The sequence below is a fragment of the Cellulomonas sp. Root137 genome, from assembly GCF_001426725.1.
GTDB lineage: Bacteria > Actinomycetota > Actinomycetes > Actinomycetales > Cellulomonadaceae > Cellulomonas.
In genome coordinates this window covers 2,203,190-2,259,210 of record NZ_LMFG01000001.1, presented here as the reverse complement: position 1 = coordinate 2,259,210, position 56,021 = coordinate 2,203,190, and the positions used below count along the sequence as shown (strand labels likewise).

Here is a 56,021-nt window from a genome sequence, read left to right as displayed (position 1 = left end):
GCCCGTCCACGCCCCCACCGACTGAAGGTTCGCCATGCTCTCCCTCACCTCCGGCACCGAGCTGCAGCGCTTCCGCCGCGGACGCCTCCCCCGGCTCGCCGTCGCGGCCATGCTGCTGGTCCCGCTGCTCTACGGCGCGCTGTACCTCTGGGCGTTCTGGAACCCGACCGCGCACCTCGACGCGATGCCGGTCGCCCTGGTGAACGCAGACGCAGGCGCCGACCGGGACGGCACCCGCCTCACCGCCGGCCAGGACCTGACCGACACCCTGACCGACGGCGCCGCCCTCGACTGGGTGGTCACGGACGCCGCATCTGCCGCCGCCGGCGTGCGCGACGGCGACTTCTACTTCGCGGTCACCATCCCCACCGACTTCTCGGCTGACCTGGCCTCCGCCGGCGGGGACGACCCGACGGCGGCGCAGATCGACGTCACCTACAACGACGCCAACTCGTTCATCGGGACGACCCTCGGGCGCACCGCGATGGACCACGTCCGCGACGCGGTCGCCGCCACCGCGGGCGAGGAGGCGGCGGACCAGGTGCTGGTCGGCCTCGGCTCCGCGCGCGACGGGATGCTGCGGGCGGCGGACGGCGCGGTCTCGCTGCGCGACGCGTCGGAACAGCTCGGTGCCGGCGCCCAGCAGGTGGCCCACGGGGCGACCGACGCCCACGACGGCGCAGTGCAGCTCGCGTCCGGTGCGGCCGCGCTCGACGCCGGCGTGACGCAGGTGTCCGTCGGGGCCTCGCAGCTCGCCTCGGGCACCTCGCGGCTCGCCGACGGCGCCGGCTCGGCCGCCGCCTCGAGCGCGTCGCTCGCGGCGGGCACGCGGCAGGTCGCCGACGGCGTCCACGCCGCCGTGCAGCAGGTGGACGCCCTCGCCGGGCAGCTGCCCGCCCTGACCGGCGGCCTCACGCAGGTCACCGCCTACCTCTCGGCCCGGGCGTCCGCCGGGGACGCCGACGCGGCCGCCCTGCTGGCCGGGCTGGCCGGGACCGACCTCCCCTCCGCGGGCGCCGTCGCGACGATGACGGACCAGCTCGACGCGCTCGACGACGGAGCTGAGCGCGCTGCCGGCGGAGCGCAGTCGCTCAGCACCGGTCTGGGCACGCTCGCGGACTCCTCCAGCGATCTGGCCGGGGGCGCCTCCACGCTCGCGACCGGCGCACAGCAGGCGGCCGACGGAGCGGACTCCCTCGTCGCGGGCACCGACAGCCTCGCCACCGGGACCGCCACGCTCGCCGACGGAGCCGCCCGGGTGGCCGACGGCACCGGGCAGCTGGGCGGGGGCGCCCAGCAGCTGGCGGACGGGCTGACCGACGGCGCGACGCAGATCCCCGACGACAGCGACGCGCAGCGCACCGCCCGCGCGGACGCTCTGGCCACCCCGGTCGCGATCGAGGACGAGGACGTGGCGCCCGCCGCCAGCCTCGGTGAGGGCTTCGCTCCCCTGTTCATCCCGCTCGCCCTCTTCGTCGGCGGCCTGATCACCTGGCTGCTCCTGCGGCCGCTGCCCACGCGCGCGCTCGCGACGCCGGCGTCCGGGTGGCGCGTCGCGCTCGCCGGCTACCTGCCCTCGCTCGTCATCGGCGCCGGCCAGGTGCTCCTGCTGCTGGGCGTCGTCGGGTTCGGGCTCGGGCTCAGCGTCGGGCACCCCGCGGGCACCATCGCGTTCCTCCTGCTGGTCGCCGCGACGTTCCTGGCCGTCCAGCAGATGCTCCTGGCCGTGCTCGGCTCGGCCGCCGGCAAGGTGGCGACGATCGCGCTGCTCATGCTGCAGATCACGTCGGCGAGCGGCACCTACCCCGTGGAGACCACCCCCGCGTTCTTCCAGGCGATCCACCCGGTCCTGCCCATGACGTACGCGGTCGAGGGCCTCCGGGACCTGATCACCGGCACGCCCGACGCGCGTCTGTGGCAGGCCGTGGCCTACCTGGTGGGCCTGGCGGTCGCGTCCCTGGCGGTGACGGCGTGGAAGGCCGGACGCCTGCGGACCTGGACCGTCGCGCGCCTCCACCCCGCCCTGAGCATCTGAGAGGCTGACGCCCATGCGCACGACGACCACCCGCGAGCACATCGTCGAGGCCGCTCTCGCTCTCGTCGCCGACCGCGGGTTCACCGCCACCTCGGTCGAGGACATCGCGTCAGCTGCCGGCGTCGCCAAGGGCAGCGTGTTCTACAACTTCGGCTCCAAGTCGGCGCTGTTCGAGGCGATCATCACGGAGGGCGTGGGCCGGCTGACCGTCGCCCTGCGGGGCGCGACCGTCGGCCTGCACGGACGGGACGCGCTCGACGCCCTGGTCACCGAGCTGCTCGACCAGGTCCGCAGCCACCCGGACTTCGCCAAGCTCATGGTCGCGGAGACGTTCCGCACCGGACGCAGCTGGCAGGACTCGATCCGGCTGGTCCGCGAGGAGGCGATGGGAGCGTTCGCCGCCGTCGTCGCCGAGACCTGGCCCTCCCGGGACGCCTCCCTGACCGCGGCGGCCCTGTTCGGCGCGACGCTGCTCGCGGGGCTCGAGTGGCTCGTCTTCCAGCCGGAGCGCACGCTGGAGCACGTCCGGGCGGCGGTCCTCGCTACGGTGCACTGAGCGTTCCCCGCCCGACACACGACGTGGAGGCCCTGCGATGCCGACCGAGGCAGCACCGAACGGCGTCCACTCCGAGGTCGGGCGCCTCCGCAAGGTCCTGGTCTGCGAACCGGGCCTCGCCCACCGGCGCCTGACTCCCACCAACGCGGCCGACCTGCTCTTCGACGACGTGCTCTGGGTGGAGAACGCGATCGCCGACCACCGCGCGTTCGTCGCGCAGCTGCGGGCGCGGGACGTCGAGGTGCTGGAGCTCCACCAGGTCCTCGCCGAGACGATGGCCGTCCCCGGCGCCCGGGACTGGCTGCTCGACCGCAAGATCGTGCCGGACGACGTCGGGCTGGAGCTCGTGGACGACGCCCGCGAGTTCCTGGAGCGCCTCGAGCCCGCGCGACTCGCCGAGTTCCTCATCGGCGGGCTCGCCACCGTCGACATCACCGGCGGGTTCGACGACGACCACTTCGCGCTCGCCGAGTCCTCCCCGGACGCGCGGGAGTACGTCATGCCGCCGCTCCCCAACACCCTCTACACCCGCGACACCACGTGCTGGCTGTACGGGGGCGTCACGCTCAACCCGCTCTACTTCCCGGCGCGGCACGACGAGACGCTGCTGATGAAGGCGGTCTACCAGTTCTACCCGGACTTCGCGGGGTCGACCGTGTGGTGGGGCGACCCCGAGCGCCACTGGGGACGCTCCACGATCGAGGGCGGCGACGTCATGCCGGTCGGAAACGGCACCGTGCTTGTCGGCATGAGCGAGCGGACGTCGCGCCAGGGCATCACGCAGCTGGCCGCCGCGCTGTTCGCCCAGGGTGCGGCCGAGCGCGTCGTCGTCGCCGGGATGCCCAAGCTGCGCTCGGCGATGCACCTGGACACGGTCTTCACGTTCGCCGACCGGGACGTCGTGACGCTCTACCCGAGGATCGTGGACGCGATCCACCCCTTCACGCTGCGTCCGGGCGACGGCGGTGGCGTGCACATCACCGACGAGGGCAGTGCGCGGTTCGTCGACGTCGTCGCCGGTGCGCTGGACCTGCCCGGCCTGCGCGTGATCGAGACCGGCGGCGACGCCTACGCGTCCGAGCGCCAGCAGTGGGACAGCGGCAACAACGCGGTCGCCGTGGAGCCAGGAGTCGTGTTCACCTACGACCGCAACACGACGACCAACGCCCTGCTGCGGGCTGCGGGCGTCGAGGTGATCGAGATCCGCGGCGCCGAGCTCGGTCGCGGACGCGGCGGCGGGCACTGCATGACCTGCCCGATCGTCCGGGACCCGCTCCCCGAGACATGAGAAGAGCCCCTCCCGACGTCGGGAGGGGCTCTTCTTCTCTAGCTGAAGGTCGGGATCACTCCGCCGCGCGCTGCGTGGGGACGCCCGTGAGGAGCGAACGCACCTCGGACTCGTGGAAGCGGCGGTGCCCGCCGAGGGTACGGACGGCCGAGAGCTTGCCGGCCTGGGCCCAGCGCGTGACCGTCTTCGGGTCGACGCGGAAGAGCACGGCGACCTCGCCCGGCGTGAGCAGAGCGCCCTGCGAGAGGGGGGCGTCGGTGGTGACAGCCATGATGGTTCTCCTGTCGTTCGGTAGCTCGGCTGGCCCAGTGGGCCCCGTGGCTTTGCGTCCCCGCCTTGCAGCGGGTTTGCCGTTGTCGCTGACAAAGGGAACTATGCCCGAAACTGGACGCCTGTGCAACAACCTCGACCGCACGTTTCGCGCGCAAACGGGTGATTTATATGCGGCCATACCGGGCGCGCACGAACGAGTACGCGCCGAATGCGATGAACCCGAGCGCGACGATGACCAGCATGACCACGCCCGCGGGCTGGTCACGCAGGGTGTGGAGCGCCCCGTCGAGCCCCGTGGCCTTGGACGGGTCGGCCTGGGCAGCTGCCGTGATGAACAGCACACCGACGATCGCCAGCGCGACACCCTTCGCCACGTAGCCGATCACGCCGAGGCGACGGACGACCGGGCCGGCGGACCCGGAGGGCAGTCGGTGCAGGTCCTCGAGGAACTTCTTCTTCCACCCCTTGTAGACGTGGTAGACGCCCACGGCGAGGATCGCGATCCCGAGCGCAGCCACCAGCAGTCGGCCCCCGGGCGCCCCCATGAGCTTCGCGGTCATGTCCGCCGTCTGCGCGGAGCTCGAGGATCCGCCACCGCGGGCGAAGCTGAGCGCGGTGAGCGCGAGTCCCGCGTACACGATCGCGCGACCGGCTGCCTTGGCGCGCTCCCCCGCACCGCCACCGGAACCGGCACCGCTCGGTGAGACGCCGGCGATCGCCTTGGCCGCCTGCCACGTGCCGAGTGCGACGAAGGCGAGCACCGAGAACCACAGGACCGTGGCACCGAACGGGGTGGCGGCGATCGTGCCGAGCGCCCCGGACTGGTCCGCCTGCTGGGCGGGGCTGCCGAACGCGACCCGCAACGCCAGCACCCCGATCAGGATGTGCAGGACCCCGCTGACCGCGTAGCCCGCTCGCGCCGCGAGCTCCCATCCTCGCTGCGCGTTCGCCGTGCTGCTCGTCGCCACCACTGCATCTCCTTCGGCCGGGCCCCCGTCGGGCCGATCGTGGCAGGAGGGGGGCCGTCCGGCGACCGGAGAGCTCGGGCGAAAGGGTGGGGCAGGTGGGGCTTGAACCCACGACCCACGGATTATGAGTCCGCTGCTCTGACCGGCTGAGCTACTGCCCCGAGGCACCGCACACCCTATCGAGGCTTCACTCCGGGGCGTTGTCCGCGTCCCCGCCCAGCAGGTACGGCGTGTCGACGCCCTCGTAGGCCAGGTGCGCGACGAGGCCCTGCTGGGCGTGCGGCAGGTTGTGGCAGTGGTCCATCCAGATGCCGGGGTTGTCGGCGACGAACGCCACCTCGTAGGACTCCCCCGCGGCCAGCTCGAGCGAGTCCGTCCACCACGGGCTGCCCGTCGAGGGTTCTCCGTCGCGTGACAGGACGAGGAGATGGTGGCCGTGCAGGTGCATCGGGTGCCCCTGACCGCTGGAGTTGCGCAGCGTCATCTGCACCACGTCGCCCTCGCTGACGACGTACATCGGCACGTCCGGGTAGGTGTGCCCGTTGATCGTCCACTGCAGCCCCGGCCGACCGGCGACGAACCCGGGCCGGCGACCGATCGCGTAGTCGAACCGGCGGTCGGCGGCGCGCGGGTCGAAGCCGACGTCGGTGGGCGTGCCGTAGGTCAGCAGGTCGAGCGTGGTGCGCGGGTCGTCGCCGTCGGGCGCGTCGTCGCCGGGTCCGACGAGCACCGACTGCGAGCCCAGCCGGACCCGGACGGAGCCGCCGTCGTCCGGGACGGTCACCTCGAGGTCGGCGCGCCCTCCTCCGCCGATCGCCACGGCCTCGTCGGTGACCGTCCCAGGGCCGTGCAGGTCGCGCCCGTCGAGCGCGAGCAGCCGGTACTGCGCCCCCGGCACCCAGGCGCGCAGCACCCCCGACCCGGTGTTCACGACGCGGACCCGCACCTGGTCGCCGGGTTCGGCGGGAACGCGCAAGGACTCCGCCGAGCCGTTGATCGTCGGCACCGCACCATAGGTGTGGACGGCCGCGACGGCCTGAGCACCCTCGTCCGAGCCCGGCGGGTGGACGACGAGCGCGCCGAACAGACCGCCGCGCACCTGCGCGTGGGAGACCTGGTGGGAGTGGTACCAGTACGTGCCGGCGTCCTCGACGACGAACCGGTAGACGTGCGAGCCGCCCGGGGGCACGGCGTCCTGCGTGACCCCAGCGACGCCGTCCTCGGCATTGGGCACGTCCACCCCGTGCCAGTGCAGCGTGGTGCCGTCGGGCACCGAGCGGTTGACGAGGGTCACCTCGACGAGGTCGCCCACCTCGGCCTCGATGGTGGGCCCGGGGGACGTCCCGTTGAGCGTGTAGCCGTCGAGCGTGCGGCCGCCGACCTCGATCGGGCCCGTGTCGGCGGTGAGGGTGAGCGCGACGTCGGGGTCGCCGCCGGACGGACCGGCGAGCGTCGCGAGGCTGACGCCGGGGCCGTCCGTCGGCGTGTGGCCGTGCCCAGGGGTGGCCCCAGGAGCACCGCCCGTGTCCGGGTAGCCCATGTCCATCACCGACGCGTTCGCCGGCACCAGGCTGGTCCACCAGAACCACGCGAGCGGCCCGAGGACGAGCAGCGAGGCGACGACGGCGGCGACGACTCGCCGCCGTCGGCCCAGGGCCTCGCGCTCGGTCACCGGTTCAGGCGACGGCGGTGGCCGGCGCCGACGAGCCTGTCGTCGTCGTGGCCCGCGGCACTCGCTGGGCGGCCGTGATGCTCACGCCGAGCAGCGCGAGCGCGTTCGCCCCGTGCAGGGCACCGACGAGGGGCGCACCGAAGGCCACGAACGCGAGCACGATCTGCAGCAGGAGCAGGCCCAGGATGATCAGGGCGTAGCGCACCGCGCCGGGGAACTTGGCGAAGAACGACACGATGAGCAGCGCGATCACGAGCAGCGGGATCACCATCGTCCCCACGATCCCGTGCATCGCGTGCCCGAGGTTGCCCTCCCACTCCGAGTCGATGACGGCTCCACCGTCGAGCTCGTTGATCGCACTGAACCAGGCATAGGCGATGGCGCCTGCCTGCACGAACACCCCGGTGGCCACCAGGTAGGCGAGCACCCGATACGCAGTCTTCATGTCATCCCTCGATCCCGTCGCGCTCCCAGGACGCGGTCGGGAACGGCCGCGCCACCTTCCAAGATCCTCGTGGGCGCAATCAGATACTTCGTCCTGATTTCTGATCATTCTCGGGGGCACGGTCAGAGGCAAGCACGCGGGTACCGTGAGGTCGTGGCCCTGTTCTCCCGACGCCGGATCCCCGCTGCCGACCGCAGTCGCCTCGACCTGCACCCGGGTGACACCGTCCTGGTGAGCACCGAGCTGGCCGACGGCCGGTGGGCCGTCGCCACCCGCCGCGCGCTGCACCTCCTGGGACCGGACGGCCCGGTCGCCCGGCGGCCCTGGTCGGACGTCGACCACGGCTCCCTGGACGCCGGGACCCGCACCATGACCCTGCGCTGGGTGACGGGCGAGTCCGAGCAGCTGACCTTCGCCGAGGTGCCGGGCTCGTACGCGTTCTCCCAGACGTTCCGCGAGAGGGTGCAGCAGTCCGTCGTGCACGCGACGTCCGTCACACTGCCCGGCGACCACCGCGTCCGTGTCGTCCTGCGCCGCGACGAGGACGGCGGACTGTTCACGCAGGTCCTCGGCGATGCAGCCGTCGACGTGTCCGATCCCGCCGTGGCGGCGATCCTGGACGCGGCGGAGAACGAGGTCCGCGACGCCGTCGGGCTGCCCCGCTGACGCGTCCGGGGCACCCCGCAGCGGCTGCTAGAGTTTCTTCCCGCACGATCCCTCGTAGCTCAATTGGCAGAGCATCCGACTGTTAATCGGACGGTTACTGGTTCGAGTCCAGTCGAGGGAGCCAGCAGGTCCGCAGGTGAGGCCCCCTTTCCAGGGGGCCTTCGTGCTGTCGGGCCGACGACGTCCCCGAGCACGACACCATCGCTCCCCGCCACGCCTCCGAGGTCGCGGTCCGGGTCGGAGGACCCAGGGGGGCACGACACCGAGGGGCGAGGATGCCCCTATGGCCCAGTCGACGGTGTCAGTGCCGAGTCGCACGTCCGTGCTGCACGTCTCCGGCGCGGCACGCGAGGTGCACCTGCCCCCCGAACGGGTCGAGCGGACGCTGACGCTCCTGCGGGAGGGCACCAACGTCAACCTCGTGGGCATGCGCTCGTCGGGCCGGTCTGCCCTGGTCCGCGAGGTCGCCGAGCGGTTGACTCTCGAAGGCACGACGGTCACCGAGGTGCGCGGGCTGCGGTCGCTGCGGGATCGTCCGCTCAGTGCCCTCGCCGCGGCGGGGATCCACATCTCCCCGGTCGCGGGACAGCTGCCTGCCCTGACGTCGGCCATCGCGTCGATGGAGGACCTGCTCGACGCGCCCCGGTCCGTCCTGGTCATCGACGACGCCGACGACCTCGACCCCGCGAGCGCCGGGGCGATCGTGGCCCTGCTGTCGCACCGTCCCACCCCCGTGCTGATGACGAGCCGACCCGGCGGTCGCCGGCAGACCGACACCAGCGCGCTGACGGCGGGGCTGCGTCCGGGGGTGCGCGTCACGCTCGACCCGCTCACCTTCGAGCAGGTGCACACGCTCGTGCACCAGCTGCTGCCCGGCGGAGTCGAGCCGACGACGGTCGCGCGGATCGCCGCGGTGTCGGGCGGGCTGCCCGGTCTGGTGGAGGCGGTCGTCGAGAACGGCCGCCGGGACAACCGCCTGGTGTTCCGCGACGGGCTCTGGATCGCCCGCGGCGACCTGTGGACGACCCCGCTGTCGCAAGCGGTCGAACCGCTGCTGACCGACGTGGACGACGCGTGCGTCGACGCGCTCACGTTGCTCGCGTTCGCCGGCACCGTGCCGCTGCGGGCCGCGCGCCAGCTGGTCGAACCCGAGACGATCGCCGCGCTCGACGACCGGGGACTGCTCCAGGTGCTGCCCAACCGCGGTGCGCCGATCGTGGGAGTCTTTCCGCCCCTCCTCGGGGACTACCTCACGCACGAGGGCTCGACCCTGCGCAACGTCGTGACGCGGGAGCGGCTGGCCGAGGCGGACCTCGAGGCGACGACGTCGATCGGCGAGCACACCGGGGACGGCGGTGCTGCGGTCCTGGTGCAGATGCTCGCGCAGCACTCGTCGGCGGAGGTCGCCGCCCGGCGCCAGGAGTGGCGCTCGGACCCCGACGCCACCAACGGCGCGGCGCTGGTCGCTGCGATGCTCGTGGCCGGTGCCCGCACGCACGAGGTGGCCGCCGTGCTGCGTGACACGCGGGTCGACGGAGCGGATCACCGAGGGCGTGCCGAGCTGGCCGCCTGGGCCGCGTTCTACTGCGCGTCGACCGGCGGCTCGCGCGACGCGGCTCTCGGTGAGCTCGAGGCGGCCCGCTCCGCCGGGTGCACGGCGGATGGCATCCTGCGTGCGGCTGCGTCCCGCGTGGAGCTCCTGGTCGGGGACGTGCCGTCCGCGCGCGCGGCCCTGCTGCCGCTCGTCGACGACGACGTGGACATCCGCGGACGGCTGCTCCTCGCCGCCGCCGAGGTCGAGATCGCGGCCGGTCGGCCGGCGGCGGCGCTCGCGCTGCTCGACGGGATCGAGCAGGCGGATGGCCGCCGGGCGGAGAGTGCCACGGTCATCGCCGGGATGGTCCGGCTCCTGTCCTGCGACGTCGACGCTGCCGTGCGCGATGCGCTCGCCGGGGTGGAACGCGGCCGAGCCGACCTGGCACCGACCGTCGTGCTCCCGCACGCCTACGTCGCCGCGTACGGGCTGGCGCTCCAGGGTCGCGCGGTGGAGCTCAGCGCGCTCGTATCGTCGGTGCTCGCGCTCGGCTCGGTCCCGGCGCACCTGACGCACATCCAGGCCGCCCTCCTCACGTTCGCGGCGTCCGGAGCCCACTGGCAGAGCCGGGGGGCCTACGCCCGCTCGATCGTCACGCAGGCTTCCGCCTTGCGGGGGGTGCGAGGGCCGCACCCGTGGATGGTCTCGGACGTCGTCGGCGCGGTGGTCGCGGAGGGACCCGATGCCGACGCCGCGGACGTGCTCTGGGACCTGGCGCAGGAGCGGCTGCTCCACGGGTTCATCCCCGCCGGTGTGGCAGCCGGGGTCGCGGCGCTCGAGCACGACCCGTGTCCCGAGCGTGCGGCGGTGCTCGTCCGGGCGGCCGCCTCGACCGACTCCTCGCTCCTGTCCCGCCTCGCGCAGTACGGTGCCGCGCTGGCGACCCGGGACATCGACGAGCTGGGCCGCCAGCAGGTCGTCCTCCACGACGCGGGGTTGCGTCAGCCCGCGGTCCGTACCGCCGTCGCCCGGTCGATCGAGCTCATCGCCCGCGGCGACACCGCGCTCGCGATCGTGCACGCCGACGCCGCGTGGAGCCAGGCGGGCTTGCGCGGACGCGATCTGTGCGGTCTGTTCGCCCCACTGGACCAGGCCGTCAACCTCACCACGCGCGAGCGGGAGGTCGCGGTGGCGGTCGCCCGCGGCTACACCACCCCGGAGATCGCGGCCCGGATGGTGCTGAGTGTGCGGACGGTCGAGAACCACATCTTCTCCGCCTGCCACAAGGTCCACGTCGACAACCGGGAGGACCTGGCCCGCGCCGCTCGCACGTGGCTCACCTGCGTGCGGCGCTGATCGGCCGAGCCCTACCGGCCGGTCAGCCCTCGCGGAACTGCACGCCCATCCCGCCGCGGGGGTAGTGCCACGTGAGCGCGCCGGGGGGCGCCACCGCCGCGCACGCCCCGCACTCGCAGCACGCCGCGTACTCGACCGACACGGTGCCGTCGGCCTCCCGCGCGTAGACCCGCGCAGGGCAGACGGCGACGAGCCGGTCGGCGCACCCGGTGCGGCGCACCTGCTCCTGGTCCACCTGGATGTGGCTCTCCTGCTCGTCGGTCTCGAACCGGTTCCCGGCCAGCCGGTCGGACACGTTGCCCACGTTCACAGTGCTCGTACCCCCGCAAGTGCGTCGGAGACCAGATCCCGCACGCGCAGCGGTGAGCGCCGAAGCGCTCGCCACGCGACGTCACGCAGGTGGCGTCGCGGGGTCAGGTCGTGGTGGAAGGCGCCGTACATCACGTCCGCGAGCAGCGCCCCGTACTGCTCGTACATGCGCTCGCGCTCGAGGAAGGCGGGCGCCTTGGCGTACGTGCGCATGTCCTGCCCCGCGAACGAGTCGAACAGCGCCGTGCGGTAGGCCGCGAGGCCCGCCTTGCTCGTGTCATCGGCGGTGATCGCGGCGTCGATCGCTCCGGCCGCGGCGATCCCCGACGCGGCGGCGAGATCCATCCCCCGCACGGTCAGGCCCGTGTTGAGAGTCAGGCCGGCGGCGTCGCCGACCACCACCATCCCGTCGGTGTGGATCTCGCCGACCATCTCCAGGCCACCCTCGGCCACCAGGTGGCTGCCGTACTCGGCGACCTGCCCGCCCCGCAGCAGCGGCTCGACGAAGGGGTGCTGCAGGAAGTGCTCGAAGACGTCCGCCGACGAGAGGCCCTTGGCGACCAGGTCGTCGAGCCGGAGCACGACGCCGACCGACACGGACTCCCGGTTGGTGTAGAGGAACCCGCCGCCCCCGATGCCCTGGGTGCAGTCGCCGACGACCGCGTACGCCGCACCCTCGTCGCCGCTCAGGTGGAACCGCTCCTCGATGGTCGCGGCGGGCAGGGACACCACGGCCTTGACGCCGAGCGCGAGGTGGTTCGTCGGCGGCTTGCTGCGCAGGCCGGCTCCCCGGGCGAGGAACGAGTTGACCCCGTCCGCGGCGATCACCACGTGGGCGCGCAGCTCGTCCTCGCCCGCCCGGATCCCGACGACGCGACCGGCCTCGAGCAGGACCTCGTCGACGCGGACGCCGGGCATGAGGAACACCCCGGCCTCCTCGCACTGCTCGGCGAGCCAGGCGTCGAGCTTCGCGCGCAGCACGGTCACGGCGTTGGTCGGCTCGGCGAGCCGCGCATCCTGGTAGTCGATGCCGACGGACGACGAGCCGTTGAGGAACTGCACGTAGTTGCGGGTGACCCGGCGCTCGACCGGCGCCCGGTCCAGGAAGTCCGGGAACACCTCCTCGAGGATGCGGGAGTACAGCACCCCTCCGGACATGTTCTTGGAGCCGGGGACCTCGCCGCGCTCGACCAGCACCACGGACCGTCCGGCCTTCGCCAGCCGGTAGGCGGCGACGCAGCCCGCGATGCCTGCTCCGACGACGATGACGTCGAAGTCCAGCTCGGTCGCCGTCATGACAGCGCCTCCGTCAGTGCCGGCAGGACGCCGTACAGGTCACCGACGACGCAGTAGTCGGCCTCCGCGAAGTACGGGCAGTCCTTGTCCGAGTTGATGACGACGACCGTGCCCGCGCCGCGGGCACCGACGGCGTGCTGCAGCTGGCCGGAGACGCCCACGGCCACATAGAGGTCCGGAGCGACGTGCTGGCCGGTGACGCCGACGTACCGGTCGTGCGCGTACCAGCCCAGGCCCTCCGCCAGCGGTCGCGAGCAGGCCGACTCGGCGTCCAGCGCGCCGGCGAGCGCGTCGACGAGCCCGAGGTCGTCCTGGGCCCGGACTCCACGGCCCGCCGTGACGATCCGGGCGGCACGCGAGAGGTCCACGCCGGCCCGGTCGCCAGCTCGGCTCTCGACCACGGTGACCGTCGTGGTCGGCTCCGCCGCGACCTCGGTCACGGGAGCGGACCCACCGACCACCGCGGGCCCGCCGTCGACGACGACGACCGCAGGACCGGTCACCCGCTCGGTGCGCTGGGCGATCCCGCCGAACACGGCGCGGGTCAGCTCGACCGCCCCCTCGGCCACCGTCACCGCGGTGACCAGGGTGAACGCCGGTGCCCCGAGCGCGGCCGCGGCGGTGCCGGCCAGCACCCGGTCACCCGGCCGGGTCGAGGCGAGGACCAGGTCAGGGCGCGCCTGCGCGACGAGTGCCGCGACGGCCGGGGCATAGGCCTCGGCAGGCAGGCCGGGGGTGGGCTCGCCGAGCCAGACCACGGCGTCGACACCGCTGGCCGCGACGTCGTCCGCCACCGCCCGCGGGCCCACGACGACCGCCGTGCTGGTGGTGCCCTCCGCCAGCGACACAAGGTCACCGATCCGCTGGTCACCGGAGACGAGGATGTACGTGCTGCTCATCGTGATCTTCCTTGTTCGTGTCTGCTCGGTCTGCGGGCTCACAGGACGTTGTCGGCCCGCAGCGCGGCCACGAGCACCGCCGCGGCGGCGGCAGGGTCGGCGCCGTCGATGACCTGGCGCTTGCGTGCCTTGAGCACGGGCGGCCCCGACGAGACCACGGTGATCGGCTCGGGGGCGGGCGCCGGGACGTCGACGACGTCGGTCGGGCGCTTGCCCGCGGCGAGGATGTCCTTCATGCCCGGCACGCGGGGCACGGCCGCGTCGCCCGAGACCGCGAGCACCACGGGTCCCGTGACGTGCAGCGTCTGCGTGCCGCCCTCCTGAACCCGCTCCACCGTGAGGTCGCCGGCCGTCCCGACGACCGAGGTGACGTTGGTGAGGACGGGCCAGCCGAGCGTGGCGGCCAGGACGGCCGGCACGAGCTGGGCGCCGAGGTCCTGCGACGAGTCTCCGGTCAGCACCACGTCCACGTCGCCGACCAGGTCGACCACCTGCGCGAGCACCGTGGCCGTGCGGGTGGCACCGGCACCGGCGAGCTGGTCGTCGCCCACCAGGACCAGTCGGTCCAGACCGCGCGACAGCGCCGCCTTGCGCGCCATCGTGCTGCCGACGTCGGCCGCACCGATGGTGACGCCGACCAGCTCGGCACCCGTCGCGTCCGCGAGCCGGCGTCCGACCTCGACCGCCACCTGGTCGTACTCGGAGACGGAGGCCTTGGCCCTGCTCCAGTCGACGGTGCCGTCGCCGGCGACCGTCGCGTCCTGCGGGTTGGGTGCCCATTTGTAGGCGACTGCGATCTTCATCGTCCTGCTTCCTGCGAGGCCCCGCGCGGCACACCGGCAGCGAGGAGGGGGTCGGGGGCCGGCGGCGCGGGGCGACCCCACGAGGCGAGGCCGAGCGTGCTGGTCTGGTTGAGCGTCAGCCCGCGGGTCTCGGGCGCCACGAGGATCGAGACGAGCAGCCCGATGCCCGAGATGGCCGCGCCGGCGAGCATCGTGGCCCGGGTGCCGTGGGCGATCAGGAACGAGGGCAGGACGTACGTCGACACCACGGTCCCGATCCGGCTGAACGCCATGGCGGCACCCACCGCGGACGCGCGGTTGTCGGTGGGGAAGAGCTCGTTGGGGTAGAGCCACTGCAGGTTCCCCGGACCTCCGGAGAAGAACGCGTACGCGGCGAGGCAGACGATCACGACGACCACCCCGCTGTTCGGCAGGATGCCGAGCACGGCCAGCGCCGCCGTCATGATCGCGAAGCTGCCGATCAGCAGCTTGCGGCGGCCCAGCGAGTTCGCCCAGAACATGGCCGGGATGCACCCGACCAGGAAGAACGTGCCGATCACCATCTCCCCGAGCGTCGCCGTCTGGCCCTCACCCAGCCCGAGCTCGCCCATGATCTGCGGGCCGAAGGTGTAGATCGCGAACATCGGGACCGCCTGGCACATCCAGATCGTCCCGACGAACACCACCTTGCCGAGCTGCCCGCGGCGGAACAGCGTGCGGTAGCCCGCCCTCGCCGTCGCCTCGGGCTCGAGCTCGACGTCGGCGCCGAAGATGCGCCGGACGATCGCCTCCGCCTCGTCGACCCGGCCGTGACGGGCCAGCCACCGCGGAGACTCGGGGATGTCCCAGCGCCCGACGAGGATGACCAGGCACGGCACGACGGCGCTGGCGAGCATCCACCGCCAGCCGCCGTCGACCCGGAGCAGGAAGTAGCCGACTAGGTACGCCGCGTTGGCGCCCAGGTACCAGGCGGCCGCCACGAAGCCCATCGAGATCGCCCGGTACCGCCGCGGGGTGAACTCGGCGATGAGCGAGGTCGCGATCGGGTAGTCGGCGCCGACGACGACCCCGATGAGGAACCGCATGAGGACGAGCACCGCCACGGACGGGACGAACGCGGTCGCCAGCGAGATCAGCCCGATCCCGACGATGTCGAGGACGAACATCCGCTTGCGCCCGATCCGGTCGGTCAGGTAGCCCCCGACCGTCGTGCCCAGGAACAGCCCGACCAGCGCAGCGACCCCGATCGCCCCGACGGCGCCGGCGCTCAGGTCCAGCTCGGGCCCGAGCTGGATGAGCGCGACCCCGATGATCGAGAGCACGTAGCCGTCCAGGAACGGGCCGCCGCTGGAGAACAGGGTGACCCTCTTGAGGAACGGGGTCATGGCGACGTCGTCGAGGGCGACCCGGCCGCCGCCGGGAGATGTCACCGCCACTCGATGACCCCGAAGTTCAGGAACGGCTTGGCGTCCGGGTCGTCGGCGTTCACGAGGCGGAAGTGCACGCGGTTCTCGTCCATCCGCCACATCTGGGTGGCCACGGTGGTGCCCGGCAGCAGCGACGCGGTGATCCGGGTCTTGAACCGGGTGAGCCGCTCGGGCTCGCCCGGGACGAACGCGCGGACGAAGTGCCGGCAGGCGATCCCGGCGAAGCTCACGGCGTGCAGGATCGGTCGCGGCTGGCCGTTCTCGGCGGCGTACTCCCAGTCGACGTGCTGCGGGTGGTAGTCGCCGGAGAGGCGGTAGAGCAGCGCCTGGTTCTCCGGGACCACCTCGCGCAGCTCGACGTCCGGCTCGCGGTCCGGGATCTCGACGATGTCCTTCGGTGCCGGCTCGCCGCCCCAGCCACCGTCGAAGATCAGGCAGTCCCAGCTCTCGTTGGTGAACAGCAGCGTGCCGTCCTCGTCGTAGGTGTCCCCGACGTGCTGCGCGAGCAACCCCTTGCCGGGCCCCCGGTCGAAGAGGCCCTTGAGCACCACGGTCGTGCTGAGCTTGCCCGCGAGCTTGGTGATCGGCTGGTGGAACCGCAGGTCGAAGCTCCAGTGCAGCGACCCGGCGTAGTTGTAGCCGTAGTCGATGGTGCGGGTGACCTCGGAGTCGACGATCGGCATCGCGCCGAAGGTCGGCAGCACCTTCATGTCCTTCTCGTACACGTACTCCAGGTCGGTGCGGCCGTCGATCGCGCAACCCGACCCGAGCGCGAAGAGGCTCAGGTCCCGGAACGTGTAGTCGCGCACGAACGGACCGAACTCCTGGCCGACCATGTCGGTGTTGATGGGCATCTCGTCTCCTGCTCTCCGCCCCGGTTCTCCGGAGCGCTCGGACGTCACGACAGGGCGCTCTTGGCGACCTTGAACGTGCTGGTGTGCGGCAGACCCGGGACGATCTCGACCTGGGTGGGGACCTTGAACCTCGCGAGGTGGCGGGCGCAGTGCCGACGGACCTCCTGGGCGGTCAGGTGCGCGCCGGCCACGGGGACGACGAACGCCTTGACGGCCTCGTCGTGGACCTCGTCCGGCACGCCGATCACGGCGGCCTCGGCGACGAGCGGGTGCCCGGCCAGGACCGCCTCGACCTCGCTCGGTGAGACGTTCTCCCCACCGCGCTTGATGAACTGGGTGCGCCGGTCGACGAAGAAGAACCAACCGTCCTCGTCCACCCAGCCGACGTCACCGGTCCGGAACCAGCCGTCCGCCGTGTAGGCCGCCGCGGTCAGGTCCGGTGCCTCGAAGTAGCCGAGCATCAGCGAGAGCCCGGGCACGCCGCGCACCTGGATCTCGCCGTGCACGCCCGCGCCGACCGCGTGGCCGTCCGGTCCGGCGATGCGCGCCTCGTACCCGGGGCCGACCTGTCCGACGGACGGCCAGTGGCGCTCGCCCACGGGCGGGTCGGTGAGCACCCCGACGAGCGTCTCGCTCGCTCCGTAGGAGTTGAGGAACCGGGTGGCGAACCGCCGCTCGAAGCGCTCCTTCTCCTCGTCGCTGACGGGCAGGTAGTAGAGGATCTCGCGGACGCGGTGGTCGCGTTCCTGCGGGTCGACGGGCTGCAGGAGCATCGTGCGCACGATCGTCGAGACGCTCTGCACCACGGTCGCGTCGTGGCGTCGGACCTGCTGCCAGAACCGGTGGGCGCTGTACCGCTCGACGGCGACCAGCGTCGCGCCCGCCGTGAGCACCGGCATCAGCGCGTTGAGCTGGAAGTTCACGTGGCACGCGGGCATCGTCGTCAGGAGCCGGTCCTCGGACGTCAGCGACGCCTGCCACTCGACGAACATCCCCGAGAACAGCAGGTTCGCGTGGGTGAGGACCACGCCCTTGGGCTGCGCCGTGGAGCCGGACGTGAACACGATCCCGACCGGGTCGTCGCAGGACAGCGGCACCCGCTCGACCAGCTCGTCGGGCTGCCGGTCGCGCGCCGTCTCGTAGGAGTCGTGGTGCGACGCCGCGCGGGCCACCAGCTCGCGGATGCCGAAGGGGTAGCCCGCGTCCGGACGCACACCCGGCTCGGTCACCACGAACCGGGCCCCGACCCGGCTGAGGATGTCCGCGCACTCGGTGGCGGTGTTGCGGGGATGCAGCGGCACGGTGACCGCGCCCACGAGCGCCAGGCCGAACAGGCACTCGAGCTGCTGCGGACAGTTGTTCAGGTGCACCCCGACGCGCTCGCCGCGCTGCACGCCGAGGGCGTGCGCGAGGTTCGCGGCGCGCACCACGCGCGCCGCGAACTTCCCGTAGGTGAAGGACTCGACGCGACCGTCCGGGTCCTCGTGCACGAGGAACACGTGGTCGTGCCGTGTGCGTGCGAGCTCCTCCCACAGGTCCCGCAGAGTCTGGTCGGGCTGCATCATCCGCGCCGGATCGTCCCGTTGTCGGCCAGGGCCGCGATGGCCTCGGGCGTCCAGCCGGCCTCGGCGAGCACCGCGTCGGTGTCCATGCCGAGCGACGGCATCGGCCGCCAGATCCGGCCCGGGTGCTGCGTGAACTTGGGGAAGATCCCCACGCCCGTGACGGGGGTGCCGTCCAGCCGCTCCCACTGCACGATGGCCTCACGCTGGGCGAGGTGCTCCTCGGCCAGCAGCTGGTCGAACTCGAGCACCGCGTTGGCGGCGATCCCGACGTCGGAGAACTCGTTCTCCAGCTCGAGCGACTTCTGGGTCAGGCAGAACTCGTCCAGCTTCTCCTCGATCAGCGCGGCCTTCGGCCCGTCCGCCCACAGTGCGCTGGTGTCCGCGGGGTACTCGTCGGTGCCCCACAGCTCGCCCAGCCCGATGCGCTCGAGCAGGTACTTGTTCTGCTTGACCCCGTAGACGCACAGCCCGATGAAGCCGTCCGCGGTCCGGTACTCGCCGATCGCACACAGGTTCGGGTGCCGGGCACCGGGCCGCGGGTACGTCGTGCCGTCGTTCAGGTAGTCCATGAGGTAGTACGAGCCGATGCGCAGCAGCACCTCGTACATCGCGACGTCGATGCTCTCCCCCTCGCCCGTCGCACGTGCCTTGTGCAGGGCCGCGAGCGCGGAGGACGTCACCATGAGCGACGTGAAGTAGTCGCCGACGTACGGCGACGCGGCCATCGGCTGGTCGGGGGTGCCGTTCTGCGCGAGGTAGCCGCTGTACGCCTGGACCGTCAGGTCGTAGGCCGCCCGGTTGATCCGCTCGGGCACGCCGTACTGGCCGAAGCCGGAGACGTGCACGATGACGAGGTCCGGGTTGCGCTCCCAGAGCAGCTCGTCGGTGATCCCTCGGCGGGCGTACGTCGGCCCCTTCGAGGACTCGACGAAGATGTCCGCGTCGGCGATCAGCGAGAGCAGCACCTCGCGGCCCTCGTCGGTGAACGGGTTGAGCGCGACGGAGCGCTGGTTGCGGCGCTCCAGCTCCTTGACGTTCACCGTGTCGCGCATCGAGTCGCCGGTGCGGGTGTTCTCGAGCCAGACGACGTCGGCGCCCCACTCGGCCATCATGGCCGCCGCCGAGGGGGCGGCGATCTCGACCGCCGAGTAGACGACCTTGACGCCCTCGAGGACGCCGAACGCGGGGACGTGGGCGCTGGCCATCAGCGGAAGTCCTTCAGTGCGGCACGGCCGGTCGCGAGAACCATCATCTCGTCGGTGCCGCCGGAGATCCGCTCCACCCGCAGGTCGCGGTAGAAGCGAGCCACGCGGTGGTTGCCGGTGACGCCGATGCCGCCGAGCACCTGGATCGCGTCGTCGACGACCTCGGCCGCCGCCCGCGTGCAGTAGAGCTTGGCCATCGACGCGTCGCCCTTGCCGAGCGACTTGGTGTCCGCCTTCCAGGCGACCTCGTAAACCATGTTGCGCATGTTCGTGAGGCTGATCTTCATGTTCGCGAACTTCTCCTGGATGAGCTGGTAGCGACCGATCGCCTCCCCGCCCTGCACCCGCTGGTTCGCGTACCGCGCGGCGTCCTCGTAGGCGCACAGCGCCCAGCCGTAGTCGCACGCGGCCACGAGGAACCTCTCGAGGTCGAAGTCGGCGACCGTGCGGGCGAAGCCGTCCCCCTCGCCGCCGAACATGTCCTCCTCGCGCAGCTCGACGTCGTCGAAGTAGATCTCGCAGCACGAGTCCATCCGGAGCCCGAGCTTCTCGAGCGGCTCGATGGTGATCCCGGGCAGGCTCATGTCGACGAAGAACTCGGTGTAGAGGTCCATCTGGTCGGCGTTGCGCGCCATCACCACCAGGTACGGCACGTGCTTGCTCGACGTGATGAACGTCTTGTGGCCGCTGAGGTAGACCTTGCCGTCCCGACGCGTGTAGGTCGTGGACATCGCCGCGAAGCTCGACCCGGCGCCGGGCTCGGTCATCGCGAAGTTCCAGATCTGCTTGCCGGTCCCGAGGAACGACAGGATCTTCTCGCTCTGCTCCGGTGTCCCGACCCGCACGACCGTCTCGAGCGTGGGCAGCTGGTAGAGCACGTACGTCGGCACACCGAGGCGGCCGAGCTCCTCCCAGACGGCCGCGACGGTCGTCCAGCCGGCCGCGAGGCCCCCGTTCTCCTCGGGCAGCAGGATCGTGTCGATGCCCAGCTGCGCGAGCTCGGCCACGAACCGCTCGGGGTACTCGTGCCGCTCGTCGCAGTCGGCGAAGTACACCTCCCAGTTCTCGCGTGCCATCAGCTCGCGGACGGCCGCGACCATCAGCTGCTGGTCGTCGGTGAGGGAGAAGTCCATGGGAGGTGCCCTTCGCGTGTCTGTGCGGGTGTCAGTGGTCGACGAGCCGTGCGGCGTCGACGATGGATCGATGGAACGCGGCCCCCTCGGCGAGGGCGTCACGCGCCTCGGGAAGCAGACGTGAGTAGTGCAGGAAGCCGTGGAGGACACCGTCGACCTGTCGCACCCGGTGCGGGACGCCGTGCTCGGTGAGCGCGTCGGCCAGGGCGAGCGTGTCGTCGAGCAAGGGGTCGAGGGTCGCGCCCAGCAGGTAGGTCGGCGGCAGCCCCGTCGACAGGTCCGCGCCCAGGCAGTCCAGGTACGGGTCGGTGAGGTCCGCGGGCGCGGACGTGTACGCGTCCAGGTACGACTCCAGGTCTGCCGGCGTCAGGCCGTCCCACTCGTTCCCGTACCGACGCCGGGACCGCGAGTCCCGCAGCCCGAACAGGCCGTAGTACAGGACGAGCGACTCGACCACCGGCCCGCCGTGGTCCCGCAGCCACAGCGTCGTCGCGAGGGCGAGGTTGGCGCCCCCGGAGTCGCCGGCGAACGAGACCCGTCCGCCGGCGACCCCGTGCTGCTCGGCACGATCAGCGATGTGGCGCGCCGCCGCGGCGCACTCGTGCACCGCTCGAGGGAACTTCGCCTCAGGCGACAACGAGTAGTCCACACCGACCACCACGGATCCGGCGGCCGCCGCGAGCGTCCGCATGATCCGGTCGTGCGTGTCGAGCCCCCCGACGACGAACCCACCCCCGTGCAGGTAGGCCACACAGGAGCGGGCGTCGCCGCCGGGGTGGTACCACCGGACCCTGAGCCGTCCGTAGGGTCCGTCGACCATCTCCTCCGACGTCGCGACCATCGCGGGGCCGCCCTCGTTCCAGTACGCCCGCTCGGTGGCGTACCGGATGCGCTGCTCCGCGGGGTCCGCGGCGCCGGACGGCTCCGCCCCCGAACGGACGGACTGCAGCCGCAGGACCTCGCGCATGCGCTCGGTCAGCAAGGGGGTGACGTCGGTGGTGCTCATCGCGCGGCGACGGCCTCGTGCTCGTCCCGCGCCGCAGCCGCGGCCGCCGCAAGCTCCTCGGCCTTCGTGTACGCCTCGTCGAGGCGAACCTTGTTCCGCTTCACGTACATCGCCAGTCCGGCGGCGCACAGGGCCGCGATGACGGCACTGGCCGCGAGGATCCAGAAGATCTTCGGGTAGGCCGACCCCTCGTCTCCGGCCGCCGCAGCGTCGTCGATGATCGAGCCGAACCAGGTGCTCGAGAACGTGTCGGGCAGGAAGCCGACGAGCGACACGACTCCCGTCGCGGCGCCGAACACCGCCAGGGAGACCTTGCCCTCGGTCAGCTGGCTCGACACGATGCCGAACACGCCGTTGGCGATGAAGCCGAGCGCCACGCCGATCGACGCGACGCCGACGATCATCCCGGTGCCGGCCGGCAGGGAGGCCGGCACCGGGACGATCGCCAGGAAGGCGATCCCGAAGGCCGCGATCAGCGAGCCGATCCAGATCACCCGCGACGGTCGCTTGGCCTTGTGCGCCAGCGCTCCGAAGATCGGCCCGGCGAGGAGGGTCACCCCGTACTGCCGCAGCACGCTCGTGATGTTGTTGAACGTGCCGTCCGCGCCGAGGTACCCCAGGTACGTGGTCGCGTAGTTGACGCCCGTGTAGAAGAAGTAGACGAAGAAGACCGTGATCGCGGTGATGAGGACGACCGGGTTGGACAGCGCCCCGAGGGCGTCGACGACGACCTCCTTCACGCTGCGGAACTCACCGACCTCGCCGACGAACTTCGGGATGAACACGATCGAGAGCACGCCGAGCGCCAGCAGCAGGGCGGCGTAGAACAGCAGGAACGCGCGGAACGCCTCGGGAGACGTCGACCCCATCTGGGCCAGGATCAGCGTGCCGACCAGCCCCACCAGGAAGCCCGCGGCTCCGTAGATGCCGTAGCTGACGCCGATGTTGCGCGAGTACTCGCTCTCCTCGGAGATGAGCCGCACCAGCTTGTAGCGGACCCCCCACCACAGCAGGATCGTGCTCAGGCCCATGCCGACGAAGATCAGCAGCAGCGTGCTGAACGACGGCAGCGTCGCGTACCAGAAGGTGAGGGCGGCGGTGAGCAGGAACCCGGTCGCCGAGAGCGTCCGCATCCGCAGCCGGTCGGCGACCAGGCCCGAGGGCAGGTAGCAGATGGTCGCGGTGATCGCGTAGGCCGACAGCAACGCACCGATCTGGGTGTTCGTCAGGCCGAGCGCGACCTGCTGGGCGTCGTAGAACGCGTTCTTGAGGTACGCCGGCCCGTAGATCGTCGAGCTGCCTGCGCTCACCAGGATGAGGACCAACCATCGCCGGGTCGTCGTCAGGTTCGACGCCCTCATCTCTCCTGCGGCGTTGACCGCCATGTGCCCTCCTCGGCTGGTGCGCCTCTTGCCGGCGCGAACCGGACCAGGCTCGCCGCGGGTAGCGCACGGAAGGCAGGACCTTCGGCACCTTGTGAACGGCGTGCGTAGCCGAAAGGACCAAAGTGAGTACGCGCCGCTCCCGTTCAGGGGCCCGGGGCAGCCAGTCGACGCAGATGTGCGACACGCCGGGTGACCGCGTGGCATGCGGCGTGGCGGGCGGAGGACACGACCGGGCCGCATACTGACGCGGTCGCGGAAGCGGGGTCGGGTCCGCTGGCGGACTCGTCTCGACCGCCTCCCCCACCACGTCCGGAGCCTCCATGCCTCGACGGCCGGCCCTTCCCGACGCTGCGACCGGTACCACCGCGTCCATCTCGGGACTCCTCCGGCACGTCGTGCGGGTCGGGGAGCACGAGCTGGCGGTGCTGTCCTCGGACGGCGACACCGACGCACCCGCCTTCGTCCTGGTGCACGGCCTGGGCATGTCCCACCGCTACCTCGAGCGCCTCGGGCGCGAGCTGCGACGCACCGGGACGACCCACTGCGTCGACCTGCCCGGCTTCGGCGGCAGGCCGAAGCCGGACGGCCCGCTGACCATCGAGGAGGGGGCCGCGCTGATCGGCGGAGCGCTGGACGCGATGGGACTGGACCGCGTGACTCTCGTCGGTCACTCGATGGGCGCTCAGTTCGCCACGGAGCTCGCGGCGCAGCGCCCCGATCTCGTCACGCACCTGGTGCTCATCGGGCCCGTCACCGATCCGGCACGTGCGCGCCCGCTCTCGCAGGCTCGGGACCTCGTGCGCGACGCGGTCAAGGAGCCACCCTCGGGCAATGCCATGGCACTCCTGGACTACCTGCGGTGCGGCCCTCGCTGGTACCTGACCGAGCTGGCTCCGATGCTGGCGTACCGGACGGACCAGGCGCTGCGCAGGGTCATCGCCCCCACCCTGGTGATCCGCGGCGAAGACGACCCTGTCGCCCGCCGTCCGTGGTGTGCGCAGCTGGCATCGGCGGCGGTCGCGGGCACGCTCGTCGAGATCCCCCGCCATCGGCACCTCGTGCAGCACACCGCGGCGGGGATGACCGCGGCCGCCATCGCCGGACTCGCCCGATGACCATCCAGTCCCGCGCCTCCCGGCCTGGAGACCTACGTGCGCACCGCGTCTGTCGTCAGCCCACCCGGCGCGCGCGGAAGTCGTCGGCGATCTGCTGAGCCTGACCGACCACGAGCTGCCGGTAGGTCGCATACCGGCTGGCGATCTCGTCGTTGTCGGTGCCGCGCTCGCTGGCGTCCTGCCAGGCCCGCTTCGCCGCGCGGATGTCGCCGTCGGTGACGTCGATGCGCCAGGTCGCCTCGTCGTTTCCCATGGCCCCAGCATCGCCTCTGACTGGCAGTCATGGGACGAACGTCCCACGCCTTCACCCCTCCATTCACACCCCCGAGGGACGCCACCCACCGTGTCTGCGGCGTGTCGTGACCCGAGTCGCCGCCTCCTGCGACTCGGTCGACGCCTCCGCCGTCGCGCGCGAGGGACCTTGGGCCCTGCCGTGCGCGGCAGTCCGGCGACACGCTGGTCGGACGGCACAGGCGACGTCGCCAGGACGAAGGGATGAGGACCGTGGAGCGCGAGGACGGGCCGGCGCACCGGCCGACGAGCGAGGACGTGTGGCGCGCGATCGAGAGGGCGTCGTTCGCGGTGCTCAGCCATCTGACGCCGACGGGCGAGCCGCGGTCCAGCGGCGTCGTCTACGTCGCGACAGGGGGCCGGATGTACGTCGCGGTGGCGCCCGACAGCTGGAAGGCGCGACACCTCGCGGACGACGGACGGCTCGCCGTGACCGTGCCGGTGCGGCGCGGAGGGCTGCTGTCCCTCGTCCTCCCGATCCCGCCCGCGACGGTGAGCTTCCACGCGACGGCGGTCGTGCACCCGGCCGGAGCAATGCCGGAGGCACCGGAGCGGCTGGCGTCCCTGGTCCCGCCCGAGCGCCGCGCCGAGTGCCGGATCATCGAGATCCAGCCGGTGGGGCAGTTCCTCACCTACGGCATCGGCGTGTCCCTGAGCGATCTGCGCAGCCCCGCGGCCGCGCGCGCCCGGGTGCCCGTCCCACCGCTGCACGAGGTCTCGTAGATCGTCCTGCTGGACGAACTTTGCCACGGGACGCGACGTGTCCGTGCCAGTCGTCCTAGCCTGGGCAGTGAGGTGAGGACGATGCACGCAGAGGTCGGTGACAAGGTCGTCATCCATGGCCGGACCGTGGGGACGGCGGACCGCGGCGGGACGGTGATCGAGGCGCGTGGCGCGGACGGCCCGTACGTCGTGCGGTTCGACGACGGGCACGAGACGCTCGTGTTCCCCGGGCCGGACCTGACGGTGGTGCGGACGAGAGCCTGAGACTGACGCTCAGCCGGCGAGCGCCGCCCGCAGGAACGCGATGTCCTCGGCCTGGGTCTCGGCCGGGGTCTCCACGAGGGCGTCGCACGCGGCCTCACGCACCACGTGGGCGATGAGCTCGGGCGGGATCGTGCCCGAGGCGAAGCCCGCGTGCCGGTCCCGCGCGGACGCCGCCGGGTCCCGTGAGCTGTTCGCGTGCACGAGGTCGACCCGGCCGGTGATGGCGCGCACGCGCTCCACGACGGTCTCGAGGTCCTCGCCCGCGGCCCAGGCGTGGCAGGTGTCCAGGCAGAGGCCGACGTCGTACTGACCGATCGCGTCCCAGAGCATCGCGATCCGGTCGAGAGTGCGCGCGCACGCGTTCTCCCCGCCGGCCGTGTTCTCGACGAGCACGCGGACGGGGAACGTGGCGCGCTCGAACGTCTTGCGCCAGTTGTCGATGCCGACAGCGATGTCGTCGCCGTCGCCCACGTGACCGCCGTGGACCACGAGCCCGCGTGCGCCCAGGCTCGCCGCCGCGGCCGCGTGCTGGGCGATCATGTTGCGGCTCGGGATGCGGATCCGGTTGTTCGTGGACGCGACGTTGACCAGGTAGGGCGCGTGCGCGTACACCCCGAGGCCGGAGGCGACCAGCGCGTCGGCGTCGTCGCGCGGCACCGGCTTCTTCCAGCCCTGGGGGTCCGCCAGGAACAGCTGCACGCTGTCCGCACCCGTCTCGGCGGCCGCCGCCACCGGGTCGTCGCCGCGCACGTGAGCGCCGATGAGCACCACGTCGATCTCCTTCCGGTCGGCCACGCGCCAGGCTAGACCAGCAGCGCTAGGCCGCCATCCCGTACCCGGAGCTGCGACGTCGCACCCGACCGCCGTCGTCGACCACCTGGTCGGCCTCGACGCGTGCGCGCGGCTCCACCAGGACGTCCCGTCCAAGGCGTGCGCCCGCGCCGATCCGTGCGCCGTCCCCGACGTGCGTGCCGGGTCCCACGTGCACGTTCCGGTCCACCAGCACGTCGGTGCCGATCACCGCGCCCGCGTCGATCCAGCTCCCCGCTCCCACGCGCGAGCCGTCGCCGATGATCGCGCCGGCCTCGACGTACGCGGTCTCCGCCAGCCAGGCCCCTTCGTGGACCCGCGCCGTCGGGGCGACAGGGCCTCGGCCGTTCTCGTGGCGCACGTACCGGACCATCTGGCCCTGCTCGTCCTCGAACTCCACACGGCCTGCTGTCCGTCGCGTCATGGTGCTCCTCACCACTAGTCGTCATCATTCTCGTGTGACATAACGAGCGAGGATGCCGAAGGATTCCAGGGGGTTCGGGACCGCCTTCCGGGGCCGTCGTCCCGGCCCCCCGGCCGCCGTCGCAGAACGCCCTGACCTGCACCTTCACGGGGGTGTGTCCGCGGGCTGGACGGATGGCCCCGCGAGCCTCACACTTGCGCCTGCCCCCTTGGATGGTCCGGCCGCCGATGGCCGGGAAAGGACCCCCGGCCGTGCTGCGCACCGTCACCTCGCACCTGTCCTTGGACGTGCGCACCCCGCTCGAGATCCTGCTCTCCGTCGCCGTCGCGGACGGTGCCTACGACCGCTCCGAGATCCTCTCGGTGCGGCACGAGGACGGCCCGATGGACGTCTCCGAGATCAAGACGGCCCACGGCGGTCGCATGCACCGCGTGCTCGCTCCGGCGGGCCGTCTGGTGGTCGACTACCAGGCCACGATCACCGGCCAGGCCGACCTGCCCGCCATCGAGGACGTCGACCTGGTCGAGTACCGGCGGCCCAGCCGCTACGCGGACTCCGACCGGCTCCTGGCCTTCGCCCGGGACCAGTTCAAGGGCCTCGAGGGCCCCGAGCTGCTCGACGCGGTCGTCGCCTGGGTCACCGGGCACGTCACGTACCTGTCGGGCTCGAGCCTGCCGACCGACGGCGCCACGGACACCCTGCTCAAGCGCCGGGGCGTGTGCCGCGACTTCGCACACCTCGTCGTCGCGCTGCTGCGGGCCAAGGACGTGCCCGCCCGCCTCGCCTCCGTCTACGCGCCCGGGCTCAAGCCCATGGACTTCCACGCGGTCGCGGAGGCCTACGTGGACGGTGCGTGGCACGTGGTCGACGCCACGAGGCTGGCCCCGCGCGAGTCGCTGGTCCGGATCGCCACGGGCCGGGACGCCACCGACACCGCGTTCCTGTCCTACTACGGCGGCCAGCTCTCCATCCGGGCCATGACCGTCACCGCGGCGGTGCACGCACTCCTGCCGACGACCGGCGCCACGGGGCTCGTCCCGCTGCGGTGAGCGGCTAGATCGACAGCCCGACCAGCGAGCCCACCGCGTAGGTCACGGCCATCGCGATCGAGCCCCCGAGCACGTTGCGGACCACGGCCCGCCGCGGCTCTGCGTCGCTGAACCGCGCCGCGACCAGTCCCGTGAGGACCAGCGCGACGACGACCGCGGCGAACGTGGCCGGCGCCCGCACGGCACCCCAGGGGGCCAGCACGACGAGCAACGGGACGAGCCCGCCGACCAGGAACGCGCCGAGCGACGCCACGGCTGCGTGCCACGGGTTCGTGTACTCCTCGGGACCCGTCACCACCAGCGTCGGCAGCACCCGCCCGCGCCGCACGGCGGACCGCTCCGCGTCGCGCTGGCTGCTCACCGACACGTACTCCCCCGCCGCCATGGACAACGCTCCGGCGACGAGCGCGGCGATGCCCGCGAGTGCGATCGTGCCCACCGGCGTGGCCGCGCCGGCGACGCCGAGCACGGTCGCGGCGACCGAGACGATGCCGTCGTTGGCGCCGAGGACACCGGCGCGCAGCCAGTTCAGGCTCCTCAGCGTGGGGGCCGGTCGGTGCGTCTGGAGGACGGTCATACCTCCACGGTAGGCACCCCGGGGCGGCTTGTCATCGAAGCAAAGCCTGCCCTGACCTGCGGTAACGCAGGATTGCCTCACCTATGTCAGGCGCTCTCCCGCAGGTTCCGGCGGCGGCCCTCGACCTCGACGAGCTCCGCGAACGCGGCCTGGTAGGCGGCCGGGTCGGCCTCGGCGTCCATCCGCTGCAGGCGTCCGCGGAGATCGGCGATGTGCCGCGTGAACCCGATCTCCACCAGGCGGAGCACGACGCCCTTCACGTACCCCTCGAGCGACTCCGGCCGGTCCTCGGGCAACGGGGCCACGGCCAGCTCGGTGACCAGCGCGCGCACCGGCTCGGCCGCCTGCTCGATCACGGCCCCCACCCAGCCGGTCGATCCGCCCGAGCTCTGCAGCAGCGGGCGCGCGACGGTCAGTCCGCCGGCCGCGCGGATCGCCTCGTGCACGGCGCGGTACGCGGGGGCGCCGAAGGCGTCGGACGGCAGCTCGTCGAAGTCCGGGGCCACGAGGTCGGGGCGCTGCAGCACGACCTCCAGGGCGGTCCGCTCGATCTGCGCGACCGGGTCCCGGCGGTCCGGCACGGGCATGCGGGCGACCGGCACCTGCACCGGCTCGGACGACGGGCGCTCGGTGCGGGGGGCGGCGGGTCGGGTCGACGGGGACGCGCCCTGCACCGCTCGGCGTACGGAGTCCTGGTCGTCGATCCCCAGCCAGCCCGACAGCAGCCTCGTGTACTCGGGGCGCAGCCCGGCGTCGCGGATCCCCGCGACGATCGGAGCCGCCGCCCGCAGCGCGCCGATCCGGCCCTCGGCGGTGCGCAGGTCGTACGACGCGAGGGTGGAACGGATGACGAACTCGTAGAGCGGGGTCCGGCCGGCCACCAGGGCGCGGACGGCGTCCGGTCCCTTCGCCTGGCGGAGCTCGCACGGGTCCATGCCCGACTTCTCGACGGCGACGAACGTCTGCGCGGAGAACGACTGGTCCTCGCCGAACGCCCGCAGCGCCGCCTTCTGGCCGGCCGCGTCACCGTCGAACGTGAAGATGATCTCCCCGCCGACGGAGGCCCCCGACGCCAGCTGCACTCCCCCGCTGGACCCCGAGTCGCCGATCAGCCGGCGCACGATCCGGGCGTGGTCCGAGCCGAACGCGGTCCCGCACGTGGCGACGGCGGTGCCGACGCCCGACAGGTGCATGGCCATGACGTCGGTGTACCCCTCGACGACGACGACGCGCTTGTCGCGCTGCAGGTCCCGCTTGGCCAGGTCGATCCCGTAGAGCACGTGCGACTTCTTGTAGAGCGGGGTCTCCGGGGTGTTCAGGTACTTGGGTCCCTGGTCCTCGGCGAACAGGTGGCGCGCCCCGAAGCCGACGGTCTCCCCCGTCACCTCACGGATGGGCCAGACCAGCCTGCCGCGGAACCGGTCGTACACGCCGCGCTGCCCCTGGCTGACCAGCCCGGAGAGCGTGAGCTCCGCCTCGGTGAACCCGCGACCGCGCAGGTGGCGCATGAGCGAGTCCCAGCCCTGGGGCGCGAACCCGACGCCGAAGTCGGCCGCTGCCGTGCGGTCGAACCCCCGCTCAGCGAGGAACTGACGGCCCGCTGCGGCCGCCGGGGTGCTCAGCTGCTCGCGGTAGAACTCCTCGGCGACCTTGTGCGCCTCGATGAGCCGACGACGCTTGCCGGGCTCCTCACCGGGACGCGGCGCACCGCCCTCCTCGTACCGGAGCTGCAGCCCGACCTTGCCGGCCAGGTACTCGACCGCCTCGGAGAAGCCCAGGCCGTCGACCTTCTGCACGAAGTCGATGACGTCGCCGCCCTCGCCGCAGCCGAAGCAGTGGTAGCGGCCGACCTGGGGGCGCACGTGGAAGGAGGGTGAGCGCTCGTCGTGGAACGGGCACAGGCCCTTCATCGAGCCCACGCCCGCGGACCTCAGCGTGACGTGCTGCCCGACGATCTCCTCGATGTGGGCACGCTCGCGGACCGCTTCCACGTCCTCCCGCCGGATGCGTCCTGCCACGCGAGGAGTCTAGGCGTCGGCGCCCACCCGGAAGACCGGGTTCACACGAGCGCCGCAGGGCCGCCGTGCCGGGGCGGGTGGACCAGCCGCGCGTGCAGCTCGGCCGCCGAGACGTCGGTGAGCGAGGCCACCTGGTCGATCACCACGCGCAGGCGGGCGCCGTCGTCGGCCGCCTCCGCCCAGTCCGCGGCGAACGGGGGCTCGAGGGCGATCGGCGCCCGGTCGGACAGCACGTGCACCAGGTCCACCAGGACCTCGCGCTGCCGGTGGTAGAGGGGTTCGAGCTCACGCGGGGCCATCACGTAGGCGACCGCGAGGCCCTTGAGCACCAGGATCTCCGCGAGGGTCTCGTGCGGCACGATCAGGTCCGCCGCGTACCGGGTGAGCGGCCCCGGCCCGTACTCCTGCCGGGTGGCCAGCTGGGAGGCCTTGGCGAACCGGCCGATGAGCTGGCTGGTGGAGTCCTTGAGCGAGGCCAGCGCGGCGCGGGAGCCGTCGAAACCCGGGCGCCACAGCTGAGCCGCCAGGAGCCGGTCCATCGCGTCCTGCAGGCCGTCGGCGCTCACCCCGTCGCCATACCAGGTCTGCACGGCCTCGACCACGCGGTCGCGCTCCTCCGGGACGGCCAGCACCTCGAGGTCCAGGCGCCCGCCGACGACGGCGTCCTCGACGTCGTGCACGGAGTAGGAGATGTCGTCCGCCAGGTCCATGACCTGCGCCTCGAGGCACTTGCGGCCGTCCGGAGCATGCTCGCGCAGCCACTCGAACACCGGCAGGTCGTCCTCGTAGACGCCGAACTTGTGCGTCGGTCTCCCGCTGGCCGCGCTGACGGGACCCTGCAGGTGCCGCCACGGGTACTTCACCGAGGCGTCGAGGCTGGCGCGGGTGAGGTTGAGCCCGACCGCACGCCCGTCGGGGGCCACGACCTTGGGCTCCAGCCGGGTGAGCAGGCGCAGAGTCTGCGCGTTGCCCTCGAACCCGCCGATGTCCTTGGCCAGGTGCGCGAGCGCCCGTTCCCCGTTGTGCCCGAACGGGGGGTGCCCGAGATCGTGGGCGAGGCAGGCGGTGTCGACGATGTCGGGGTCGCACCCCAGCGCCTTGCCGATCTCCCGGCCCACCTGCGCGACCTCGAGCGTGTGCGTGAGCCGCGTGCGCACGAAGTCGTCGGACGACGGCCCGAGCACCTGCGTCTTGGCCCCCAGCCGCCGCAGCGCCGAGGAGTGCACCAGACGTGCGCGGTCGCGCTCGAACGCCGTACGCTCACGGGACTTGACCGGCTCCTGCACCCAGCGCTCCCGGTCGGCGTCGACGTAGCCGTCGACGTCGAGGGACTGGTCCAGTGCGGTCACGGGGCCAGCGTAACGAGCGGGGCCGACGGGGTGGTCTCAGCCGATGCCCGGCGGACCGTCCCCCACCGGCGCGCGCGAGTGTGCAACGCTCTCGCAGCGACATCATGAACGGCGACGGACGAGGAGGTCAGGTGTCCCCTACGCTGCCGCCTGTGCGTACCCGCCTGACGGATCTGGCCGAGCAGGCCGGCGTCAGCACGGCCACGGTGTCCCGGGTCCTGAACGGCAAGCACGGCGTGTCCGCCCAGGCCCGCCAAGCCGTCCTCGCCGCCCTCGACGTGCTCGGCTACGAACGACCCGAGAAGCTGCGCACCCGCTCCGCCGGCCTGGTCGGCCTCGTCGTCCCCGAGCTGTCCAACCCCGTGTTCCCCGCCTTCGCCCAGGTCATCGAGACCATGCTCACCGAACGCGGCTACACCCCCCTGCTGTGCACCCAGTCCCCCGGCGGCACCACCGAGGACCAGTACGTCGAGATGCTCCTGGAGCACAACGTCGACGGCATCGTGTNGGGTCGGCCCACGGCGGTCCAGGTCATCGAGACCATGCTCACCGAACGCGGCTACACCCCCCTGCTGTGCACCCAGTCCCCCGGCGGCACCACCGAGGACCAGTACGTCGAGATGCTCCTGGAGCACAACGTCGACGGCATCGTGTTCGTCTCCGGGCTGCACGCCGACACCACCGCGTCCAAGGAGCGCTACCACCGGCTGCGCAGCCGCGGGATGCCCATCGTCCTGATCAACGGTCACGCCGACGGCGTCGACGCCCCCTCGGTCTCCACCGACGACTCCGCCGCCCTGGACATCGCCCTCCGCCACCTGATCTCCCTCGGCCACCGCAGCATCGGGCTGGCCATCGGCCCCGAGCGCTTCGTGCCGGCCGCCCGCAAGCGCCACGAGTTCGCTGCCAACCTCGAGCGCCACCTGGGCATCTCCGACCCCGACGGGCACGTGGTCACGACGCTGTTCACGGTCGAAGGCGGTCAAGCCGCCGCCCTGGAACTCATCGACTCCGGCCACACCGCGATCATCTGCGGCTCCGACCTCATGGCCCTCGGTGCCATCCGCGCCGCGCGGTCCCGCGGGCTGACCGTGCCGGGCGACCTGTCCGTGGTCGGCTTCGACGACTCCCCGCTGATCGCGTTCACCGACCCGCCCCTGACCACCGTGCGCCAACCGGTCCTGGCCATGGGCCACGCCGCCGTCGCCGCCCTGGTCGCCGAGATCACCGGCACCCCCGCCTCGCGCACCGAGCTCAAGTTCCACCCCGAGCTCATGGCAGGGCGAGCGCCCCGTCCACGAGGGGCAGGTCGGCGCCGCCGTAGAGGTTCTGCGCCGACGCCGCCTCGAGCAGGTGACCCGGCAGCGCGGCGCCCGCCCAGGGCGCCCGCGCGAGGAGCACCAGGACGCGTTCTTCGGCGGTCTCGCGCAGGAACGCCACCGCGTCGTCGGTGACCACGGCCCAGCGCAGCCCGCCGGTGCGCAGGGCGCCCGAGGACCGGCGCAGCGCGGCGAGGCGCCGGTACGTCTCGAACGTGCTGCCGTCCCAGTGCGAGCCACCGCCGGCGTCGATGTCGTCCCACGGCATGCTGGCGCGGGCCTGCTCCCCGTTGGACCCGGTCAGGCCACCCTCGTCGCCCGCGAACACCACGGGCGTGCCCGGGTACGTGAAGAGCATGGCGGCGGCCACCTCGACGCGCTCCCGGGTACCGACAACCGTGTGCAGTCGGGCCGTGTCTTGCGACGCCAGCATGTTCCACTGGTGCCGCGTCACCGACCACGGCACGACCGCGTCGAAGTCCCGCATCGAGTCGACCATGGTGCGCCCGCCCCGGCGGGGCACGGGGACCGGCATCCCGATGAACGGCAGGCTGCTGTCCGGCTCCACGAGCCACGACCACACCGGGCGCGTGAACGCCGAGTAGTTCATGTTCACGTGCCAGCCGCCGACGCCCATGTCCGAGCTGGCGTCGTGGAAGTGCTCCGAGACGAGGACGGCCTCGGGGTTGTGCGCGCGCATCGTGGCGCGGATCATCCGGGCGACCTCGTGGGTCTGGTCCTGGCTGCCGTAGCGGCCGGTCATGTTGGCGACGTCGATCCGCCAGCCGTCGAGGTCGAACGGCTCGCGCATCCACCGGGCGATGACCGAGTCGGGACCGTCGACCATGCGCGCCGCCAGTCCGGGAGCGGACCAGTCGAGCTTCGGGAGGGACGCGTGCTCCAGCCAGCCGACGTACCCGGGCTCCTCGTCGGTCCGGTAGTAGAACCGGGCCTCCTCGCTCGACGGGTCCACCTGCGCGCGGACGAACCACTCGTGGCCCGCGCCGGTGTGGTTGGTGGTGAGGTCACCGACCAGGCGCATCCGCCGCGCGTGCAGGGCGGCGGACAGCGACGCGAGCGCGGCGTCGCCGCCGAGGAGCGGGTCGACGTGGTCGAACGTGCTCGCGTCGTAGCGGTGGTTGGACCGCGCCGGGAAGACGGGCGTGAGGTACAGGGTGTCGACGCCGAGGCGCTGCAGGTGGTCCAGCCGCGACTCGATCCCCGGCAGGTCGCCACCGAACCACTGCGCGGACGTGTCGCGTCCGAGCGCGGCCGGCTCCGTCCCCCACGGCACGGGACGGGCCCAGTCCGGCGCCGGGCCGACGGGCTCGCCATGGTGCCCGGTGGAGCGGGCGAACCGGTCCGGGAACACCTGGTAGACCATCGCGGAGTCGAGCCACGCGGGTGCCGGGTCGTGCGCCGTGAGGCGGAAGTCCGCGGCGTCCGGGATGTCACGGCGGTGTGTCCCGCGGCCGTTGAGCCACCGGTACCCACCGGCCTCGTCGAGCAGGAACCGGTAGCTGGTGAGCGGGTTGTGCACCAGGACGTCGGCGACGTACCAGCGCTCGTGCTCCGTGACCCGGTCCAGCCGCGCCTGCTCGAGCCGGGGCTCCCCGTCCCGGACCGTGCGCAGCCAGACTGCGCGCTCGGCGTTCTCGGCAGGGACGCGCACCCGGACGGGCACCCGCTCACCGAGGGCGGCCCCGGGCGGCGCGTACAGAGGCGAGCCGTCGTGGTGGGGATCGCCGAGCAGGTGCACTGACGTCACCCCTTGACCGAGCCTGCCGTCAGGCCGGCGACGATGTACTTCTGCAGGAAGAGGAACAGGAGGATCACGGGGATGGCCGCGAGCACGGCACCCGCCGCGAACAGGCCCCACCTCGCCGTCCGCTCGTCGGCAGCCCAGAAGTAGAGCCCCACGGCGAGCGTGAACTCCTCGGGCCGCTGCAGGACGACCTTCGCGACGATGAACTCCCCGAACGTCCCGATGAACGACAGGAGCCCGACGACGGCGAGGATGGGCGCCACCAGCCGCAGGATGATCGTCCAGAAGATCTGCGCGTGGGTGGCGCCGTCGATCTTCGCCGCCTCGTCCAGCTCCCGCGGCACGGTGTTGAAGAACCCGTACATGAGGAACGTGTTCACCCCGAGCGCGCCGCCCAGATACACCGCGATCAGCCCGAACCGGCTGTTGAGGCCGAGCACCGGAAACACGTCGCCGATCGACAGCAGCAGCAGGAAGATCGCGACGAAGGCCAGCATCTGCGGGAAGATCTGCACGATCAGCAGGCCGGTCAGGCTGGACCGCCGGCCCTGGAACCGGAACCGCGAGAACGCGTACGCCGCTGCTCCGCCCATGAGGACCGTGCCCACGGCGGTCACCGTGGAGACCACGAGGGAGTTGACGAACCAGCTCCCGTAGCCCCGGCCCCACAGGTCGCGGTAGTTCTCCAGGTCGATCGTGCGGAACAGCTGGTTCGACCCGGTCAGCGTGCCGCCCGGGTTCAGGGACGCCGACAGCACATAGAGGAGCGGCAGGATGCAGGCCGCGATCGTCACGATGGCGACGACGTGCCGCCAGCCGACCTCGAGCCACCAGCGCCGCCCACGCAGCTGCAGGTCCCGCTTCACGGCGGTGTCGGCCATCTCAGATCTCCTCGAGGGTGCGGGTGCGGCGGAAGCCGAGCCAGGCGATGAGGCCGACGACCACGAAGATCAGGATCGACAGCGCGCTCGCCAGGCCGTACTGCTTGGTCCCGCTCTCGAAGGCCACGGAGTAGACCATCGTGATGAGGATGTCGGTGTGGCCCACCACGACCGGTGTCCCGACGAAGTTGGGGCCGCCGCCGGTCAGCATGTAGATCAGCGTGAAGTTGTTGAAGTTGAACGCGAACGAGGAGATCAACAGCGGCGCCACCGAGATCATGAGCAGCGGCAGCGTCATGGAGCGGAGGATGCGCATCCTGCCCGCACCGTCGATGCGCGCGGCCTCGATGGTGTCCTCCGGGATCGACTGCAGCGCGCCGGTGCAGACCAGGAACATGTACGGGAAGCCGAGCCAGAGGTTGACCATGAGGATCGACACCTTGGCCAGCCACGGATCCGTCAGCCACGGGATGTCCGCACCACCCAGCAGGACCTCGTTGATGTAGCCGAACTTCGGGTTGAGCATGCCCTTCCAAACCAGCGCGGAGAGGAACCCCGGGAAGGCGTACGGGAGGATCAGCAGCGACCGGTAGACCTTCCGGCCGCGGACGCGCGGGTCGTTGAACACGATCGCGAGGAACAGCCCGAGGGCGAACGTGGTGGCCACCGACAGCGCGGCGAACACGAACGTCCAGGCGGTGATCTGCAGGAACGGCCCCGTCAGCCGGGGGTCGTTGAAGACGCGCGTGAAGTTGTCGAAGCCGACACCGACCCGCCAGCCCGGGGTGAGCCGGTCGCCGTCCTCCGAGACGAAGTTGCCGGAGTCCGACGGGGTGTACGTCTCGCCCGTCGCCGTGTCGGTGAACGTGTCGGTCTCGGGGTCGTACACCAGCGTCGGCTGGTAGACGTATCCGGTCGAGCCGTCCTGGGTGCGCACCGACCCGTCGGCGGAGTCGTCGGAGAGCGGGACGCGCAGGGCGGTGATCGCCTCCTGGTCCTCGGCGATCCCGGCGAACCCGAGGACCTCCCAGCCGGGGACAGCGGTGGCCCGGTCACCGTCGACCGAGGCGCCGTCGACAGGCGCGAACGGCTCGTCGGCCGTACCGACCTCCACCTCGCCGTCCTGCACGATGGCGAAGCCGAGCTCGTCGCCGCTGCGCACCACGGTCACCGGCAGCGTCGGGGAGCCCTCGACGCGGGTCTCGGTCTGGATCGCGATGGACTCGATCGCGTCGGACTTGGTCGAGTTGTGGCCGTCGCCGTAGTTCGTGAACGCCACGTAGCCGGTGTAGGCCATGACGAACAGCTGGTAGACCAGCAGGAAGAGCAGTCCGGGGACCAGATACTTCCCGGGGACCGCGCGGCGGGAGAAGTAGACCCAGTTCACGACCACGAGCGCCAGGGCGAGGAACGCGACGATGCCCCAGGACTCCACGGCCAGCGCGGTCAGGATGCCGTAGACGCCCAGCGCGTCGACGAGGGCGACGAGCACGAGCTTGGCGAGGAAGCCCGCCGAGAAGTTCCGGGCATGCGAGCCGTCACCGCGCGAGCGGCGCGGCGACCTGGTGCCGGGCTCCTCCGGAGGGGCGGGGGGCGCCACGGTCTGCTGGTCGGTCATGCGGGTCCTCCGGGACGCGGGTCACTGCTGCAGGGATCGCCGCGACGGTGCGGCGAGGGCAAGGACATCCCGCCGGGCGGCTGCGCGCCACCCGACGGGACGTCCTGGACCGTCAGACCTTGTCGACGGCGTCCTGGATGTTGGTCACCATCGTGTTCCATGCACCGGCAGGCTCCGCCTGGCCGCTGATGATCTGCGCCTCGGTGGCGCCCCAGAAGGCCCACACCGTGCTCATGGCCGGGATCGCCGGCATGGGGGCACCGGTCGAGCCTGCGTCGTTGAAGCCCTTGAGGATCGGGTCCTCGACCTTGGCGGCGGAGGCGGCGTTGGCCGGCATGCGGCCACCCTCAGCGAACAGCATGTCCTGCGCGGCCTCGGTGGACAGGTAGTTCACGACGAGCTCGTTGGCGAGGACCGGGTTCTCCGACTTGGCCGAGATGAAGACACCCTGGACCCCGACGAACGGCTGGGCGGGCTGGCCGCCGGCGCTCGGGACGGGGAGCACGGAGATGTCCATGCCCGCCTCGGCGAACGCCGAGGTGTTCCACGGGCCGGTGATCATGTACGGCGCCTGGCCGTCGAGGAACGCCTGCTTGGCCTTGTCGCCGTCGATCGCGAGGTCGAGGACCTTGTCGGTGCCCAGCTTGGCCAGGTACGCGGCGAACGCCTCACCGGCGGGGCCGCCGAGGGCGAGCGTGTCGGTGTAGGAGCCGTCCGCGGACTGCTCGAACACCGGGGCGCCGAACGAGGTCTGCAGCGGGTACAGGTGGTACGGGTCGGACGCCTCGCCCTGCTGGATCAGCACGGAGAACGGGGTGCCCGTGCCCTTGGCCTGGGCGACCAGCTCGTCGAACGTCGTCGCGGTGGTCTCCGTGAGGAGCGCGTTGTTGCGGACCAGCGCGATGTTCTCGATGGAGATCGGCGTGCCGTAGATCTTGCCGTCGTAGGTGACGCCGGCGATGGCCGAGTCCGAGAAGTCCGCCGCCTTGTCGCCCAGCTCGATGGGGGCCACGACGCCGTTGTTGACCCACTCGCCGAGGCCGTCGTGCGCCGAGACGATGATGTCCGGGCCCTCGCCCGTCGGGACCTGCGCGACGAAGTCCTTGCCGATGTCGCCCGAGGCCTTCTGGACGAGCTCGACCTCGACGCCGGTCTCCTCGGTGAAGGCGGCGACGACCGGCTCCATCTCGTTGATGCGGGTGTCGTCGACCCACATCGTCAGCGTGCCGCTGGCCGTCGCGTCGGTGCCGGCGCTGGTCTCCGTGTCAGCCGGGTCGGCCGACCCGGAGCAGGCGGCGAGGGCGAGCGTGATGCCCAGGGCCGCAGCGGTGAGGGGGATGCTCCGTCGCATCGTGAGTCTCCTAGATCGTGAGAATGCCGCTCGGCAGATCCCGACGATCGACCGGCGCTGGCGTGATGTCGTGACGGTAACCTCGTTGTCTCATCGGCTGCAAGTCGTTACGGTAAGTTGCAGCGAACTGTTGCAGAAGCGTGATTAAGGGCGATCCCTCCGGCTTCTCGCGTCGGTTGCGACCCGGACAAAGGAGTGACGTGGCCCCCACCGTGCCCATCGTGCGTACCCGTCTGACGGATCTGGCCGAGCAGGCCGGCGTCAGCACGGCCACGGTGTCCCGGGTCCTGAACGGCAAGCACGGCGTGTCCGCCCAGGCCCGCCAGGCCGTCCTCGCCGCCCTCGACGTCCTCGGCTACGAACGACCCGAGAAGCTGCGCACCCGCTCCGCCGGCCTGGTCGGCCTCGTCGTCCCCGAGCTGTCCAACCCCGTGTTCCCCGCCTTCGCCNCTCGGCTACGAACGACCCGAGAAGCTGCGCACCCGCTCCGCCGGCCTGGTCGGCCTCGTCGTCCCCGAGCTGTCCAACCCCGTGTTCCCCGCCTTCGCCCAGGTCATCGAGACCATGCTCACCGAACGCGGCTACACCCCCCTGCTGTGCACCCAGTCCCCCGGCGGCACCACCGAGGACCAGTACGTCGAGATGCTCCTNGGTCATCGAGACCATGCTCACCGAACGCGGCTACACCCCCCTGCTGTGCACCCAGTCCCCCGGCGGCACCACCGAGGACCAGTACGTCGAGATGCTCCTCGAGCACCACGTCGACGGCATCGTGTTCGTCTCGGGCCTGCACGCCGACACCACCACCAGCAAGGACCGCTACCACCGGCTGCGCAGCAGCGGCATGCCGATCGTGCTGGTCAACGGGCATGCCGAGGGTGTCGACGCACCGTCGGTGTCGACCGACGACTCCGCGGCGCTCGACCTCGCGTTCCGCCACCTCGTGTCGCTCGGCCACCGCAGCATCGGTCTGGCCATCGGCCCGGAACGGTTCGTGCCGGCCGCCCGCAAACGGGTGGAGTTCGCCGCGAACCTGCAGCGCCACCTCGGCATCACCGACCCCGACCCCCACGTCGTCACCACGCTGTTCACGGTCGAGGGCGGTCAGGCGGCCGCTCTCGAGCTCATCGACTCCGGGCACACGGCGATCATCTGCGGTTCGGACCTCATGGCCCTCGGTGCCATCCGCGGCGCCCGGTCCCGCGGACTGACCGTGCCGGGCGACCTGTCCGTGGTCGGCTTCGACGACTCCCCGCTGATCGCGTTCACCGACCCGCCCCTGACCACCGTGCGCCAACCCGTCCTGGCCATGGGCCACGCCGCCGTCGCCGCCCTGGTCGCCGAGATCACCGGCACCCCCGCCTCGCGCACCGAGCTCAAGTTCCACCCCGAGCTCATNCGTCCTGGCCATGGGCCACGCCGCCGTCGCCGCCCTGGTCGCCGAGATCACCGGCACCCCCGCCTCGCGCACCGAGCTCAAGTTCCACCCCGAGCTCATCGTCCGCAGCTCCACCGGAGCCGCACCCACGGCCCCGTCAACCACCCTGACCTCGGTCGCTGTGACCGCTGAGGCTCCCGCCGTAGTCTGATCAGATCCCCTGATCGGCAACGGCGCCTCCCCCTGTGAACACCCCGAAGTGAGGCATGCCCGCATGACGACGATCGACACCCGACCCCTGCGCACCCTGGTGCACACCGCCGGATCGCCCGACGGCGAGTGGTGGCGGGATGCCGTGATCTACCAGGTCTACCCGCGCTCGTTCGCGGACGCGTCCGGCGACGGCATCGGTGACCTGCCCGGCATCACCTCGCGCCTGGACCACCTCGCCGAGCTCGGCGTGGATGCCGTCTGGCTGTCCCCGTTCTACCGGTCCCCGCAGGCCGACGCCGGGTACGACGTGGCCGACTACCGCGACGTGGACCCGCTGTTCGGCACGCTCGACGACTTCGACGCCATGCTCGAGCGCGCCCACCGCCTCGGCCTGCGCGTGATCGTCGACCTGGTGCCCAACCACACCTCCGACGAGCACGTCTGGTTCCAGGCCGCGCTGGCCGCCGGCCCGGGCTCCCCGGAGCGCGCCCGGTACCTGTTCCGCGACGGACGGGGCGTGGACGGGTCGGAGCCGCCCAACAACTGGCAGTCGATCTTCGGCGGACCTGCCTGGACCCGGACCACCGACCCCGACGGCACGCCCGGCGAGTGGTACCTGCACCTGTTCGACTCGCGGCAGCCGGACCTCGACTGGGAGCACCCCGAGGTCCGCTCCGAGTTCGAGGACGTCCTGCGGTTCTGGCTCGACCGCGGGGTCGACGGGTTCCGCATCGACGTCGCGCACGGCATGGTCAAGGCGCCCGGGCTGCCCGACTGGGACGGGCATGTGTCCATGATCGAGGGGTCCGACGACACGGAGGCGGTGTCGGGGTCCGGCAACCAGGGCCCGATGTTCGACCAGGACGGCGTGCATGACATCTACCGCGCGTGGAACAAGGTGCTCGCCGAGTACCCGGGCGACCGTGCGCTCGTCGCCGAGGCGTGGGTGGAGCCGTTGTCGCGGCTGACCCGGTACGTGCGCCCCGACGAGATGCAGCAGGCCTTCAACTTCGCGTTCCTGGCCACGCACTGGGACGCCCCGGCGCTGCGCACCGTCGTCGAGGCCTCCTACCGCGCCTCGGACGCCGTCGGCGCGCCGACCACCTGGGTGCTGTCCAACCACGACGTCGTCCGGCACGCCTCCCGCCTCGGCCTGGCGGAGCCGGGCTCGCGGCCCAACGGCATCGGGCACGGGGACGAGCAGCCCGACGAGACCCTAGGCCTGCGCCGGGCGCGGTGCGCGTCGCTGCTCATGCTCGGCCTGCCCGGTTCGGCGTACCTGTACCAGGGCGAAGAGCTCGGCCTGCCGGACCACACCTCGCTCGACGACGACCTGCGCCAGGACCCCGCGTTCTTCCGGACCGGCGGCGCCGAGCGCGGCCGCGACGGCTGCCGCGTCCCGCTGCCGTGGGCGTCGGACGCGGACGGCTTCGGGTTCTCCCCGACCGGCGTGACCTGGCTCCCGCAGCCCGCAGAGTGGGCGTCGTACGCCCTGGACGCCCAGCGCGGCGTCGCCGGCTCCACGTACGAGACCTACCGGTCGGCGCTCCAGCTGCGCCGGGAGTCGGGCCTCGGTTCCGGCGGCATGGAGTGGCTGCACGGCCTGGGCGACGACGTGATCGCGTTCGTCAACCGGGACGTGCTGGTCGTCGCCAACCTCGGCACCGAGCCCGTCGTCCTGCCCGAGGGCGCCGACGTGCTGCTGGCGTCGGTCGACCACGCGGTGGACGCGGACGGCACGGTGCTCGTCCCCTCGGACGCGACCGTCTGGGCGCGCTTCACGGTCTGATCGGACCCGGAACGGCCCCGCTGCGGCGGGGCCGTTCTCGTGTTCAGGGGCGAGCGGTCACGTCCCATGCCTGCGCGGTCCTGGGCGGGACGGTCACCGCGAGGACGCCGTCCTGCACGGTCGACCCCGCGCAGTCCCCCGTCGCGAGCACGTCGCAGTAGTCGCCGTCGGCCAGGCTCGTCGGCAGCTCGGCGCGCAGCTCGTCGTCGCCGGAGTTGACGACGACGAACCCGCGCTCGCCGCGGCCGAACGCCACCGCGCTGCCCTCGGACCAGACGTCGACGACGGGCGCGTCTCCCACGACGGAGCGCCAGCCGACCACGCCGGCGATCGCGGGCCAGCGGTGCTGGCACACCCAGTCGCCGTCCGCGAGGTCCGCGCCCGGGCCGGGAGCAGCGCCGCACGACGCGTCGAGCACCGCGCCCTCGGCGTCCTGCGGAGGTCCGGCGTCGCGGTCCGAGAAGGCGTACCCCGTGTAGACCGCGGGTGTGCCATACGTGCCGGCGAGCATGAGCACCGTGGCCAGCGCGTAGTCCTCGGCGTCGGCGTAGCTGAGCGTCGAGCCGTTGCGCTCGGTGTCGTGGTTGTCGACGAAGATCACCGCGGCGTCGGACGGCACGTACCCGGACGTGGTGCCCAGGTCGAGGACCCGCTCGGGCGAGCTCGCCAGCACGCCCTGCACGTCCTTGCCCCACGCGAACTCGTAGACCCGGCCGTTGGCCAGGTACTGCTCCGGCGTGATCGGCTCGCCGCTGCCGCGGATGACCTCCTGCGCGATGCCCGTCCCCTCGGGCAGGCCCGCGACGATCGCCGCGACGTCCTGCGCAGGCAGGTGCTTGGCGGCGTCGATGCGGAAGCCGTCGACGCCGAGCGAGAGCAGGTCCTGCAGGTACGCGACGATCGTCGACCGCACGCGGTCGGTCTCCGTGGCGAGGTCGGCCAGGTTGACCAGCTCGCACGTCTGCACCTGGGCGGCGTCCTGGTAGACGGAGATGTCGTCGTTGGGGGTCAGTCCGCAGTGGTGGAAGTCGGCGTCGGTGTAGAGGCCGGGGTACGCGTAGTGCGAGTAGGACGATCCCGCCCAGCCCGTGCCCGGCGCCTCCTGCCCGGTCATGTGGTTGACCACCGCGTCGGCCCACACGTCCACGCCGGCGTCGTGGCAGGTCGCCACCATGTCGGCGTACTCCTCGCGGGTGCCGAGGCGCGACTCCACCCGGTAGCTCACGGGTTGGTAGGAGGTCCACCACTCCTCGCCGAGGACGTGCTCCTGCGGCGGGCTGGTGAGCACCCAGCCGTAGCCGGCCGGTCCCAGGCTGTCGGTGCACTCCGTCGCGATGGCGTGCCAGGTCCACTGGAACATCTGGACCCCGACGTCGCGTGTGCGCGTCGCTGCGGGCTCCGGTGGCGCGCTGCATCCGGCCAGGAGCAGGAGGGCGCCGAGCAGGGCGGTCGCGCGGGCGGGCAGGTGCGTCATCGTCACCACCGGGGGTGGGCCGCAACTCGTTGCAGCAACTTGCAGGTCGGCACACCCTAACGCCCTAGGGTGGGCGGCGTGCCTCGCGTCCTGGTCAACGGCCCCGCGTCCTGGAACACCCTCATCCGGCTCCCGGCCCTGCCGGAGCCGCGGTCACAGACGCTGTTCGCGAGCGGCCACCACGACGGGCTCGGCGGCACGTCGGCCGGCAAGGCGCTGACCCTCGCGGCGCTGGGTGTCGACGTCACCCTGCGGACCGCCCTCGGCGACGACCGCGAGGGCGGCCTCGTCCGCGAGGCGCTCGCGCAGCCCCGCCTCTCGCTGGTCGTGCAGCCCGTGGGGCGGACCGAGCGGCACGTGAACCTCATGGCCGACGACGGCTCACGCGTCTCGCTCTACCTCGAGCTGCCCGCACCCGAGCCGGGGCCCGTGCCCGCCCTGGGCGGGCTCGACGCGGCCGTGCTCGACCTGGCCGACCACAGCCGACCGCTGCTCGCGGCCGCCCGCGCCGCCGGCGTCCCCGTCTGGTGCGACGTGCACGACGACGACGGCGCCGGCACCTACCCGCGGGACTTCGTCGCAGCCGCCGACGTGCTGCTGGTGAGTGCCGCCCGGCTGGCCGACCCCCGCGCGTACCTGTCGGACGCGGTCGCGCGCGGGTGCCGACTCGCGGTCTGCACCGACGGCGCCGCGGGGGCGCTCGCGCGGGACGCCGACGGGTGGATCGAGGTGCCGGCCGCTCCCGTGGCCGCCGTCGTCGACACCAACGGCGCTGGTGACGCGTTCCTCGCGGGCCTGCTCAGCGGCGTGCTGGACGGCCTGCAGGTCGAGGACGCGCTCGCCCGCGCCTCGGCGACGGGTGCTCTGGCGGTGACCACCCGCGCCCTGGGCGCCCCGGACGCCACGATCCCGGCAGTCGACCGTCTCGCGCGCACCGTGACGGTCCGGCGCACCTGAGACCGTCAGCCGCCGGAGACGCTCAGCTCGGCCTCGTGCAGGGCCTTGGCGAACTCCTCGGACAGCTCGCGGGAGTCGAGCCAGCCGTACGGCAGCAGCGGGCGCTTGGGCGACCCGGCGCGGCCGCGCTGCCCCTCGGCGCCGGCTCCCGGGTATCCCTGGTCGAGGTCGAGCCGCGCGAGTCGCTCGTCGAGCTCGGCCATGGTCGACACCAGGCCGAGCGCTGCCCGGGTCTCCCCGCCGACGATGTAGCCCTTGAAGTACCAGGCCATGTGCTTGCGCATCTCGCGCAGCGCCTTGCCCTCGTCGCCGAAGTGCTCGACCATCAGCTCCGCGTGCCGCCGGACGATCGTCGCGACGTAGCCGAGCCCCGGCCGGATCCGTTCGTCGGATCCCGCGAACGCGGCCGCGAGGTCGGCGAACAGCCACGGTCGGCCCTGGCAGCCGCGACCGACGACCACGCCGTCGCAGCCGGTCTGCGCGACCATCTCGAGGGCGTCCTCAGCCGACCAGATGTCTCCGTTGCCCAGCACCGGGATGTCGGTGACCGTCTGCTTGAGCTGCGCGATCGCGTCCCAGTCCGCGGTGCCGGAGTAGTAGTCGGCGGCGGTGCGGGCGTGCAGCGCGACCGCCGCGACACCGACCTCCTGCGCGACCAGACCGGCCTCGAGGTAGGTCAGGTGGTCGTCGTCGATGCCCTTGCGCATCTTGACCGTGACCGGGACGCCGTAGGGCTTCGCGGCGTCGACCGCGGCCGTGATGATCGCGCGGAACAGGTCCCGCTTCCAGGGCAGCACCGCTCCCCCGCCGCGGCGCGTCACCTTGGGCACCGGGCAGCCGAAGTTGAGGTCGACGTGGTCGGCGCGGTCCTCGCTCGCGATGAGCCGGACCGCGGCACCGACCGTCGCGGGGTCCACGCCGTACACCTGCACGGACCGCGGCCGCTCGTCGGGCTCGTGCGAGATGATCCGCATCGACTCCTCGCCGCGCTCCACCAGCGCGCGGGACGTGACCATCTCGGCGACGTACAGGCCGGCCCCGGACTCGCGGCACAGGCGACGGAACGCGGCGTTGGTGACGCCCGCCATGGGTGCCAGCACGACGGGGGTGTCGATGGTCAGCGGCCCGATGCGCAGCGGCGGCAGCACGGCGCCGGGGCGCGCCGGAACCGCAGGAGTCGTCAGGGTCATGCCTCCATTGTCACCCCACCGAGCACTCAACCTTCCACGGGCCTGCTGCGTCTTCTACGGTGTGAGCCCCATGCCGCCCGCGCCGCTGCGCCCTGCACCGCCCGACGACGACGTCGGCGAGGAGTCGACGCGTGTCCTCACCGGACGGACGCGGCCGGCCGAGGACACCGACGCCGAGTTCACCGCGTTCATGCAGGCGCACTCGGCCGACCTGCTGCGGACCGCGTGGCTGCTGGTCGGCGACGCGCACCGCGCCGAGGAGCTGGTCCAGCACGCCCTGGTCCGCACCTACGCCGCCTGGTCCCGCGCCCGCCGGGACGACCCGTTGGCCTACGCCCGCCGGACGCTGGTGAACCTGCGGATCGACACCTGGCGACGACGCCGCCGCGAGGTCCTGTCCGCGCCTGAGCACCTGCCCGAGACCGGATCGATCGCCGCGCACGGCCCCTCCGACGACCGCGACCAGCTGGTCCGCGCGCTCGCCCTCCTGTCACCCCGCCAGCGCCGGATCGTCGTCCTGCGGCACTTCGTCGGGCTGCCGGAGGCTGAGGTGGCCGCCGAGCTCGGCGTCAGCGTCGGCACCGTGAAGTCCACCGCGTCCCGCGGGCTCGCCACCCTGCGCACCGCGCTGACCACCGAGAGGAGCGCCCGATGAGCGCCACCCTGTCCGACGAGGACCTCGTCCGCTCCCTGCGCGCTCGCGCCGATCTGGCGCTGCCGACCATGTCGCTCGACCCCGACGAGACCGTCCTCGCGGGCCGTCGCCGTCGCCGCCGCCGCGCAGTCGCGGGCTCGGTGTCCGCCGCTGCGGCTCTCGCCCTCGTGGCCGGCGTCGCGGTCGGCGCCATCCCGCTCTCGCACCGCACGCCGGTCGCCACGCAAGCCCCACGGACGCTCGGATCCGATGCCTCCGTCGAGGTCGCGCAGAACATCTGGGCCGCCAACGCGCCGATGACGCGGACCGCACCCGACGGCGAGTGGCTCGACCTGAACCTGTCCGTCAGGCTCGACACCCTCAGCCCCACGGGCGGGCGGATCTACCCGGTGGGCGTGCAGGCCCTCGACGGCCTTCCCGACGGTCGCGCCGGCGTCACGGTCGCCGCGCGGGAGGGCTATGACGGCGGAGACGGTTCGTCGCTCGGCACGGCCGCCACGTTGACGTGGAGCACGGACGGGGCCGACGACGGCAAGGCGCTGTACCCGGCGGCGCAGCGGGCCGCCTTCTTGCTCCCCGAGCCCGCGAGCAGCGACTGGCGGAGCCTCGTCGCGGTCCTCGTGGGAGACGTACCGCCCGGTCTCGAGAACCCGCGCGTCTTCGTGACGTACCCGAGAGGTGTCGGCGAGGTCGTCGACGACGTCGTCGTCGGGTCTGCCGCCACCTTCGAGGTCCCCACCTTCCGGGCTCCCGGCACGGATGACCGGCTTCTCTACGCGGTCCGAGAGACCGTCAACGTCACCAACGGCATCGTGCTCCAGGGCGACCCGCCCCCGTTCGCGACGTTCGTCGGCGCGGACGGCACCACCGTCGCGGGCGAAGGCTGCGGCAGTCTCGGTGCTTGTGCGTTCACGGCCGACCAGGTGCTCGAGCGCGTCCGCGACGGGTACTAGACGCACCGCAGGCCCGGAGCGCGCGCTCCGGGCCTGCGTCGACATGCGAGGTCAGGCGCCGACGAGGTGCTGCGCCAGGTAGCCGGTGACCTTGTCCAGGGCCACCCGCTCCTGCGTCATGTCGTCGCGGTGCCGGATGGTGACGGCCTGGTCGTCGAGCGTGTCGAAGTCGACCGTGATGCAGAACGGCGTGCCGATCTCGTCCTGGCGGCGGTAGCGACGGCCGATGGCGCCGGCGTCGTCGAAGTCCACGTTCCAGTTCTTGCGCAGCTCGGCGGACAGGTCGCGGGCCTTGGGCGACAGCGACTCGTTGCGGGACAGCGGGAGCACCGCCGCCTTGACCGGCGCCAGGCGAGGATCGAGCTTGAGCACCACGCGGGTGTCGACGCCGCCCTTGGTGTTGGGCGCCTCGTCCTCGGTGTACGACTCGACGAGGAACGCCATGAGCGAGCGCGTCAGACCCGCCGCCGGCTCGATGACGTACGGCACGTAGCGCTCGTTCTTCGCCTGGTCGAAGTACGACAAATCCTGGCCGGAGTGCTCGGTGTGGGTCTTCAGGTCGAAGTCCGTGCGGTTGGCGATGCCCTCGAGCTCGCCCCACTCGCTGCCCTGGAACCCGAAGCGGTACTCGATGTCGACGGTCCGCTTCGAGTAGTGCGACAGCTTCTCGGCCGGGTGCTCGTACAGCCGCAGGTTGTCTCGCGCGATGCCGAGGTCCACGTACCAGTCGGTGCGCTGGTCGATCCAGTACTGGTGCCACGTCTCGTCGGTGCCGGGCTCGACGAAGAACTCCATCTCCATCTGCTCGAACTCGCGCGTGCGGAAGATGAAGTTGCCGGGCGTGATCTCGTTGCGGAAGGACTTGCCGATCTGGCCGATGCCGAACGGCGGCTTCTTGCGCGACGTGGTGCTCACGTTGGCGAAGTTCACGAAGATGCCCTGCGCGGTCTCGGGACGCAGGTAGTGCAGGCCGGACTCGTCCTCGACCGGGCCGAGGTACGTCTTGAGCATCATGTTGAAGTCGCGCGGCTCGGTCCACTGACCACGCGTGCCGCAGTTCGGGCAGGCGATGTCCGCCAGGCCGTGCTCAGGGACGCGGCCCTTCTTCTCCTCGAACTCCTCGAGCATGTGGTCCTCGCGGAACCGCTTGTGGCAGCTCAGGCACTCCGTCAGCGGGTCGGTGAAGACGCCGACGTGGCCGGAGGCGACCCAGACCTGGCGCGGCAGGATGACCGACGAGTCGAGGCCGACGATGTCGTCGCGGCTGGTCACCATCGTGCGCCACCACTGGCGCTTGATGTTCTCCTTGAGCTCGACGCCCAGCGGTCCGTAGTCCCACGCGGACCGGGTACCGCCGTAGATCTCGCCGCTCGGGAAGACGAACCCGCGCCGCTTGGCGAGGGAGACGACGGAGTCCAGGCGAGAGGGTGCAGCCACGATCGATCACTCCAGGGTGGTGGCGCCCGCGGCTGGGTGTCGCGGGCGGGTGGACCGCGACCGTGGGGCCGCGGTGCGAGCATGAGCAGCCCAGGTTACCCGTCGGCGGCGGACCCCGTTTTGACAACGGTTCTCGACTAACTGAGAATGATCGTCATGTCCATCGCGCCTCGTCGTCTGGCCCTGCTCGCACCGCTGGCCGCTCTGCCGCTGGTGCTCACCGGCTGCGCGAGCGCCTCCGGGGCCGACGACGGGACCGTCGACGTCATGGCGTCGTTCTACCCGCTGCAGTTCGTCGCCGAGCAGGTGGGCGGCGACCGGGTGACCGTGCGGTCGCTGACCCCGCCCGGCGCCGAGCCCCACGACGTCGAGCTCTCCCCCGCCCAGGTGTCGCGGATCGACGGCGCCGACCTCGTGGTCTACCTCTCGGGGTTCCAGGCCGCGGTCGACGACGCCGTCGCCCAGACCTCGCCCGCCCACGTGGTCGACGCGGCGTCCGACACGACGCTGCGGCCCGCAGACCACGAGGACGAGTCGGAGGAGGAGCACGCCGAGCACGAGCACGGCGACCTCGACCCCCACTTCTGGCTCGACCCCAGCCGGATGCCGTCCGTCGTCGAGGACGTCGCGGCCACGCTCACCGAGATCGACCCGGACGGCGCCGAGGCGTTCGCCGCCAACGCGGCGGCGCTCAGCCAGCGGTTCGAGGATCTCGACGCCACGTACGCCGCCGGTCTCCAGCAGTGCGACGTCCGCACGTTCGTGACCTCGCACGAGGCGTTCGGCTACCTGGCGGACCGGTACGACCTGGAGCAGGTCGGCATCTCCGGCATCGACCCGGAGGCGGAGCCGTCGCCCGCTCGCCTGGCCGCCGTCGAGACGATCGTGCGGGACGAGGACGTGAGCACGATCTTCTTCGAGAGCCTGGTCAGCCCCAAGGTCGCCGAGACGCTCGCCGACGACCTCGGCATCACGACCGCGGTGCTCGACCCCGTCGAGGGCCTCGCCGACCCCGACGCCGACTACTTCTCGATCGCCACGGCGAACCTCGAGGCGCTGCGCATGGCATTGTCCTGCTCGTGAGCACACCGGTGATCGAGGCGACCGGCCTCGGCGTGACGCTCGGTGGCCAGCCGATCCTCGACGGCATCGACCTGGCCGTCCCCGCGGGCGAGGTCCTCGCGCTGCTCGGCGCCAACGGCTCCGGCAAGTCCACCCTCGTGCGCACCCTGCTCGGCGTGGTGCCCCGCACCTCCGGCGACGTCCGGCTGTTCGGCGCGCCCCTGGGTCCGTCGGCGCCGTGGGACCGCATCGGGTACGTGCCGCAGCGCCTGCCCGCCGCCGCGGGGGTGCCGGCGACCGCGTACGAGGTGGTGTCGTCCGGCCTGCTGCACGGTCGCACGCTGCGACCGCCGCGCGGGCACCGCCGACGCGCGCTCGCCGCCCTGGCCGACGTCGGCCTGGGTGACCGGGCGTTCCAGCGGGTGCAGGAGATGTCGGGCGGTCAGCAGCAGCGTGTCCTGATCGCTCGCGCCCTCGTCCGCGACCCCGACCTGCTCGTCCTCGACGAGCCCACCTCGGGCATCGACATCCCCACCCAGGCGACGTTCGTGGACACGGTCAGCCGCCTGCACGACGCGGGCACCACCGTGGTCGTGATCCTGCACGAGCTCGGCCCGTTCGCGCCGCTGATCGACCGGGCGATCGTGCTCCGGCACGGCCGGGTGGCCCACGACGGTGCCCCCCCGGCCGCACGCGGCGAGCACGCGGGCGAGCACCACGACCACACGCACGCGCATCCCGACCCCGAGCCGCCGCGCACGGGCCCGTCCCTGTCGGTGGAGGTGAACCCGTGACCGCGTGGGACCAGGTGGTCGAGCTGCTCAGCTCGCCGCTCATGCAGCGGGCGCTCCTCGCCGCGATCCTCGTCGGCGCGGCCGCGCCCGTGGTCGGCACGTTCCTCGTGCAGCGCCGGATGGCCCTCATGGGCGACGGCATCGGGCACGTCGCGCTCACCGGCGTGGCGCTCGGCTGGCTCGTCGGCAGCTGGGCGGGTCTCGTCCCGCAGGACACGCTCGCCCTGCCCGGCGCGGTCATCGCCGCCGTCGTCGGCTCGATCGTCATCGAGCTGGTGCGCGAGCGCGGGAGAACCAGCGGCGACCTGGCCCTCGCGCTCATGTTCTACGGCGGCATCGCCGGCGGCGTCCTGCTCATCAAGCTGGCCGGCGGCACCAACGCCAACCTCATCAGCTACCTGTTCGGGTCGATCTCGACCGTGTCCAGCGCCGACCTGTGGTGGACCGTCGCGCTGGCGGTCCTCGTGCTCGGCGTCGGCGTCGGCCTGCGCACCGCCCTGTTCGCGGTGAGCCACGACGAGGAGTTCGCCCGCGCCAGCGGCCTGCCCGTGCGGCTGCTCTCCATGCTCGTCGCCACGATCGCCGCCCTGACGGTGACCATCGCGATGCGCGTGGTCGGCCTGCTGCTGGTCAGTGCGTTGATGATCGTGCCGGTGGCCATCGCGCAGCTGTTCGCCCGGTCGTTCGGCCGCACGATGATGCTGGCCAGCGTGGTCGGTGTCGTGGTCAGCATCGCGGGCCTGGTGCTCACCTACTGGCAGGACATCCCGCCGGGCGCCACGATCGTCGTGCTCGCGATCCTGGTCTACGCCGTCACGGCCACGCTGCAGCCGCTCCTGCGCCGACCGGCGCCGCCGCGCGACCCCCACCCGGACATGGTCGACGACGTCCTCCTGGTGGACGACGTGCGCGACAGCGACGCGACAAGACGCCCCTCCCCGGCCCCGTAGGATCGAGAGGTGGATCCCCGGGACGCGTATCACCTCGGCACCGTGCCGCTCGGTGTCGCGATCGCCGGGCTGTTCGTCATCGTCATGGCCCGCTCGCACGCCACCTACTGGGCTGGTCGTGGCGTGGTGCGCGGTGCGCAGGCGGTCGACGACCACGAGGGCGCACCGAGCTGGTGGCACGCCTCCGTCACGCGGCTCGAGGCCTGGTCCGGCACTCCCGGCGCACAGCGCGGGCTCGACCTGGTGCGTCGCTGGGGACCGATCGCGGTCACCCTCGCGTACCTGACGGTCGGGCTGCAGACCGCGATCATCGCGGCCGCCGGCCTGGTCAAGATGCCCTACCTGCGCTTCACGCTCGCGTCGATCCCGGGGGCGATCGCGTGGGCGGTGATCTGGGCGACCATCGGCTTCGGCGCCCTGTGGGCGGCGGTCGCCCTGTTCGCCCGCTCGCCGTGGGCGCTCGCCGGCGTGGTCCTCGTGATCGCCCTCGTGGTCGGTTGGCTGCTGCGGCGCCGCGCCCGGTCGAGCACGGCGGTGCGCGTTCAGGCCGAGGTCTGACCCGGCCGGTCCACGGCCCCGCCGTACCGCCGGTCCCGCCGCGCGTACGTCTCGACCGCGCGCCAGAGGTGCCGTCGGTCCACGTCCGGCCACGGCTCGTCGAGGAACACGAGCTCCGCGTAGGCCGCCTGCCAGATCATGAAGTTCGAGATCCGCTGCTCACCGGAGGACCGCAGGAACAGGTCGACGTCCGGCAGGTCGGGCTCGTCGAGGTAGCGCGCGAACAGCTTCTCGTTCACCTTGTCCGGCTTCACGCGGCCCGCGGCGACCTCCCGCGCGATCGCCTGCGCGGCGTCGGCGATCTCCGCCCGCCCGCCGTAGTTCACGCACATGGTCAGGGTCACCGTGGAGTTGTCCCGGGTGAGCTCCTCGGCCGTCTCCAGCTCGTTGATCACCGAGCGCCACAGCTTCGGCCGTCGGCCCGCCCAGCGGACCCGGACCCCCCACGAGTTCATCAGGTCCCGCCGGCGGCGCAGCACGTCCCGGTTGAACCCCATGAGGAAGCGCACCTCGTCCGGTGATCGTGACCAGTTCTCCGTGGAGAACGCGTACGCCGAGACGTACTCGACGCCCACCTCGATCGCGCCGGCCACGACGTCGAGCAGCGAGGCCTCCCCCGCGGCGTGACCGGCCGTGCGGGGCAGCCCGCGCGCGTTGGCCCACCGGCCGTTGCCGTCCATGACGACCGCCACGTGCCGGGGCACGAACTCCTTCGGAATCACGGGGGCGCGCTCGCCGCTGGGGTGCGGCGGGGGTGGGACCGGCATTCAGACCCTCTCGACCATCGGCAGCGAGCGCAGCTGGCGCTCGAGGTGGAACTGGCAGAACGCGGCGACCAGGCCGTTGCCCTCGCCGCGGTGCCGCTCGGCGCTGGCGTCGGCGACACCCCAGTCTCCCGCGAGCAGCGACGCCAGGAGCTCGAACGTCTCCGGGGCCGGCGCGGCCGCACCGGGTGGCCGGCACGCCCGGCAGACGGCACCACCGGACGCCACCGCGAAGGCCGAGTGCGGACCCGGCTCCCCGCAGCGGGCGCAGTCGGTGAAGCTGGGCGCCCAGCCGGCCACCGCGAGCGCGCGCAGCAGGTACGAGTCGAGCACCAGGCCCGGCGCGTGATCGCGGGCAGCGAGCGCCTTCACGGCGCCGACCAGCAGCCAGTACTGCTGCAGGGACGGCTCGTGCTCGGCCTCGACCAGCTTGTCGGCGGTCTCGAGCATCACGGTGCCGGCGGTGTAGAGCGTGTAGTCCTCGCAGATCCGCCGCCCGAACGCACCCAGCGTCTCGGCCTGCGTGACGATGTCGAGGTTGCGGCCCGTGCTCAGCTGGAGGTCGACGTACATGAACGGCTCCAGGCGGGAGCCGAACCGCGACGACGTCCGGCGCACACCCTTGCCGACCGCACGCACCTTGCCGTGCGACCGGGTCAGGAGGGTGACGATGCGGTCGGCCTCCCCCAGCTTGTGGGTGCGCAGGACGATCGCCTCGTCGCGGTAGAGGCTCACCGGGTCATTGTCCCCCGTGCCACCCACACCAGGGCCCGGGACACGCACTGCTGACCCGGGGAGGGGCGCTCGTCGGGGTTGCCGAGCGCGCCCCTCCCCGGGCACACCGTCCAGCGGGATCGACCGCGCGGACGGTGGCTCTGGGTGGGTGCGGTCAGCGCTCGTGCCGGTTGACGGCCGAGATGATCGCCTTCAGGGAGGCCGTCGTGATCGACGGGTCGATGCCGACGCCCCACAGGATCTCGTCGCCGATCGCGCACTCGACGTAGGCCGCCGCGGTGGCGTCGCCGCCCGACGAGAGGGCGTGCTCGGCATAGTCGAGGACCGCGACGTCGACCCCGAGGGTCTTCACCGCCGCCACGAACGCCGCGACCGGGCCGTTGCCGGAGCCCTGCAGGGTGCGGGGCACGCCACGGTCGACGAGGTCCACCTCCAGCGTGTCCGGCCCGTCCTCGACGCTGGTCCCCCGCGTGCCGCGCAGGGAGAACCGACCCCACGGCGCGAACGGGCTGCCCGGCTCGACCGGCAGGTACTCGTCGTTGAAGATGTGCCACAGCTCGTCGGCCGTGACCTCGGTGCCGTGCTGGTCCGTGTGCCGCTGCACCACCTGCGAGAACTCGATCTGCAGCCGGCGCGGCAGGTCCAGGTCCTTCTCGGACTTCATCAGGTAGCTGATGCCGCCCTTCCCGGACTGGGAGTTCACGCGGATGATCGCCTCGTAGCTGCGGCCGACGTCCTTCGGGTCGATGGGCAGGTACGGGACCGCCCAGACCACGTCGTCGACGGTCTTGCCCTGGCGCTCCGCGGAGATCTCCAGGGCGCCCAGGCCCTTCTTGATCGCGTCCTGGTGCGAGCCCGAGAAGGCGGTGAACACGAGGTCGCCGCCGTACGGGTGCCGCTCGTTGACGGGCAGCTGGTTGCACCGCTCGACCGTGCGGCGGATGTGGTCGATGTCGGAGAAGTCCAGCTCCGGGTCCACGCCCTGGCTGAACAGGTTCATGCCGAGGGTCACCAGGCAGACGTTGCCGGTGCGCTCGCCGTTGCCGAACAGGCAGCCCTCGATGCGGTCCGCGCCGGCCAGGTAGCCCAGCTCCGCGGCGGCGACGGCGGTGCCGCGGTCGTTGTGCGGGTGCAGCGACAGGACGACGCTCTCGCGGTAGCGCAGGTTGCGGCTCATCCACTCGATCGAGTCGGCGTAGACGTTCGGGGTCGCCATCTCGACGGTGGCCGGCAGGTTGATGATCACCTTGCGGTCCGGCGTCGGCTCCAGGACCTCGAGCACCGCGTTGCAGATCCGCAGCGCGAACTCCAGCTCGGTGCCCGTGTACGACTCCGGGGAGTACTCGTAGAACACGTCGGTGTCGGGGACGAGCTCCTCGTACTTCTTGCAGAACCGGGCACCGGAGACCGCGATGTCGACGATGCCGTCCTCGTCCGTGCGGAAGACGACCTCCCGCTGCAGGGTCGAGGTCGAGTTGTACAGGTGCACGATCGCCTGCTTGGCGCCGGCGATGGCCTCGTACGTGCGCTCGATGAGGTGCTCGCGCGCCTGCGTCAGCACCTGGATGACGACGTCGTCCGGGATGCGGTTCTCCTCGATGAGCATCCGCACGAAGTCGAAGTCGGTCTGGGAGGCGGACGGGAAGCCCACCTCGATCTCCTTGAAGCCCATCTGCACCAGCAGCTCGAACATCTCGAGCTTGCGGGCGGGGTTCATCGGCTCGATCAGCGCCTGGTTGCCGTCCCGCAGGTCGACCGCGCACCAGCGGGGAGCCTTGGTCACGTGCTTGTCCGGCCACGTGCGGTCCGACAGGTCCACGCGGATCTGCTCGTGGAAGGGACGGTACTTGTGCACCGGCATCGACGACGGCTGCTGTGCGCTCGTCTCCAGGTAGGTCATGGTCTTCTCGTCCTTCGGGCGGTTCGGCGGGGAGTCAGCCGGCACACACGACACCGCGACGAGGATGCGGCCTAGAGGGCCTCGTCGCGGCAGCGAAGAAGGAGGGTGACTGCGAGCACGAACTCACCGTACCCCCCCGGGCCCGGCGTTCCGCAACTCCGTCCACCGCCGTCTCACCGCAGCGCCACGAGCACCTCGTCGCCGAGCGCGTACAGGTGCGTGCCCAGTCGCACCGCCCGCGACGCGCCGGCGGGCAGCGGCGCCCGCCACGCCGTCCCCCCGTCGTCCAGCGAGATCGCGGTCAGCGACGGGACCCCGTCGACGAGGTCGTGCTCCACCACGACGTGCCGGCCGTCCGTGAACGTCCGGCCCAGCGAGGTGCCGAAGTCCCGGCGCCAGAGCTGGTCGCCGGTCGCCGCCTCCAGCCCCACGAGGACGCCTGCGCCGCGCAGCACCACGCGCCCGCCCGCGTCGACGGCGACGACCGGCGCCGGCATCAGCGCACGCCAGACAGCCTCCGCCGAGCCCTCCCGGTACGCCCGCACCCGGCCTCCGAGCGGCCCACCGGACAGCCCGCTCGCGGCGAACACGAGGCCGGAGCTGCCGTCGCTCACGCCCGGTTCGACGAGCACCCCGCGGACGGTCAGCCAAGGCTCCCCCCGCCCGGTCGAGAGCTCGGACACCGCGTCGACACCGGCGTTCGGCAGCCGGTACCGGGTGCGCACGAGGGTGCCGTCGTCGAGCAGCCGCTCGTCCTCCCCGCGCGCCGGCCGCGGCAGCCGTTCCCCCGTCGCGGCGTCGAGCAGCAGGGTCACGTCGTTCCCGGCGGCCATCACCAGCCCTCCGGCCGCGACGAGCGCCACCCGCCCGTTGCCCGCGGACTGGAACGTGGACCACCGTTGCGTCTCCCACCGCGCCTCGCCGGAGGAGGGGTCGACCCGCCGGACCGTGAGCATGCCCCGCGCGTACGTCGCCACCACGAGGTCCGACCCGGCCTGCGCGGT

Annotated in this window: 50 protein-coding genes, 2 tRNA genes, 4 pseudogenes and 1 riboswitch (2 of these 57 running past the window's edge); of the genes and pseudogenes, 23 read left to right on the top strand and 33 right to left on the bottom strand. The window is 72.2% G+C overall.

The window, feature by feature from the left end:
- The 4 genes in view from ASD18_RS10625 to ASD18_RS10610 are tightly spaced (at most 37 nt apart) and all read left to right on the top strand, a layout consistent with a single transcriptional unit that may run on beyond the window.
- Window positions 1-25, top strand: the final stretch of a protein-coding gene (locus tag ASD18_RS10625) for an ATP-binding cassette domain-containing protein (protein WP_156387935.1). 671 nt of this gene lie to the left of the window's left edge; the window shows 25 of its 696 coding nt (coding positions 672-696); its start codon lies off the left edge, out of view; it ends in the stop codon at window positions 23-25.
- A 9-nt stretch (window positions 26-34) separates the two neighbouring features.
- Window positions 35-2,035 carry a YhgE/Pip domain-containing protein gene (locus tag ASD18_RS10620; protein WP_056090374.1) on the top strand — a complete coding sequence of 667 codons (2,001 nt, stop codon included), beginning with the start codon at window positions 35-37 and terminating at the stop codon, window positions 2,033-2,035.
- Between the two features lie 13 nt (window positions 2,036-2,048).
- Window positions 2,049-2,591, top strand: coding sequence for a TetR/AcrR family transcriptional regulator (locus tag ASD18_RS10615; protein WP_056090371.1), 543 nt, complete (start codon window positions 2,049-2,051; stop codon window positions 2,589-2,591).
- A 37-nt stretch (window positions 2,592-2,628) separates the two neighbouring features.
- On the top strand, window positions 2,629-3,879 hold the full coding sequence (locus ASD18_RS10610) for an arginine deiminase (RefSeq protein WP_056090368.1): 1,251 nt from the start codon (window positions 2,629-2,631) through the stop codon (window positions 3,877-3,879).
- Between the two features lie 55 nt (window positions 3,880-3,934).
- Here ASD18_RS10610 and ASD18_RS10605 read toward each other — a convergent pair whose 3' ends face one another.
- From ASD18_RS10605 to ASD18_RS10585, 5 genes are all read right to left on the bottom strand, one after another.
- Complete coding sequence (locus ASD18_RS10605; RefSeq protein WP_056090365.1) at window positions 3,935-4,150, bottom strand: BldC family transcriptional regulator; 216 nt, start codon at window positions 4,148-4,150, stop codon at window positions 3,935-3,937.
- A gap of 16 nt (window positions 4,151-4,166) precedes the next feature.
- A riboswitch (cyclic di-GMP riboswitch) is annotated at window positions 4,167-4,241 on the bottom strand.
- A 75-nt stretch (window positions 4,242-4,316) separates the two neighbouring features.
- Window positions 4,317-5,120 (bottom strand): DUF1206 domain-containing protein, encoded by an 804-nt coding sequence (locus ASD18_RS10600; protein WP_369817265.1) that lies wholly within the window; start codon window positions 5,118-5,120, stop codon window positions 4,317-4,319.
- Window positions 5,121-5,207: 87 nt separating this feature from the next.
- Window positions 5,208-5,281 (bottom strand) — tRNA-Ile (locus ASD18_RS10595).
- A 26-nt stretch (window positions 5,282-5,307) separates the two neighbouring features.
- A complete protein-coding gene (locus ASD18_RS10590; protein WP_056090360.1) occupies window positions 5,308-6,792 on the bottom strand; it encodes a multicopper oxidase family protein in 1,485 nt (494 codons plus the stop codon).
- Window positions 6,793-6,796: 4 nt separating this feature from the next.
- Window positions 6,797-7,237, bottom strand: a complete 441-nt coding sequence (locus ASD18_RS10585) for a hypothetical protein (RefSeq protein ID WP_056090357.1) — start codon at window positions 7,235-7,237, stop codon at window positions 6,797-6,799.
- Window positions 7,238-7,390: 153 nt separating this feature from the next.
- On the opposite strand from ASD18_RS10585, the gene ASD18_RS10580 reads away from it, so the two are divergent.
- From ASD18_RS10580 to ASD18_RS10570, 3 genes are all read left to right on the top strand, one after another.
- Window positions 7,391-7,903 carry a hypothetical protein gene (locus ASD18_RS10580; protein WP_056090356.1) on the top strand — a complete coding sequence of 171 codons (513 nt, stop codon included), beginning with the start codon at window positions 7,391-7,393 and terminating at the stop codon, window positions 7,901-7,903.
- 48 nt (window positions 7,904-7,951) lie between these two features.
- Window positions 7,952-8,027 (top strand) — tRNA-Asn (locus ASD18_RS10575).
- A gap of 159 nt (window positions 8,028-8,186) precedes the next feature.
- Window positions 8,187-10,793 (top strand): LuxR family transcriptional regulator, encoded by a 2,607-nt coding sequence (locus tag ASD18_RS10570; RefSeq protein ID WP_056090351.1) that lies wholly within the window; start codon window positions 8,187-8,189, stop codon window positions 10,791-10,793.
- Between the two features lie 22 nt (window positions 10,794-10,815).
- Here ASD18_RS10570 and ASD18_RS10565 read toward each other — a convergent pair whose 3' ends face one another.
- From ASD18_RS10565 to ASD18_RS10515, 11 genes are read right to left on the bottom strand one after another with little or no spacing between them, the layout of a single operon-like run.
- Entirely contained in the window at window positions 10,816-11,088 is a 273-nt protein-coding gene (locus ASD18_RS10565) for a ferredoxin family protein (protein WP_200938523.1), read from the bottom strand.
- An 11-nt stretch (window positions 11,089-11,099) separates the two neighbouring features.
- A complete protein-coding gene (locus ASD18_RS10560; protein ID WP_056090345.1) occupies window positions 11,100-12,398 on the bottom strand; it encodes an FAD-dependent oxidoreductase in 1,299 nt (432 codons plus the stop codon).
- Window positions 12,395-13,297, bottom strand: a complete 903-nt coding sequence (locus ASD18_RS10555; RefSeq protein ID WP_056090339.1) for an electron transfer flavoprotein subunit alpha/FixB family protein — start codon at window positions 13,295-13,297, stop codon at window positions 12,395-12,397. The genes ASD18_RS10560 and ASD18_RS10555 overlap by 4 nt, the downstream gene beginning before the upstream one ends.
- 38 nt (window positions 13,298-13,335) lie before the next feature.
- Window positions 13,336-14,100, bottom strand: coding sequence for an electron transfer flavoprotein subunit alpha (locus ASD18_RS10550; protein ID WP_056090336.1), 765 nt, complete (start codon window positions 14,098-14,100; stop codon window positions 13,336-13,338).
- A complete protein-coding gene (locus tag ASD18_RS10545) occupies window positions 14,097-15,509 on the bottom strand; it encodes an MFS transporter (RefSeq protein ID WP_200938521.1) in 1,413 nt (470 codons plus the stop codon). Before ASD18_RS10545 ends, ASD18_RS10550 begins: the two co-directional genes overlap by 4 nt.
- Window positions 15,506-16,360 (bottom strand): MaoC/PaaZ C-terminal domain-containing protein, encoded by an 855-nt coding sequence (locus ASD18_RS10540; RefSeq protein WP_056090333.1) that lies wholly within the window; start codon window positions 16,358-16,360, stop codon window positions 15,506-15,508. Before ASD18_RS10540 ends, ASD18_RS10545 begins: the two co-directional genes overlap by 4 nt.
- A gap of 44 nt (window positions 16,361-16,404) precedes the next feature.
- Window positions 16,405-17,925 carry an AMP-binding protein gene (locus ASD18_RS10535; protein ID WP_056090330.1) on the bottom strand — a complete coding sequence of 507 codons (1,521 nt, stop codon included), beginning with the start codon at window positions 17,923-17,925 and terminating at the stop codon, window positions 16,405-16,407.
- The gene (gene caiB / locus ASD18_RS10530; RefSeq protein WP_056090328.1) at window positions 17,922-19,130 is read right to left on the bottom strand and encodes an L-carnitine CoA-transferase; all 1,209 of its coding nucleotides are present in this window, start codon (window positions 19,128-19,130) and stop codon (window positions 17,922-17,924) included. The genes ASD18_RS10535 and caiB overlap by 4 nt, the downstream gene beginning before the upstream one ends.
- Window positions 19,130-20,263: a crotonobetainyl-CoA dehydrogenase gene (gene caiA, locus ASD18_RS10525; protein WP_056090325.1), complete on the bottom strand. Its 1,134-nt coding sequence runs from the start codon at window positions 20,261-20,263 to the stop codon at window positions 19,130-19,132. The genes caiB and caiA overlap by 1 nt, the downstream gene beginning before the upstream one ends.
- A 31-nt stretch (window positions 20,264-20,294) precedes the next feature.
- Window positions 20,295-21,269 carry an alpha/beta hydrolase fold domain-containing protein gene (locus ASD18_RS10520; protein WP_056090322.1) on the bottom strand — a complete coding sequence of 325 codons (975 nt, stop codon included), beginning with the start codon at window positions 21,267-21,269 and terminating at the stop codon, window positions 20,295-20,297.
- Window positions 21,266-22,654: an MFS transporter gene (locus tag ASD18_RS10515; RefSeq protein WP_056090319.1), complete on the bottom strand. Its 1,389-nt coding sequence runs from the start codon at window positions 22,652-22,654 to the stop codon at window positions 21,266-21,268. Before ASD18_RS10515 ends, ASD18_RS10520 begins: the two co-directional genes overlap by 4 nt.
- Window positions 22,655-22,974: 320 nt before the next feature.
- Here ASD18_RS10515 and ASD18_RS10510 point away from each other — a divergent pair, with 320 nt between their 5' ends.
- Window positions 22,975-23,769: an alpha/beta fold hydrolase gene (locus ASD18_RS10510; protein ID WP_082573757.1), complete on the top strand. Its 795-nt coding sequence runs from the start codon at window positions 22,975-22,977 to the stop codon at window positions 23,767-23,769.
- A gap of 55 nt (window positions 23,770-23,824) precedes the next feature.
- On the opposite strand, the gene ASD18_RS10505 is transcribed toward ASD18_RS10510, so the two are convergent.
- A complete protein-coding gene (locus ASD18_RS10505) occupies window positions 23,825-24,022 on the bottom strand; it encodes a hypothetical protein (protein ID WP_056090316.1) in 198 nt (65 codons plus the stop codon).
- 242 nt (window positions 24,023-24,264) lie between these two features.
- Between ASD18_RS10505 and ASD18_RS10500 the strand changes: the two genes are divergently transcribed.
- A complete protein-coding gene (locus ASD18_RS10500; protein WP_056090312.1) occupies window positions 24,265-24,783 on the top strand; it encodes a pyridoxamine 5'-phosphate oxidase family protein in 519 nt (172 codons plus the stop codon).
- An 81-nt stretch (window positions 24,784-24,864) separates the two neighbouring features.
- Complete coding sequence (locus ASD18_RS10495) at window positions 24,865-25,047, top strand: DUF1918 domain-containing protein (protein ID WP_056090309.1); 183 nt, start codon at window positions 24,865-24,867, stop codon at window positions 25,045-25,047.
- Between the two features lie 9 nt (window positions 25,048-25,056).
- On the opposite strand, the gene ASD18_RS10490 is transcribed toward ASD18_RS10495, so the two are convergent.
- Both ASD18_RS10490 and ASD18_RS10485 read right to left on the bottom strand, forming a co-directional pair.
- The gene (locus ASD18_RS10490; protein ID WP_200938601.1) at window positions 25,057-25,818 is read right to left on the bottom strand and encodes a deoxyribonuclease IV; all 762 of its coding nucleotides are present in this window, start codon (window positions 25,816-25,818) and stop codon (window positions 25,057-25,059) included.
- 46 nt (window positions 25,819-25,864) lie between these two features.
- A complete protein-coding gene (locus tag ASD18_RS10485) occupies window positions 25,865-26,281 on the bottom strand; it encodes a hypothetical protein (RefSeq protein ID WP_056090306.1) in 417 nt (138 codons plus the stop codon).
- Between the two features lie 251 nt (window positions 26,282-26,532).
- On the opposite strand from ASD18_RS10485, the gene ASD18_RS10480 reads away from it, so the two are divergent.
- Window positions 26,533-27,330, top strand: coding sequence for a transglutaminase family protein (locus tag ASD18_RS10480; protein ID WP_056090304.1), 798 nt, complete (start codon window positions 26,533-26,535; stop codon window positions 27,328-27,330).
- A gap of 4 nt (window positions 27,331-27,334) precedes the next feature.
- Here the strand turns inward: ASD18_RS10480 and ASD18_RS10475 are convergent, their stop codons facing one another.
- The 3 genes from ASD18_RS10475 to ASD18_RS10465 all read right to left on the bottom strand — a co-directional run bounded on the left by ASD18_RS10475 (window position 27,335) and on the right by ASD18_RS10465 (window position 31,265).
- Window positions 27,335-27,907 (bottom strand): VIT1/CCC1 transporter family protein, encoded by a 573-nt coding sequence (locus tag ASD18_RS10475; RefSeq protein WP_056090301.1) that lies wholly within the window; start codon window positions 27,905-27,907, stop codon window positions 27,335-27,337.
- An 86-nt stretch (window positions 27,908-27,993) separates the two neighbouring features.
- Window positions 27,994-29,925 (bottom strand): DNA primase, encoded by a 1,932-nt coding sequence (dnaG, locus tag ASD18_RS10470; RefSeq protein ID WP_056090300.1) that lies wholly within the window; start codon window positions 29,923-29,925, stop codon window positions 27,994-27,996.
- 41 nt (window positions 29,926-29,966) lie between these two features.
- Complete coding sequence (locus tag ASD18_RS10465) at window positions 29,967-31,265, bottom strand: deoxyguanosinetriphosphate triphosphohydrolase (protein WP_369817283.1); 1,299 nt, start codon at window positions 31,263-31,265, stop codon at window positions 29,967-29,969.
- A 113-nt stretch (window positions 31,266-31,378) separates the two neighbouring features.
- Between ASD18_RS10465 and ASD18_RS21040 the strand changes: the two are divergent.
- Window positions 31,379-31,781, top strand: a pseudogene (locus ASD18_RS21040) (LacI family DNA-binding transcriptional regulator); the annotation flags it as partial.
- A gap of 1 nt (window position 31,782) precedes the next feature.
- Window positions 31,783-32,572 (top strand): annotated as a pseudogene (locus tag ASD18_RS20740) (substrate-binding domain-containing protein); the annotation flags it as partial.
- Here the strand turns inward: ASD18_RS20740 and ASD18_RS10450 are convergent.
- The 4 genes from ASD18_RS10450 to ASD18_RS10435 all read right to left on the bottom strand — a co-directional run bounded on the left by ASD18_RS10450 (window position 32,547) and on the right by ASD18_RS10435 (window position 38,208).
- Entirely contained in the window at window positions 32,547-34,361 is a 1,815-nt protein-coding gene (locus ASD18_RS10450) for a glycoside hydrolase family 13 protein (protein ID WP_200938519.1), read from the bottom strand. The pseudogene ASD18_RS20740 and the gene ASD18_RS10450 sit on opposite strands and share 26 nt — an antisense overlap.
- Window positions 34,358-35,239: a sugar ABC transporter permease gene (locus ASD18_RS10445; RefSeq protein WP_056090285.1), complete on the bottom strand. Its 882-nt coding sequence runs from the start codon at window positions 35,237-35,239 to the stop codon at window positions 34,358-34,360. The genes ASD18_RS10450 and ASD18_RS10445 overlap by 4 nt, the downstream gene beginning before the upstream one ends.
- A gap of 1 nt (window position 35,240) precedes the next feature.
- Window positions 35,241-36,857 carry an ABC transporter permease subunit gene (locus ASD18_RS10440; RefSeq protein ID WP_056090281.1) on the bottom strand — a complete coding sequence of 539 codons (1,617 nt, stop codon included), beginning with the start codon at window positions 36,855-36,857 and terminating at the stop codon, window positions 35,241-35,243.
- 112 nt (window positions 36,858-36,969) lie between these two features.
- Entirely contained in the window at window positions 36,970-38,208 is a 1,239-nt protein-coding gene (locus ASD18_RS10435) for an extracellular solute-binding protein (RefSeq protein WP_056090278.1), read from the bottom strand.
- Between the two features lie 221 nt (window positions 38,209-38,429).
- On the opposite strand from ASD18_RS10435, the pseudogene ASD18_RS21535 reads away from it, so the two are divergent.
- The 3 genes and pseudogenes from ASD18_RS21535 to ASD18_RS10425 form a co-directional block, all read left to right on the top strand.
- Window positions 38,430-38,657, top strand: a pseudogene (locus tag ASD18_RS21535) (LacI family DNA-binding transcriptional regulator); the annotation flags it as partial.
- 202 nt (window positions 38,658-38,859) lie between these two features.
- Window positions 38,860-39,606: pseudogene (locus tag ASD18_RS21530) on the top strand (substrate-binding domain-containing protein); the annotation flags it as partial.
- A gap of 254 nt (window positions 39,607-39,860) precedes the next feature.
- Entirely contained in the window at window positions 39,861-41,588 is a 1,728-nt protein-coding gene (locus ASD18_RS10425) for a glycoside hydrolase family 13 protein (protein WP_056090275.1), read from the top strand.
- 43 nt (window positions 41,589-41,631) lie between these two features.
- Here the strand turns inward: ASD18_RS10425 and ASD18_RS10420 are convergent, their stop codons facing one another.
- Window positions 41,632-43,062 carry an alpha-amylase family protein gene (locus tag ASD18_RS10420; RefSeq protein ID WP_056092031.1) on the bottom strand — a complete coding sequence of 477 codons (1,431 nt, stop codon included), beginning with the start codon at window positions 43,060-43,062 and terminating at the stop codon, window positions 41,632-41,634.
- Window positions 43,063-43,140: 78 nt separating this feature from the next.
- Between ASD18_RS10420 and ASD18_RS10415 the strand changes: the two genes are divergently transcribed.
- The gene (locus ASD18_RS10415) at window positions 43,141-44,019 is read left to right on the top strand and encodes a carbohydrate kinase family protein (RefSeq protein WP_056092028.1); all 879 of its coding nucleotides are present in this window, start codon (window positions 43,141-43,143) and stop codon (window positions 44,017-44,019) included.
- A gap of 5 nt (window positions 44,020-44,024) precedes the next feature.
- Here ASD18_RS10415 and dusB read toward each other — a convergent pair whose 3' ends face one another.
- Window positions 44,025-45,209: a tRNA dihydrouridine synthase DusB gene (gene dusB / locus ASD18_RS10410; protein WP_056090272.1), complete on the bottom strand. Its 1,185-nt coding sequence runs from the start codon at window positions 45,207-45,209 to the stop codon at window positions 44,025-44,027.
- Window positions 45,210-45,279: 70 nt separating this feature from the next.
- Here dusB and ASD18_RS10405 point away from each other — a divergent pair, with 70 nt between their 5' ends.
- Together ASD18_RS10405 and ASD18_RS10400 are read left to right on the top strand one after the other, a co-directional pair.
- Window positions 45,280-45,864: a SigE family RNA polymerase sigma factor gene (locus tag ASD18_RS10405; protein ID WP_082573753.1), complete on the top strand. Its 585-nt coding sequence runs from the start codon at window positions 45,280-45,282 to the stop codon at window positions 45,862-45,864.
- Window positions 45,861-46,817: a hypothetical protein gene (locus ASD18_RS10400; protein ID WP_056090269.1), complete on the top strand. Its 957-nt coding sequence runs from the start codon at window positions 45,861-45,863 to the stop codon at window positions 46,815-46,817. The genes ASD18_RS10405 and ASD18_RS10400 overlap by 4 nt, the downstream gene beginning before the upstream one ends.
- 51 nt (window positions 46,818-46,868) lie before the next feature.
- On the opposite strand, the gene ASD18_RS10395 is transcribed toward ASD18_RS10400, so the two are convergent.
- Window positions 46,869-48,254: a glycine--tRNA ligase gene (locus ASD18_RS10395; protein WP_056090265.1), complete on the bottom strand. Its 1,386-nt coding sequence runs from the start codon at window positions 48,252-48,254 to the stop codon at window positions 46,869-46,871.
- Between the two features lie 156 nt (window positions 48,255-48,410).
- Here ASD18_RS10395 and ASD18_RS10390 point away from each other — a divergent pair, with 156 nt between their 5' ends.
- The 4 genes from ASD18_RS10390 to ASD18_RS10375 are packed head-to-tail and all read left to right on the top strand — an operon-like array spanning window position 48,411 to window position 51,618.
- Window positions 48,411-49,337: a metal ABC transporter substrate-binding protein gene (locus ASD18_RS10390; RefSeq protein WP_056092022.1), complete on the top strand. Its 927-nt coding sequence runs from the start codon at window positions 48,411-48,413 to the stop codon at window positions 49,335-49,337.
- Window positions 49,334-50,110 carry a metal ABC transporter ATP-binding protein gene (locus ASD18_RS10385; RefSeq protein ID WP_056090261.1) on the top strand — a complete coding sequence of 259 codons (777 nt, stop codon included), beginning with the start codon at window positions 49,334-49,336 and terminating at the stop codon, window positions 50,108-50,110. Before ASD18_RS10390 ends, ASD18_RS10385 begins: the two co-directional genes overlap by 4 nt.
- A gap of 41 nt (window positions 50,111-50,151) precedes the next feature.
- Window positions 50,152-51,060, top strand: a complete 909-nt coding sequence (locus ASD18_RS10380; protein ID WP_200938600.1) for a metal ABC transporter permease — start codon at window positions 50,152-50,154, stop codon at window positions 51,058-51,060.
- A 9-nt stretch (window positions 51,061-51,069) separates the two neighbouring features.
- Entirely contained in the window at window positions 51,070-51,618 is a 549-nt protein-coding gene (locus tag ASD18_RS10375; RefSeq protein WP_056090256.1) for a DedA family protein, read from the top strand.
- On the opposite strand, the gene ASD18_RS10370 is transcribed toward ASD18_RS10375, so the two are convergent.
- The 4 genes from ASD18_RS10370 to ASD18_RS10355 form a co-directional block, all read right to left on the bottom strand.
- Window positions 51,603-52,385 (bottom strand): isoprenyl transferase, encoded by a 783-nt coding sequence (locus tag ASD18_RS10370; protein WP_056090253.1) that lies wholly within the window; start codon window positions 52,383-52,385, stop codon window positions 51,603-51,605. The genes ASD18_RS10375 and ASD18_RS10370 overlap by 16 nt on opposite strands.
- Window positions 52,386-53,117, bottom strand: coding sequence for a DNA repair protein RecO (recO, locus tag ASD18_RS10365; protein ID WP_056090250.1), 732 nt, complete (start codon window positions 53,115-53,117; stop codon window positions 52,386-52,388).
- 154 nt (window positions 53,118-53,271) lie between these two features.
- A complete protein-coding gene (leuA, locus tag ASD18_RS10360; RefSeq protein WP_056090247.1) occupies window positions 53,272-55,017 on the bottom strand; it encodes a 2-isopropylmalate synthase in 1,746 nt (581 codons plus the stop codon).
- 173 nt (window positions 55,018-55,190) lie between these two features.
- Window positions 55,191-56,021, bottom strand: the 3' portion of a protein-coding gene (locus ASD18_RS10355; protein WP_162251736.1) for a PQQ-binding-like beta-propeller repeat protein. Its footprint extends 597 nt past the window's final position; the window shows 831 of its 1,428 coding nt (coding positions 598-1,428); the start codon falls outside the window, past its right edge; its stop codon occupies window positions 55,191-55,193.

Excerpts from the sequence above, each read along its gene's own strand:
- ASD18_RS10620 (WP_056090374.1), top strand. The coding sequence starts at position 35 with ATGCTCTCCCTCACCTCCGGCACCGAGCTGCAGCGCTTCCGCCGCGGA.
- ASD18_RS10615 (WP_056090371.1), top strand. The coding sequence starts at position 2,049 with ATGCGCACGACGACCACCCGCGAGCACATCGTCGAGGCCGCTCTCGCT.
- ASD18_RS10610 (WP_056090368.1), top strand. The coding sequence starts at position 2,629 with ATGCCGACCGAGGCAGCACCGAACGGCGTCCACTCCGAGGTCGGGCGC.
- ASD18_RS10605 (WP_056090365.1), bottom strand. The coding sequence starts at position 4,150 with ATGGCTGTCACCACCGACGCCCCCCTCTCGCAGGGCGCTCTGCTCACG.
- ASD18_RS10585 (WP_056090357.1), bottom strand. The coding sequence starts at position 7,237 with ATGAAGACTGCGTATCGGGTGCTCGCCTACCTGGTGGCCACCGGGGTG.
- ASD18_RS10570 (WP_056090351.1), top strand. The coding sequence starts at position 8,187 with ATGGCCCAGTCGACGGTGTCAGTGCCGAGTCGCACGTCCGTGCTGCAC.
- ASD18_RS10560 (WP_056090345.1), bottom strand. The coding sequence starts at position 12,398 with ATGACGGCGACCGAGCTGGACTTCGACGTCATCGTCGTCGGAGCAGGC.
- ASD18_RS10555 (WP_056090339.1), bottom strand. The coding sequence starts at position 13,297 with ATGAGCAGCACGTACATCCTCGTCTCCGGTGACCAGCGGATCGGTGAC.
- ASD18_RS10550 (WP_056090336.1), bottom strand. The coding sequence starts at position 14,100 with ATGAAGATCGCAGTCGCCTACAAATGGGCACCCAACCCGCAGGACGCG.
- ASD18_RS10540 (WP_056090333.1), bottom strand. The coding sequence starts at position 16,360 with ATGCCCATCAACACCGACATGGTCGGCCAGGAGTTCGGTCCGTTCGTG.
- ASD18_RS10535 (WP_056090330.1), bottom strand. The coding sequence starts at position 17,925 with ATGATGCAGCCCGACCAGACTCTGCGGGACCTGTGGGAGGAGCTCGCA.
- caiB (WP_056090328.1), bottom strand. The coding sequence starts at position 19,130 with ATGGCCAGCGCCCACGTCCCCGCGTTCGGCGTCCTCGAGGGCGTCAAG.
- caiA (WP_056090325.1), bottom strand. The coding sequence starts at position 20,263 with ATGGACTTCTCCCTCACCGACGACCAGCAGCTGATGGTCGCGGCCGTC.
- ASD18_RS10520 (WP_056090322.1), bottom strand. The coding sequence starts at position 21,269 with ATGAGCACCACCGACGTCACCCCCTTGCTGACCGAGCGCATGCGCGAG.
- ASD18_RS10515 (WP_056090319.1), bottom strand. The coding sequence starts at position 22,654 with ATGGCGGTCAACGCCGCAGGAGAGATGAGGGCGTCGAACCTGACGACG.
- ASD18_RS10510 (WP_082573757.1), top strand. The coding sequence starts at position 22,975 with ATGCCTCGACGGCCGGCCCTTCCCGACGCTGCGACCGGTACCACCGCG.
- ASD18_RS10505 (WP_056090316.1), bottom strand. The coding sequence starts at position 24,022 with ATGGGAAACGACGAGGCGACCTGGCGCATCGACGTCACCGACGGCGAC.
- ASD18_RS10500 (WP_056090312.1), top strand. The coding sequence starts at position 24,265 with ATGAGGACCGTGGAGCGCGAGGACGGGCCGGCGCACCGGCCGACGAGC.
- ASD18_RS10495 (WP_056090309.1), top strand. The coding sequence starts at position 24,865 with ATGCACGCAGAGGTCGGTGACAAGGTCGTCATCCATGGCCGGACCGTG.
- ASD18_RS10485 (WP_056090306.1), bottom strand. The coding sequence starts at position 26,281 with ATGACGCGACGGACAGCAGGCCGTGTGGAGTTCGAGGACGAGCAGGGC.
- ASD18_RS10475 (WP_056090301.1), bottom strand. The coding sequence starts at position 27,907 with ATGACCGTCCTCCAGACGCACCGACCGGCCCCCACGCTGAGGAGCCTG.
- ASD18_RS10445 (WP_056090285.1), bottom strand. The coding sequence starts at position 35,239 with ATGGCCGACACCGCCGTGAAGCGGGACCTGCAGCTGCGTGGGCGGCGC.
- ASD18_RS10440 (WP_056090281.1), bottom strand. The coding sequence starts at position 36,857 with ATGACCGACCAGCAGACCGTGGCGCCCCCCGCCCCTCCGGAGGAGCCC.
- ASD18_RS10435 (WP_056090278.1), bottom strand. The coding sequence starts at position 38,208 with ATGCGACGGAGCATCCCCCTCACCGCTGCGGCCCTGGGCATCACGCTC.
- ASD18_RS10425 (WP_056090275.1), top strand. The coding sequence starts at position 39,861 with ATGACGACGATCGACACCCGACCCCTGCGCACCCTGGTGCACACCGCC.
- ASD18_RS10420 (WP_056092031.1), bottom strand. The coding sequence starts at position 43,062 with ATGACGCACCTGCCCGCCCGCGCGACCGCCCTGCTCGGCGCCCTCCTG.
- dusB (WP_056090272.1), bottom strand. The coding sequence starts at position 45,209 with ATGACCCTGACGACTCCTGCGGTTCCGGCGCGCCCCGGCGCCGTGCTG.
- ASD18_RS10405 (WP_082573753.1), top strand. The coding sequence starts at position 45,280 with ATGCCGCCCGCGCCGCTGCGCCCTGCACCGCCCGACGACGACGTCGGC.
- ASD18_RS10400 (WP_056090269.1), top strand. The coding sequence starts at position 45,861 with ATGAGCGCCACCCTGTCCGACGAGGACCTCGTCCGCTCCCTGCGCGCT.
- ASD18_RS10390 (WP_056092022.1), top strand. The coding sequence starts at position 48,411 with ATGTCCATCGCGCCTCGTCGTCTGGCCCTGCTCGCACCGCTGGCCGCT.
- ASD18_RS10380 (WP_200938600.1), top strand. The coding sequence starts at position 50,152 with ATGCAGCGGGCGCTCCTCGCCGCGATCCTCGTCGGCGCGGCCGCGCCC.
- ASD18_RS10370 (WP_056090253.1), bottom strand. The coding sequence starts at position 52,385 with ATGCCGGTCCCACCCCCGCCGCACCCCAGCGGCGAGCGCGCCCCCGTG.
- leuA (WP_056090247.1), bottom strand. The coding sequence starts at position 55,017 with ATGACCTACCTGGAGACGAGCGCACAGCAGCCGTCGTCGATGCCGGTG.